The sequence below is a fragment of the Saccharopolyspora sp. NPDC002578 genome, assembly GCF_053592695.1.
In genome coordinates, this window is record NZ_JBSFWJ010000007.1 from 56,344 (window position 1) to 112,810 (window position 56,467).

Consider the following 56,467-nt stretch of genomic DNA (forward strand, 5'->3'; position numbering starts at 1 on the left):
TCGACGCCGGGGAGGTCGAAGGGCAGCGCCTCGGCCGTGGCCAGCGCGGCCAGGCCTTCGCGGAGCCGGTCGCGGGACGGCACGACGTGGAACACCCGGAGCACGTCCGCGACCTCGGCCGCGGCGGCCATCGTGACGTCGTGGGCCCGCACGTGATCGGGGTGGCCGTACCCGCCGTCGGCGGCGTAGGTGACCACGACCTGGGGCCGCACCTCGCGCAGGACGGCGGCGAGCGCCTCGGTCTGCTCCGCGAGGTCGCCGACGGCGAACGCGCGCGGGTGGGCGGCGGGCAGTGCCCCGGCTCGGCCCGGTTCCTCCCACAGCATCCCGGAGTCCCGCCAGCGGCCGATCCCGCCGAGGAAGCGGTGGTCGGCCACCCGCAGCGCCGCGCAGGCCGACCGCAGCTCGCCGACGCGGTAGCCGCCGAGCTGATCGGCCTGGTCCGCGGCCAGTCCGCGCAGGCTCTCCGGGATGACCTCGCCCTCTTCGCCGAGCGTGCAGGTCACCACGGTGACCTGCACTCCGCGCGCCGCGTAGCGCGCGATCGTCCCGCCGGTCCAGAGGGTCTCGTCGTCCGGATGCGCGTGTACCAGCAGCAGCCGGGGTGGAGCCGTCAGCGTCACCGGGCCAGCCTAATCGGAACGGTCTCCACCTCCACGCGGTGGTCGAGCGGCTGCGGAGGCGCCCTGTCAACCAGCGCGGATCAACTTCACCCGTGCCGGTGGACCGAACCGCCCGGACGGATCACCGTCCCTGCAACGCGTCCAGCGCGATCGCCTGGGCGAACACCAGCCTGCGGTCCAGCCGCTCGTCCTCGATCTTGATCACGTAGCGGTCCCGCAGGGAGACCTTCCGCTCCACCGACACCGCGTTCTCGCCGTCCACGGCGAAGTCGAAGTGGTACGGGAAGAAGAACGGGATGTTCTCCAGCAGCGGGATGAACTCCCACAGCCTGCGCAGCACCGCGATCGGCTTGCTCCGCTCGTGGCCGGTGCAGACGGGGCGCCCCGGCTGCTCCAGGTGCCACGTCGAACGGGTCAGGGACTTGCGGAAGTCCTTGCGGAACAGCCCGATCGGCGCACCCGCCGCGTCGGTCACGTCGTAGCCGGAGGCGAGGTCCAGCGCCTTGCGCGCCCGGAACCCGGCCAGCACCTCGGACTTGTCGGAGTCGGTGTAGAGCGTGACCTGCTCCTTGAACGCGACCCGCTTCTGCTGCGCGAACGCGACCAGTTCGCCTTCCCCGCCCTGCCCGTCGTCGGCGCGGATCTCGTACCGGTTCACCATCAACGTCATGCGCTGCCGCATGTGGAAGACCCCGACCTGCTGCAAACGCCCCGTCTCCACCACTTCTCCTCCGATCCCCGGCGAGCCGAGGACACCCCGGCCCACCTGCTGACCGGCAGCGGAGCCCCACAGCCCCGCCGCCGAAGGCAACACTCAACATCCCCTGGGCCACACCCGAGCAGAACGGGCCCAGTCCTCAGTACCCGTCGTTGTCGCTGGGGGTGCCCTGCCATTGAGCTGCCGTGGAGAACGGGCCTGCGAGCCCGTTGCCGCGCTGCACGCCGCGCACTTCGCGGCCGAACGCCAGCACCTGCGCCTGCTGGTACAGCGGCAGCGCCACGGCCTGCGACCACAGCACCGATTCGACCTTCGCCGAGGCCTCTTCGAACGGCAGCGCTCCGCTGAGGGCCGCGTCGATCGTCGGTTGCAGCAGCTGGTCGCAGAACCCGGTTGCGGTGAACGGGAACGGCTGGTCGTCGGAGTCGACGCCGGGGCAGCCGTAGGAGGCCGCCATCATCGCCGCGGGGTCCCCGTCGGCGGGCCGCGGCGCGATCGCCATGTCGACGGAGCTCGACGCGCCGGGCTCCTCGGACAGCGGGTTCGTCGGCAGCATCTCGCCGAACATCTGATCGCTGGTCGGCGTGACCACGGTGGCGTGCACGTCCTGCGCCCGCAGCTGCTTCGCGGCGGCTTCGGCGATGCGGATGTACTGCTCGTGCTCGAACGGAGCCGCGATCACCAGGTTCAGCGTGCGACCGTCCTTCGTCCAGGCGCCCGCTTCGTGCCGGTATCCGGCTTCGGTGAGCAGTCGGCGCACCCGTTCCGGAGACGGCCCGTCCTCGCCGGGAGGTTCGGTGGGCGTGTAGCCGCGTTCCGACGGCGCCAGCACCTGGCTGTGCGCGTGCAGCTGGTCGCCGGGGCCGCCGCCGCTTCCCGCGTCGATCAGCGCCTGCCGGTCGAGCCCGGCCACGACCGCGTTGCGCACTCGCGCGTCGGCGAGCTGGGCGCTGGTCGGCCGCAGCAGCACCTGCATCGTGGCCGGCCGGGGCACCGTGCTGACCTGCACCGAGGAACCGAGCTCGCGCAGCGCCGCCATCGTCGAGCGGTCGGCGCCGAACACCGCCAGGTGGCTGTCGCCGCTGCGCAGCGCCTCGACCTGGCCGGCCTGGTCGCTGGCGCGCAGCACGATGCGGTCGGAGACCGCGGGCGGACCCCAGAACCGGTCGTTGCGTTCCAGGATGATCTCGCCGCGCTGCAGGTCGACCTGCCGGATCGCGAACGGCCCGCCCGAGGCCGGGTAGCCGCTGTCCAGCGCCGTCGTCCAGCCTCGCGGCGCGTCCCGCAGCAGGTGCGCGGGAAGCAGGTTCGTGAACAGGCTCTGCCAGCCCGGGTAGGGCCGTTCGAAGGTCACCTCGACGGCTTTGCCGCCCTCCCGGGACTGCACGTCGTCGATCAGCTGGTACCCGGCCGGATCCGACACGCCCGGTTGGGAGCGCAACTGCTCCCACAGGTAGACGAAGTCCTCGGCGGCGATCGGCGCACCGTCCGACCAAGCCGCTTCCTTGCGGATCCGGTAGTGCACCGTGAACCGCTCGGCCTCCGGCAGCACCTCCGCCGACTCCATCAGCGTCGTGTCCAGCGTCCGCGTGCCGTCCGGCGCGGGCCGGAACACCGAGGGCAGCATCAGGCTCGACAGCGCCGAACTCGTCGGCGACAGGTCGGCCAGCGTGTGCGGGTTGAACCCGCCCTCCAGCGAGTCGACGCCGACGACGACCTCGGTCGGCATCGGTTGCGTCGAGGGAGCCGTCTGCGGACTGGGCTCAGGCGGCTCGACCAGCGGGGGCGGCGGCGCGTCGGTGCAGGCCACCACCAAGCTCCCGATGGTGACCAGCAAGCTGACCACGGTGAACGGACGTCGACCCTGGTGCACGCTGCCGAACCTCCCCTTTGTCCCCGGTTGCCGAATCCAGGCGGGCGCGATGTCCCCCCAAAGAAGGACGCGCGGAAACCCTCATGGTTCCGCGCGTCCTTTCAACACTGCACACCGGGGTGGAAACGCTCAGCTTCCGCTCAGGTGGAACGGGGAGCTCAGCCGTTGTCGCGAGCCTTCGCCCGCGAGCGCTCCCGGCCGCGGGTCGTGCTGTCGAGCACCATCTTGCGCACCCGGATCGCGTCCGGACCGACCTCGACACACTCGTCGCCGGAGCAGAACTCCAGCGCCTCCTCCAGGCCCAGCGTGCGGGGGCGGGCCAGCCGCTCCAGCTCGTCGCCGGTGGCGGAGCGCATGTTGGTGAGCTTCTTCTCCTTGGTGACGTTGATGTCGAGGTCCTCGGCGCGCGGGTTCTCGCCCACGACCATGCCCTCGTACACCTCGGCGCCGGGCTCCACGAAGAACGTGCCGCGGTCCGCCAGCTGCATCATCGCGTAGCTGGTGACCGGGCCGGTGCGGTCCGCGACCAGCGAACCGGTGTGCCGCGTGCGCAGCTCGCCGACCCACGGGAAGTAGCCCTCGAAGACGTGGTTGGCGATGCCGGTGCCGCGGGTCTCGGTGAGGAACTCGGTGCGGAAGCCGATCAGGCCGCGCGACGGGATCACGTAGTCCAGCTTGATCCGGCCGGTGCCGTGCCCGTCCATCGTCTCCATCTTGCCCTTGCGGCCGGCCAGCAGCTGCGTGATCGCGCCCAGGTGCTCCTCGGGGGCGTCGATCGTCAGCCGCTCGAACGGCTCGGAGAGCTTGCCGTCGATGGTCTTGGTGACCACCTGCGGCTTGCCGACGGTGAGCTCGAAGCCCTCCCGCCGCATGGTCTCCACCAGCACCGCCAGCGCCAGCTCGCCACGTCCCTGGACCTCCCAGGTGTCGGGGCGCTCGGTCGGCACGACCTTGATGCTGACGTTGCCGATCAGTTCGGCGTCGAGGCGGTTCTTCACGAACCGCGCGGTGACCTTGGTGCCGCCGTTGCGGCCGGTCATCGGCGAGGTGTTCACACCGATGGTCATCGAGATCGCCGGGTCGTCCACGGTGATCCGCGGCAGCGGCTGCGGGTCGTCCGGGTCGGCCAGGGTGTCACCGATGGTGATGTCCGGGATGCCCGCGATCGCCACCAGGTCACCGGCGTAGGCCTCGGTGGTGGAGACGCGGTCGAGGTTCTCGGTGATGAGCAGCTCGGTGAGCCGCACCTTCTCGACGGTGCCGTCCTCGCGGCACCAGCCGACGGTCTGGCCCTTGCTCAACGTGCCCGCGTGGATGCGGCACAGCGCGATCCGGCCCAGGAAGGAGGACGCGTCGAGGTTCGTCACCAGCGCCCGCAGCGGCGCTTCGTGGTCGCCGAGCGGAGCGGGCACGTGCTCCATCAGGGTGTCGAACAGCGCGGTGAGGTCCTCGTCCTCGGGGAGGTCGCCGTCGGTCGGCTGCGTGCGGCTGGCGCGGCCCGCACGGGCGGAGGCGTAGATCACCGGGAGGTTCAGCACGGCGTCCATGTCCACCGAGCCCTCACCGTCGTCGAGCTCGGAGGCGAGGTCCAGCAGCAGGTCGTGGGCCTCTTCGACGACCTCGGAGCACCGCGCGTCGGGGCGGTCGACCTTGTTCACGACCAGGATCACCGGGAGCTTGGCGGCCAGCGCCTTGCGCAGCACGAACCGCGTCTGGGGCAGCGGCCCCTCGCTGGCGTCGACCAGCAGCACCACGCCGTCGGCCATGGACAGGCCGCGCTCGACCTCACCGCCGAAGTCGGCGTGGCCGGGGGTGTCGATCACGTTGATGGTGACGGGGCCGTCTTCGGTCACCCGCCGGATGGCCGTGTTCTTGGCCAGGATCGTGATGCCCTTTTCCCGCTCCAGGTCATTGGAGTCCATGACCCGGTCGACGAGCTCGGCACGTTCGGAGAAGGCGCCGGATTGCCGCAGCATGGCGTCCACCAGGGTGGTCTTACCGTGGTCGACGTGCGCGACGATCGCGACGTTGCGCAGATCGGTACGGATCCGCTGGTTCGGTTCGGCGACGCTGGTGGCGGGCACGCGAGCACTCCATGAGTTGGAAGACAAAGATCGGGTCTGGCATGGCGGCGGCGCTTGTCGACCTGGGCTGCCACGGCTCCGCTGCCGCCGCTGCGGAACTCGCGGCCCCGGCGCGGACCCGCGCTCCGGGGACCCCGTTGTTCCGGCACGGTCCGCCCATCGAAGAAAGGCGACCGATCACGGACGGCGGGGCCCGACACGTCACGGGCCCGACACTGCTAAGGCTTCGGTGCGTTGTCGACACGCGGCCTCTTCCAGCGTAGAGCACTTGACGGCCGGGCCCGACGACAGGTGTTGAGCGCAACACCCGCGCAGGCCGCATCGAGTTCGCAACGGGCGTCCCACCGGCCCTACGCTGACGGCGTCCGGTCCCCAGCGGACGTCTCCGGCAGCGGGAAGCCCAGCGTGAGCAAGAAAACGATCAAGGTCAAGCGAAAGTGCTGCCATTCGCGCCCACCGTGCAAGAAGTGCCCGATCGTGGTGTTGCGCGAAGCGTTGAAGGACGCAAAAGAGCACGAAGTCAAGAAAGCGCAAAAGAAGTCTAAGAAAGACTCAAAGGGAAAGAAGTCGCACTGATCCGCACCTCGGCGTCAGCCCAGGCGCGGATCGATGTCGTACGCCTATTCGGTTGCGGGGACGAGCTGGTCCGCGTACTTCGCCATCTCCGGCACCGTGCGCAGCGCCTGGAATTCGATCACCTCGTGCCGCGCGAGTTTTCGCAGCTCGAAGGGATCGGTGGCGAGGATGGCCTCCAGCCTTCCCCGAGTCATGGAACGGGCTATGAGCACGCCGCCGGTCAACGGTCTTCCCGGTTCCGGAGTTCGATGACCGGTCGTGATGAAGTCACCGGCCTCGTAATGTCGAGTCACCCACTCATAGTGATCCACCAATGCGCCGTCGATGTCTGATTGCGGAGCGGTGTAGTTCAGCAATACGACGAACATGATTCCACGATAGTCCTCCCGCACCGCGAATGCCTATATCTCTCTGCTAAAGTGCGCGCCGTGCACGAAATGTCGCATCCGCGCCTGAGCATGTGGTGGGCCGCCCGAGGGCGGCCCCGGCTCGTCGTGCACTGAACCCGCACGCACATCGGTCGCCACCAGGCGGCCGAGCGGTGCGAGGACCGGACTGGTGAGCGGCTCCGATCAGCAGGAGAGATCGTGACCCGTTTGTCCGGCATCACCCCGTCCGGCCACGTCCACTTGGGCAACCACCTCGGCGCGCTGCGCCGCTGGGCGACCGAGGGCGGGCCCGACGACCTGTACTTCATCTCGGACCTGCACGCGATGACCATGCCCTACCGGCCGGAACGCCTGCGCGCCCTCACCAGGGAGAACCTGGCCGTGCTGCTGGCCGGCGGCATCGCGCCGGAGACGGTGTTCGTGCAATCCGACCTGGCGGGCGAGCTGGGCGCGCTGAACTGGGTGCTGGAGTGCGCTTGCGGCTACGGCGAAGCCGCCCGGATGATCCAGTTCAAGGAGAAGGGCGCCGGCCAGGACACCGCCCGGCTCGGCCTGCTCACCTACCCGGTGCTGATGGCCGCGGACATCCTGCTGCAGGGCACGACGGAAGTCCCGGTGGGCGTCGACCAGAACCAGCACGTGGAGCTGGCGCGCACCTTGGCGCGGCGGTTCAACGGCACCTACGGCGAGGTGTTCGCGATCCCCCGGGCGGTGGTGCCGCGCACCGCCGCGGCGGTGCGGAACCTGTCGGACCCGGCGCGCAAGATGGCCAAGTCCGCGCAGCAGCACGCGGGCGTCGTGTTCGCCCTGGACGAGCCGGACGTGGTGCGGCGCAAGTTCCGCCGCGCGGTGACCGATGACCTCGGCACCGTCCGCTACGCCCCCGACGAGCAGCCCGCGGTGGCGAACCTGCTGGAGATCCTCGGGGCGTGCGGGGACGTGAGCCCGTACGCGGCGGCGGAGGCGGCGAGCACCTACTCCGAGCTCAAGGACGCCGTCGCGGAGGCCGTGATCGAGCAGCTGCGACCGGTCCGGGAAGGCGCCCGGGAGCTGCTCGACGATCCGGCCGAGCTGGACCGGACCAGGCAGAAGGGGGCCGGGCGCGCGGCGGAGCGGGCCCGGCCGAGGCTGGACGCCGCGTTGCGGCTGGCCGGACTGCGCTAGGCGCGCGAACGGGTCGGACGCCCAGCCGCGCGGCCGACCCGTTCGTTCACCAGTTCGAGTGCACTCGGCCGAAAAGGTGGCGAACACCTGATCGACGTCGGCAATCTGGGCTCATGACCACCGCGAACACCACCCGGACCAGCACTCGCCCCGCAGCACGCGCGGGCGCCGAGCGGATCGTCAGGCCAGCAGGTCGCGCAGCGAGTGCACCAGCACGCGATCGGCCTCCAGCCAGTCGAACGCGCCGAGCTCGGCCGCGGGCGCCCAGTGCACCGCGCGGTGTTCGACCGCCGTCGGCTCCGCTTCGGGGTCGGCGAGTTCCGCGGTGTGCACCCGCAGCAGCATCCCGTTGTGCAGCGGCACGTCCGTACCGACCCGTCCACCCGGCACCACGTCGACGCCGAGTTCCTCCTTGCACTCCCGGATGACGGCGTCCTGCTCGCTCTCCCCGGCCTCGACCCGGCCACCGGGCAACTCCCACTTCCCCGCGTCCCGCGCCGGGAAGTGCCGTTGCTGCACCAGCAGGCGTCCGCCGCGCGTGATGGCGGTCCCGACCACCACGGGCCTGCCCGCCCACTCCTCGGCGAGCTCGCCGACCGCGCGCAACCGGCTCGCCAGCACCGCCAGCACCACCCGCCGGCCCAGCACGACGTCGGCCAGCCGCCCGAGCGGCCCGAACGGGGTCGTCCACCGCAGCGAGTCGGTCAGCAGCGTGTGACCACCGGCTTCGGCCAGCACTGATTCATGCCGCAACTCCGAGAGAGGACCAGCGATGAGCACCGATTCCAGCCGCCCGGCGTCGGCCCGCACGATGCGGGTGCGCAGCCTCGCCAGCCCGGCTTTCCGCACCCGGAAGGCGAGGTCGTCGCCGGGAACGAGGAGTTCCGCGGTGGGCGTGAGCGCCCGGCCCTGGATCCCCAGCGCCCGCAAGCCGTCCTCCGCGGTGCGGGTGTGGCGCAGCGCCGCTCCGACCGTGGTCAACGGGGCCGCTATCAAACCTGTGCTTCGCAACACCGACACGGGCGAACATCCTGCCCCACACCCCGCGCGGCGGTCTCCGGGGTGGTTCCGGTTCGCGAAGTCGCTCGCCGAGCGGTTCAAGGCGCCCCTCGCACAGCGAGCGCGACCGCCCGGCAGGACGGCCGCCGCCGAGGTGGCGCGCTCGCTGCCGAGCGCTCCTGCGGCGGGATCGCGCTCGAGCCGGACGCTGCGCACCGCGTTCGCAGCGGCGACCTCACTGCTGACGGGGCACCGGCCGGAGCGGGCCGGGCAGCGGCCAGCGGACCTCGATCCGGGCGCCGCCCTCCGGCGATTCCGCCGCCTGCACCGAACCACCGCGCCCGCGCACGGCCTCCGCGACCAACGCGAGCCCGAGCCCGGACCCTCCGGTGCCACGAGCCCGATCGGGCTGCACCCGGTGGAACCGGTCGAAGACCAGGCCGCGGTGCGCGGCGGGGATGCCGGGGCCGTCGTCGTCGACGACCAGCCGGACGGACTCGGCCGCGGGCAGCAACGACACCCGCACCAGCGCCCGCGCGTACCGCAGCGCGTTGGTGATCAGGTTGTCCAGCACCCGCCCCACTTCCGCCTCGCCCGCGAGGATCACCACGGTTCCGGTCGGTGCGGTGACCCGCACCCTGGGGCCGGACCCGCGCAGGTTGGCCCGGTCCGCCGCGGCGCGCACGGCGCTGACGAGCTCGATCGGCTGGTGCTGCGGCTGCGAACCCGACTCGGCCCGCGCGAGCGCGAGCAGGCCGTCGACCAGGTCGGACAGCCGCCGCGCTTCGGCGGCGATGTCCTGCAAGGTCTCGTGCGCGAGTTCCGGATCGGGGTGCACGACCGCCACCTCGGCCTGCGCGCGGATGGAGGCAACCGGGTTGCGCAGCTCGTGCGCGGCGTCCCCGGTGAACCGCCGCAACCACTCGGTGTCCCCGTCCCGGCGGGCCAGCATCTCGTTGAGCGCCACGGCGAGCGCGCGCAGTTCGTCGTCGGCGTCGGAGACCGGCAACCGGTGTCCTTCCGGCAGGCTCACCGCGGCGAGCCGCATCCGTTCGACGGGTCGCAGCGATCTGCGCACGACGAGCCAGGTCGCGATCCCGACGGCCCCGGCGGCGAGGATCGGGCCGAGGGTCAGGGCACGTCCCGCGGTGCGCAGCGCGTCGCCGTGCCCCACCAGGTGCGCGGCTCCCAGCACCAGCCGCGGACTGCCCGCCGGGTCGGGCACGACCATGCCCACCCAGCGGTACAGGCCCTGGTCCACGCCGTACGAGGACGAATCGAGGAGGCCTTCGCCGCTCTTGAGCGCGCTGACCTCCCACGAGGTCAGTTCCGGAGGCGGCAGCCCATCGACGGGGGCGCCCGCAGTGTCCAAGATCCGGATCTCGCCGCCCGCGAGCCGGTTCGGCACGGCACCTGCCGCCACCTGGCGCGCGGTGGTGCCCACCTTCGTGCGCAGCTCGGTGTCGACCGATTCGATCAGCAGCCAGCTGATCAGCCCGACGCTGATGTGCGCCAGCACTCCGAGTCCGACGAGCGCGACCAAGGTCGCCACCGCGCTGGTCCGGAACTGGAGGGTGCGGCGCGCCCACCACGCGCGCAGCTGCCGCAACGGCCACCACCTCACGCGGACGAGCCCCCATCGCGGGTGAGCTTCGCGGGATCGGCCCCCGGTTCCTCGTCAGGCAGCTGCTCGGCGCTGATCTGGTAGCCGTGCCCGCGGACCGTGCGCACCAGGTGCTCGGCACCGACCGCGGCGAGCTTACGGCGCAGGTAACCGATGTAGACCTCGACGACGTTGCGGGTCACGAACTGGTCCGCTCCCCAGACGAGCCGCAGCAGGTCTTCCTTCGGCACCACCGTGCCCGGCCGACCGGCCAGTGCAACGAGCAGCCCGTACTCCCGCGGGGACAGCGTCACCGTCGATCCGGACCAGGTGACCTCGCGGCCGTCGCGATCGATCTCCAGCTCGCCCACCCGCAGCACGTCGTGGCGCACTGAGCTCTCACCACGTCGCGCCAAGGCGCGCACCTGCGCGGTCAGCACCAGGAAGGAGAAGGGTTTGACGAGGTAGCCGTCGGCACCGAGGTCGAGGCCGTCGGCCTGGTCGACTTCACCGTCCTTCGCCGAGAGCAGCAGCACCGGCGTGCTCACCCCTTGGCCGCGGAGGCGCTCCAGCACCCGGTAGCCCGACAGGCCGGGCAGCATCACGTCCAGCACCACCACGTCGAAGGAACCGGTCGAGGCGAGCCGCAGCGCCTCGGTTCCTTCGACGGCCACCGTGACCTCCATGCCTTCGGCGGTCAGGCCACGGCGCAACGCCGTCCGGACACCCGGTTCGTCATCGACCACCAACACCCGCGGCTGCATCTGCTCAGCATGCCGTGGCCGAACCCGCTCACGCACCGAGCCCTGAGATCCCTCTCAGCTTCCCCGGCCCGTTCTCAGGTCCATCTCAGTTCGGCAGGGCCACGCTCACGGCAGCGGATCGAAACCAGGAGGACCGCATGAAACGCAGGAATGTCGTGTTCGCCGCGTCGGCCGGTGGGCTGGCCGGACTGCTCGGCTTGACCGTGCTCACCCTGCCCGCCGGTGCTGACGAGGACCCGCAGCTGCCCCCGGTCGCCCCGGAGCAGCTGGTCGAATCGGTGCTGACGGCGACTCCCCCGGCGTTGTCCGGAACGGTTCGAGTGGACAACGCGTTGGGGCTGCCGTCGCTGCCCGGCGCCGACGGCGGCGCCGCTTCGATGCTCGCCGACGGAACCAGCACGCTTCGGGTGTGGAACGACGGACAGGGCCACAAGCGGGCTTCGATCCCGTCGGCCTCCGGCGAGGTGACCGTCGTCGACGACGGCTCCGCGATCTGGAAGTGGGACTCCGAGTCCCGCACCGCCACCAAGGGCGACAAGCAGCAGCACGGTCCGGGAGCGCACGCCATCGGCCCGGACGGCCGCGGCCCGGACGCCGCGGTGCAGGACCCGGCGACGTTGTCCCGCGAGATCGTCGGGCAGCTGCGGCGGACCAGCGACGTGGCGGTGGACGGCACCGCGCGGGTCGCGGGCCGGGACGCCTACGAGCTGGTGCTGACGCCGAAGCCCGCCGAGCGCACCGTGCTGCGCGAGGTCCGGCTGGCGGTGGACGCGCAGACGCGGTCGCCGCTGGAGGTCACCGTCCTGACCAACGGCTCGGACGACCCGGCGTTGCGCGCGGGCTTCTCCGACCTCGACCTGTCCCCGCCGGACCCGGCGATGTTCCGCTTCACCCCGCCGGACGGCGCGAAGGTCGAGGAACACCCCACCGGCGACCGGTCCCCGGCGGACCGCCCGCAGCACCCGGCCGGTCAGCACCCGACCGTGGTCGGCGACGGCTGGGACACGGTGGTCGTCACGCGCCTGCCGCAGACCGCGCAGTCCCACGGCGAGCAGCCCCCGGGCGAGCAGTCGGGACGCCCCGGCTTCGCCCCGGAGCGGGGTGGCGAGCGGACGACCCCGCAGGCGCTGGCGCAGCAGCTCGGCAAGCCCGTCAACGGCCCGTGGGGTGAGGGCTGGCTGATCAGCACGAAGGTCGGTTCCGCATTGGTGACCGCCGATGGCCGGGTCGCCGCGGGCGCGGTGCCGGAGCAGGTGCTCACCGCCGCTGTCGGGACTCCGTGATGACCGAAGTGGCCGACCAGGCCGAACAGGTGGGGGCGGTCGCCGCCGCCCCCACCCCGGTCGAGGTGTACGCCGCGCGCACCTCCGGGTTGCGCAAGACCTACGGCGACACGGCCGCGGTGGCCGGAATCGATCTCGCGGTCCCGCGCGGCGCCGTGGTCGGGGTGCTGGGGCCGAACGGATCCGGCAAGACCACCACGATCCGGATGCTGCTGGGCTTGATCAGGCCGACGGCCGGTTCGGTGGAGCTGCTCGGTCACGCGTTGCCCGACGAGGCGGACCGAGTGCTGCCGAAGGTGGGCGCGCTGGTGGAGGGGCCGGGGTTCCACCCGTTCCTGTCCGGCCGGGAGAACCTGCTGCGCTGCGCGGCGATGGAGCCGAACCTGGCGAGCCAGGACATCCGCTCGGCGGTGGACGAGGCGTTGCGGCGGGTGGGGCTCACCGCTGCCGCCGACCGCCGGTTCCGCGGCTACTCACTGGGCATGAAGCAGCGGCTGGGGTTGGCCGCGGCGCTGCTGGTACCGCGCGAGCTCGTGGTGCTCGACGAGCCCACGAACGGTCTGGACCCGGCGGGCACCAGGGAGATCCGGCAGATCATCGCCGAACTGCACGCGGTGGGCACGACGGTGCTGGTCTCCTCGCACCTGCTGGCCGAGGTCGAGGCGACCTGCACCCACGTGGCCGTGATGCACCGCGGCACGCTGGTCGCGCAGGGAGGGCTGGCGGAGCTGCTCGAGTCGGGCGGCCCGCACCTGATGATCTCCACGTCGGACCTCACCGCCGGCTTGGACGCGTTGCGGGACAACGGGATCTCCGCTCGCGTGGAACAGCAGGCCCTGCGCGTGGATCTGTCCGAAGTGGACGCTCCGGAGGTGCTGGCGACGCTGGTGCGCGCCGACGTCGGGGTGCACGAGGCGCGGCGCGGGCGCGCGGGCCTCGAGGACCTGTTCGCCCGGCTCACCGAGGAGGAGTCATGACCGCGACCGTGTCCGCCGAGGTTTCCCCGGCACCCGCCGGGCGCCGATCGGCGCCGCTGGCGCGGGTGCTGCTGGCCGAGTTCCGCTGGGTGCTGCGCCGCCCGCGCAACCTGCTCGCGCTGCTGATGCTGGCGGGACTGCCGGTCCTGATCGGGGTGGGGATCGCGCTGACCGGTGGACCGGGCAGCGGCGGGGGCCCGGGGCTGCTGAGCTCGGTCGCGGGCAACGGCCTGGTGCTGCCGGTGGCGAGCATCCTGCTGGCGCAATCGATGCTGCTGCCGCTGGTGGTGGCGATGGTCGCGGCGGACGCGATCGCGGGCGAGGCGTCCCACGGCACGCTGCGCGGTCTGCTGATCGCGCCGCTCGGCCGGGTTCGCCTGGTGGGCGTCAAGTCCGCGGGCGTCCTGCTGATGGTCCTGCTGTCGGTGCTGGTGCTCGCCGTGAGCGGCCTGCTCACCGGTTTGATCATCGTCGGCGGGGACGGCTTGGTGACGTTGTCCGGGACGACGCTGTCGCTGGGCGCCGCGCTGGGCAGGATCGCGCTGGCAGTGCTCTGGTGCGCGGCGCAGATGGCGGCGATCGGCGCGGTGGCGCTGGCGCTGTCCTCGCTGACCGAGCACCCGCTCGTGGTGATGGCCGGGACGATGGCGGCGCTCATCGTGTTCGGCGTGCTGGGGACGGTGCCGTCGCTGGAGTGGCTGCGTCCGCTGCTGATCACCACCGACTGGTCCGCCGTGATCGACGTGCTGCGGGATCCGATCTTCACGGACACCTTGTCCACGGGCCTGCTGCGAGCCGGTTGCTACCTGGTCATCGGCCTGTCCGCGACGGTGTTGCGCATGGTCACCCGAGACGCGTGACCCCGTGCCCGCCTGAGCATCCGCGGACCGCGGAAGCTCAGGCGGGCCGTAACCCTGTGACCCGGTGCAGCGGGACGCCACCGCAGCCCGGACAACGCGTCGATCGCCGCCCCCCGGAAAATCGACGACAGCCGCAGCGAGCGGGCCCCTAGGCTGCGGGGGTGGAATTCGAAGTCGATGACGACCCGCGACGCGTCGATCGCGACGCCGTGTGGGAGTTCCTGTCCACCGAGGCGTACTGGGGCCGCAACCGGACCAGGGAAGCGTTCGACCGCCAAGTCGACGGCGCGTGGCGCATCGTCGCCGCCTACCGGAAGCCGGACGGCCGGTTGCTCGGCTTCGCCCGAGCCTTCTCGGACGGAGTGCTCAGCGCGTACCTCGCGGACGTGTTCGTCCTGCCCGCCGCGCGCGGGCACGGGGTGGGCGTCGAGCTGGTGCGGGCCATGATCGAGGACGGGCCGGGCCGGGACTTCCGGTGGATGCTGCACACGGCGGACGCGCACGGCCTGTACGAGCGGTTCGGATTCGCGGCGCCCGACTCGGATTTCCTGGAACGACCGTCCGGCTGAGCGGCCGTTCAGTCCCCGCCGACGAGCGCGATTCCGTCGGGGTCCAGCCTCAGCCGCACCTCGTCTTCGATCGCGGGCGCGTCGGCGATGTGCGCGACCGCCTCCACCCGGCCGAACTCGGGCACGTTCACGGCGAGCCGCACGTGATCGTGCCGGTGGACGCGTTCCCGCACGGTGCCGACCGGTTCGGCTCCGCCGGGGACGTCGGGCCGGGCCCGCTCGGCGCGCACTCCGGCGGCACGCAGGCCGAGCCGCGCGTCGCCGTCCTTCGCGGTCACCTCGACGGTCCCCAGCGCGCAGGTCGCCGTTCCGTCGCGGACGGTCGCCGGTAGGAACGTGGTGCAGCCGAGGAACTCGGCCACTTCGTCGTCGGCGGGGTGCCGCCACAGCAGTGCGGGCGTGTCGGCCTGCAGGACCGCGCCCCGCGCCATGACGGCGACCCGATCGGCGAGGGTGAACGCCTCGTCGTGGTCGTGCGTGACGACCAGCGCGGTCGACGGGCCCTGCCCGAGCAGCGCGGCGAGGTCGACGGCGAGCCGTTCCCGGAGCATCCGGTCGAGCGCGGACAGCGGTTCGTCCAGCAGCAGCAGTTCCGGGTCGGCGGCGAGCGCGCGGGCGAGCGCGACACGCTGGGCTTCACCGCCGGATAGGTCGGTGACCCGGCGCGCGCCGTATCCGGCGAGGCCGACCAGCTCCAGCAGTTCCGCGACGCGCGCGGCTCGGGCGGCCCCGCCGACGCCGCGCATCCGCGGCCCGAAGCCGACGTTGCCCGCCACGTCGCGGTGCGGGAACAGCTGCCCGTCCTGGAAGACCATCCCGAACCTGCGCTGGTGCACCGGGACCGCGTCGAGGTCGCGTCCGTTCCAGCGCACCGCTCCCGCCGTGGGCCGTTCCAGCCCGGCGACGGTCCGCAGCAGAGTGGACTTGCCGCAACCGGACGGCCCGAGCAGCGCCAGGACCTCGCCGTCCAGCACGGACAGATCCACCTCGCGCACCGCCGTCGTCTCGCCGAAGCGGACGGTGAGCCCGTGCACTTCCAGCCCCATCAGAATTCCTCCACGGCGTCGGTACGTCCTCGGAGCCGTTCGATGAGCACGACGCCGAGCACGGTGACGATCATCAGCAACGTGCACGCGGCGTAGGCGAGTTGCGAATTGAGCTCGCCGGGCCTGCCGAGCAGCCGGGCGATGGCCACGGGCAGGGTCGGCGCGTCGGGCCGGGCGAGGAAGCCGGTGGCACCGAACTCGCCGAGCGCGATGACGAATCCGAAACCCGCCGCGGCCAGCACGGTTCGCGCGGCGAGCGGAACGTCGATCTCGCGCCGGACCCGCCACGGCCCGGCGCCCAACGTCGCGGCGGCCTGGCGCAGTCGTTCGTCGATGGCCCGCAGCACCGGCAGCACCATGCGGATCACCAGCGGTGTCACCACCAGCGCTTGCGCGAACGGCACCAGCAGCGGCGAGGTCCGCAGATCTCCCGGCAGCGAACCGAGCGTGATCAGGTACCCGAAGCCGACGGTCACCGCGGACACGCCCAGCGGCAGCATCAGGGCCAGGTCGAGGCTTTCGGCGATGGCCCGGCGCCGGATCGCGACGAGCACGAAGGACGCCAGCAGCCCGAACAGCAGCGCCATCCAGGTCGCGTCGACGGCGGTGCGCACCGAGTTGAGCGCCGCTTCGAGCCCGGTGACCTCCAACGTCCCGTTCTGCCCGGTGCCCAGCAGCGCCCGGTACCCCGCGAGCCCCCACCCGTCCCTGGTGGACACCGATCGCAGCAGCAAGGTCACGATCGGCGTGCCGAGCCCGCACAGCACCAGCCCGGCGAGCCCGACGACCCACCACTCCGCTCCCTGCGGACGCCGCGCGGTGTCGGACGGCGCGCGCAGCCGCAGCGCCGTTTCCCGGCGTCGTCGCGCGACGGTCGCGACCAGCAGCGCGGCGACGACGGCCGCGAGCTGCAGCAGCGACAGCGCCGCCGCGCCGGGGAGGTCCAGCAGCTGCACGGTGCGCAGGTAGATCTCCGTCTCCAGCGTCCGCAGCTCACCACCCCCGAGCACCAGCACCACGCCGAAGCTGGTGGCGCTGAACAGGAACACGACCGAGGCGGCCGATCCCAGTGCGGGCAGCAGCGCGGGCAGCGTCACCGAGGTGAACGCGCGCAACCGGCTCGCGCCGAGCGATCGGGCAGCGTCCTCCATCCGCCGGTCGAGGTGGCTCCACAGCCCGCTCACGGTGCGCGCGACGACGGCGACGTTGAAGAACGCGTTGGCCAGCACGATCGCGAGCACCCCGGCATCGGCGCCGAACAACGCCCGGAACGCCATGCCCACCACGATCGTCGGCAGCACGAACGGCACGGTCACCGCGACCCGCAGCAGCCCGCGGCCGGGGACCGCGAGCCGGGCCAGCACGTAGGCCAGCGGCAGTCCCGCCAGCAACGCGACGGCGGTGGACGCGGCGGCTTGCCCGAGCGTGAAGCCCACGAGCCGCCACGTCGACGGCTCGACCAGCACCGCCCCGACTTCACCGCGCAGTCCCAGCCCGACGATCGCCGCGACGGGCCAGGCGAAGAACAGCCCGAGGAAACCGAGCACGATCACCGCGGCGAGCGCCACGGGCAACCGCCGGCGGAGGCCGTGGTTCATCCCCGCACCAGCGTCCGCCACTGCTCCACCCAGCGGTCCCGGTCGCGTTCCACCTCGGCTGCGGGCAGCTCCGCCGGGCCCTGCGGCAGCGGCGCGCTCTCCGCCCAGCCCGGAGGCAGCGCGACCCCGTCGACCGCGGGGTACACGTACATCTGGTCCGGCACCTGCGCTTGGAATTCAGGTGAGAGCAGGAAGTCGACGACTTCACCGGCGGCCTGCGGGTCCTTCGCCCCGGCCAGCACACCGGCGTACTCGACCTGCCGGTAGCAGGTGTCGAGCAGCGCCCGGGTGCGCGGGCGGCCGGTCTCGTCGACCTCCGCGGCGGGCGAGGAGGCGTAGGACAGCACGATCGGCCGCGGCCCCTGCCCGGTGGATCCGGAGAAGTCCTGGTTGTAGGCCTCTTCCCAACCGGCGGAGAGCTTCACGTCGTTCGCGGTCAGGTCCCGCCAGTAGTCCTGCCAGCCGGGATCGCCGAAGGCGGCGACGGTGCCGAGCAGGAACGCGAGCCCGGGTGAGGACGTCGTCGGGTCCGGTAACGCGATCAGCCCGCGGTAGCGGGGGTCGGTGAGGTCGCGCAACGTCGCGGGCTCCGGCACCCGGTGCTGCGCGAACCAGCCGGTGTCGATGTTCAGGCACACGTCGGCGACGTCGATCGCGGTGAGCCGCTGCTCCTGGTCCTGCGCGTACCGCTGCGGTCCGCGTTCGGCCGCGGCGGACCGGTGCGGCGCGAACACGCCTGCGCCGAGCGCGCGGGACGCGAACGTCGAGTCGACGCCGTAGGCGACGTCGCCGAGCGGCGCGGCTCGGGACAGCACCAGCTTGTTCGTCAGCTCGCCCGCGTCACCGCTGTTGCGGACTTCCAGGTGGATGCCGCTGCGCCGTTCGAAGTCGGCGAGCACGGCGGGGTCGGCGACGAACGAATCGTGCGCGACGAGCGTGACGGTGCGCGCGGCGGGCTCCGGGCCGGAGCTCCCGATGAGCGAGCACCCGGTGGTGAGCGAGGCGACCGCAAGGGCGGCGACCCAGCGCAGGTAACGGTTCAACGGTCCTCCCGAGCAGCACACGGCAACGGCCACGTGTGCAACGTCGAGCTGATCGCGACACCTCCCTGCGCCGGCATGATCCGGTTCAGGTGCGGACGGTCGAGGGGATTCGCCCCTCCTCTCAGCCCAGCGCGCTGGACTCCCGTGGCGACGGCAGTCTACGTGTCACCGCTCCGGGTGGGGCCGACGGTCGCAATCCGGCCGGTCGACCACCACCATGGAGCCATGACCGAACTGCTGAACGACACCCAGGTCGCCGAAGCGCTCGCCGGACTGCCGGAGTGGGCCCAGGACGGAACCACGATCACGCGGACGGTGGAGTTCGCGAGCTTCCCGCAGGCCATCCAGGGCGTGAACCGGATCGCGGAGATCGCCGAGAGCGAGAACCACCACCCGGACATCGACATCCGCTGGCGCAAGGTCACGTTCTCGCTGTCGACGCATTCGCAGGGCGGCATCACGGCGAAGGACGTCACGCTGGCGGAGGAGATCGACGGGGTCGTCGACGCCCTGTCCTGACCTCAGCCGGTCAGCACCAGCTCGGCGGCTTCCGCGGCGCAGCCCCAGGACAGCGCGACGCCGCACCCGGAGTGCCCGTAGTTGTGCACGACGGTGCCGCCGCCGAACCGCTCGACCTCCAGCCTGACCGCGTCCCGTCCGGGGCGGAGTCCCACGGTCTCGCCGAGCACGTCGGCTCCGGCGAGCAGCGGTTCGACGTGCGCGCAGCGCCGCAGGATGGCGGCGCCCGCTTCGCGTCCGGGGATGCGCGACCAGTCCTGGTCGACCGCGGTACCGCCGAGCACCACGTGGTCGCCGTGCGGCATGTACGCGGTGAACTCGGGGCCGGCTCCGATCTCCACGAAGTACTCGGTGACACCGGGGTTGCGCACGACGACGTGCTGGCCCCGCACGGGACGCACTCCGGGATCGCCGACGAGTTCGTGCGCGCCCACTCCGGTGCAGTTCACGACCCTGCCCGCTTCCTCGACCGCTTCGACCAGCGAGGACACCGGGCTGAGCAGCAGTTCCCCACCGGCGGCCCGGAACCGCTCGGTGAGGTGGTCGAGGTAGCGCGGCATGTCGATCAGCGGCGCGGTCGCCCGGTAGCCGCTGACGAACCCGTCCGGTAGCTCGTCGGGTGCGCAACGGCGCAGGTCGGGCAGCAGCAGCGCCTCGGGCGGCAGCTGGTCGCCGAGGTCGACGCGGGCCGCCATCCGCCCGGCGGCGAGGTGCACGCCGCTGGTGTCGTCGGCGGCGAGTTCGACGAGGCGGTGGTAGGTGCGGGCGACCCAGCCCTGAACGCGGTCGGCGGGTTGCAGCAGCGCCGGCCCCCACATCGCCCCGGCGACGGCCGAGGTGGTCTCGGCGGGCCGTTCGTCGGTGCGGATGCGCACCGGGACACCGGCTTCGGCGAGGGTGACGGCGGTGCTGAGACCGGTCACTCCGGCACCGATGACCAGGACGGGCTCGGTGGTAGCCATCTTCGGCACGCTAGCAGCGATGCCCGCTGCGCACGGCCCGCTTCGACGGGCGCGGGCGGACGGTGGCCGTCACCCCGTCGACGGCGGGGCGGGAGCAGTGCTCGAACGGTGCGGGGTGGGCGGCGGCGCCCGCCGCATCGCGCGCGGCGGGCCATCCCGCGAAATCGCGGATTTCGCCTGCTAGTCCTCAAGAATGGTGATCGTTCCGGTGTCACCACAGTTACCGCAACCCTTGCCGTTGCAGTCCCCGCAGATCGAGGTGATGAGCTGCATGGGCACAACTTAAAGCGGCCGGTAACGCCATGCGAATCATGACACCCGGCGCTTCTACCAGCAGCTGAGCGGCACCAGCGCTCAGCTACCGGCACCTCGCAACGTTTCACCCGAATGTGCCGGATCCGCATTCGGCACTCCGGAGAATTCCGCGTGAGCCGCACCCCGACCCCCGATCAGGGGTCAACCGATCGACAACGACAGCAATCGTTTCCCGGCACCTCCGCTCGAACGCATCGCGGCCCGTTCTCCGGCCAACCCGAGACCGGCTTCCCGAATCGCACCGGCTTCCGCGCTCCTCCCCGGTACGCCGTCAACTTGAACCCGATCTACCTGCGGATTCCTCGCCGCGGCAGTCACCCAGGACTGACCGCCCATCTTTGATCTTGTATTTCCAGGTGAGCGGCGTTCGTGGTCGTTTGTCCTGTCAGCGGCGAAGCCGCTGAGCAGTGACCAGCCTGAGCAACAAGACCACCGGCGGGTTCTCAGCGGCTTCCTCGCGAGGACAGCGATTTCGCCGTGCACGGCATACATCAGAAATCGCGATCACACCGGCAAAAGGGCAGCGAGGAAGCCGCTGAGGTTCCGCTGAGCGACCCGCTACGCAAAACCGAGGTCGAAGACAGGCAGTAAAGTTGCGCCATGGAGCGGGTGGATTACGTGGACACGTTCATCGCCGTGGCCGAGGACTGCCCGGCGAAGACGGGAACGGTGCCCCCGGCCAAGGGCGATGATCCTTCTGTCTCCGCGCGCACCTACGCGCTGATCGCGGGGCATCCGTACGAGTTCACGTCCGGCGACGTCCTGTTCACCGTCTTCGCGGATCGGCAGGGCATCCCGGACGAAGATCGGGTCCACGCCCGCCTCGAGTTCTTCGCGCGCAGCCAGCCGTGCCTGCGTTCCTCCCAGCTCGGCAAGCGCTACGGCTGGGGCATCCACGCCGACCCCCGCGGCCGCCTGGCCTTGTACGCCGTGGACGGCCCGGAGTACGCGGAGTTCACCTCCGGCCGGCGAAGCGCCGACTCGGGCGCACCGATCACCCTCACGAGGGCCATGCGCAACTCGCGCGCGCGGCCGTGATCACCGTTCGCGCGGAACCCGGCGGCACTGGCCACGACGTCGGCGACCGCCGCATACTCCGGCGGTGGACCTCAAACGAGCCGTGCCGATCCTGACCGTGCCCGAGCTGCCCACCGCCGTCGCGGCGTACCAGCGAGTGCTGGGGTTGGACGTGCTGATGGACCACGGCTGGATCGCCACCTTGGGCAGCGGCGGCACGGCCCAGTTCAGCCTCATGACCACCGACCGCACCGCCCCCTGCAACCCCGTCGCGTCGCTGGACGTCGCCGACGTCGACTCCGCGCACGACGAGGTCGTGCGCCAGGGCTTCGAGGTCGTCCACCCGCTGACCGACGAGGAGTGGGGCGTTCGGCGCTTCTTCTTCCGCGACCCCGGCGGCAACGTCATCAACGTGCTCACCCACCGCTGACCCCGCCCCGACGCAACCCTCAGGAGCAACGCCGCCGGTCACACGTTGAAGCGGAACTCCACGACGTCGCCGTCGGTCATGACGTAGTCCTTGCCTTCCATGCGGACCTTGCCCGCGGAGCGGGCGGCGCTCATCGAACCCGCGTCGACGAGGTCCGGGAAGGACACGATCTCGGCCTTGATGAAGCCGCGCTCGAAGTCGGTGTGGATCACGCCTGCGGCCTGCGGGGCGGTGGCGCCCTGCGGGATGGTCCAGGCGCGGGCCTCCTTGGGCCCGGCGGTGAGGTAGCTCTGCAGGCCGAGGGTGTGGAATCCGGCGCGGGCCAGGGCGTGCAGGCCCGGCTCCGGCTGACCGACGGATTCCAGCAGTTCCCGGGCCGATTCCTCGTCGAGCTCGATGAGCTCGGATTCGACCTTGGCGTCGAGGAAGACGGCGTCGCCGGGGGCGACGAGGTCCCGCAGTTCCTGCTTGCGGGCGTCGTCGGAGAGCACGCCTTCGTCGGCGTTGAACACGTACAGGAACGGCTTGGTGGTGAGCAGGTTCAGCTCGCGCAGTTCCGGCACGTCGGCCTTCTTCGCGGTGAACAGCGTGGTGCCGCCGTCGAGGATGGCCTTCGCCTCGTTGGCCGCTTCCAGCGCCGGGCGCTTGTCCTTGTTCGTCCGGGCTTCCTTCTCCAGCCGCGGCAGCGCCTTGTCCAAGGTCTGCAGGTCGGCGAGGATCAGCTCGGTGTTGATCGTCTCGATGTCGCTGGACGGGTCGACGTTGCCGTCGACGTGCACCACGTCCGGGTCGTCGAACACGCGGATGACCTGGCAGATCGCGTCCGCTTCGCGGATGTTCGCGAGGAACTTGTTGCCGAGGCCCTGGCCTTCGGAAGCGCCCTTGACGATGCCCGCGATGTCGACGAACGACACGGTGGCGGGCACGAGCTTCTCGGAGCCGTACAGCTCGGCGAGGGTGGCCAGCCGGGAATCGGGCAACGGCACGACACCCACGTTCGGCTCGATGGTGGCGAACGGGTAGTTCGCCGCGAGCGCGTCGTTGCTGGTCAGCGCGTTGAACAAGGTGGACTTGCCGACGTTGGGCAGCCCGACGATTCCGAGGGTGAGGCTCACGGCCGGTGATTCTAGGTGGTCCGGGGGTCGATCGACTCAGGTGGCCCGGGGACGGGCCGGTACGACCGGCCCGCGCCCGTCGCCGATCGTCACGGCTCAGTCGTCGTCCTGGTCGTCCCCGCCGTCCTGGTCGTCGCCGTCCTGCTGGTCGTCCTGCTGGTCGCCGTCCTGCTGGTTGCCGCCGTCCTCTTGCTCCTGCTGTTGTTGCGGCGGTGCGGCGGGGTCGTTGCAGCCTGCGGTGACGGTGAGCGCCAGCAGCGCGCCCGCCACGCCGCCGACGGCCTTGAGCCCGCGGGAACGCCGAATCATGGATTGAGCCATGAGCCCGACATTAGGGATGAACCACGCCACTGTCATCAGCCGGGCGCGGAGCTTTCTCAGGTATCGAGCTCGATCGTGGAGCCGTGCTCGCGGGACTTGCGGATGCGCAGGCGGATTCCGATGCGCTGGCGCATCTCGTCCACGTGCGAGACCAGGCCGATGACCCGCCCGCCCGCGCGGAGTTCGTCGAGGGTGTCCATCACCAGGTCCAGGGTGTTCGCGTCGAGCGTGCCGAAGCCTTCATCGATGAACAGCGTGTCCAGCAGCGCGCCACCGGTCTCCCCGGCGACGACGTCGGCGAGTCCCAGCGCCAGCGACAGCGAGGCCATGAACGATTCGCCGCCGGAGAGCGTCTTCGCCGAGCGGGTGTGGCCGGAGTAGTCGTCGAGCACGTCGAGCCCGAGCCCGCCGCGGGTGCCGCGTGCGCCCGCCGCGTCGGAGTGCACGAACGAGTAGCGCCCGTCGCTCATCCGCTGCAACCGGCGGGTCGCGGTGACCGCCACCTCCTCCAGCCGGGCGGCCAGCACGTAGGAGCGCAGCGACATCTTGCGCGCGTTCTGGCCGCGCCCGTTGACGACGTCGGCGAGCGCCTCCAGTTCGGCGTGGTCGGCCAGCGCCGGGCCCAGTTCGTCCCAGGCCGCGCGCAACCGGGTCGCGAGCGACCGCACGTCCTGTTCGCGCTGTTCGGCGCGTTGCGCGGTGGCGGTGGCCCGCTCGGCGGCTTCGCGGGCGGTGGTGGCGGCTTCTGCGGCGGCTTCCAGGCCGATCTCGGTGTCGGCGTCGACGCCGAAGAGTTCTTCGCTGCCGAGTGCGGAGTGCGCGGTGGCCCGGCGCTGTTCGGCTCGGGTGAGGTCGTCGGTGAGTTCGGCGCGGCGGGTTTCGCCGCGTTCGGCGGCCAGCGCCGCGTCGATGTCGTCGAAGCCCGCTTCGACGGCCGCCTCGTGCAGCGCCGCGCGCTGCTTCGCGAGGCGCTTCTCCGCCTCGTCCCGGGCACCGCGGGCGGTGATCAGGCGGTCGAGGCGCGCGACCCGGTCGAGCAGGTGCGCGCGGTGTTCGGCGATGCCGGGGTGCTCGCCGCGCGCCGCGTCCAGCCGTTCCGCGCGAGCGTCCGCAGTGGACTGGAGCCCGGTGCGTTCGGTGCGGGCCGCGGCGATCCGCCGATCCAGTTCCCCGCGCCGCTCGGTGAGCCGCTGCGCGGAGGACTCCAGGTCGGCGAGCTCATCGGCGCGGGCGCGGGCTTGATCGGCCAGGGCGCGGACGGTGTCGCGCTGCTCGGTGGCGGCGGCGGTGGCGGCCACGAGGTCGTCGGTGGTCCGCTCGCCGACCCGCTCCAGCAGCAGGTCGAGGTGCCTGCGCGCGTCGGTCTCCCCCGTCGCCGCGGCCTCGCGCCGGGACTGCGCCTGCTGCTCGGCCTGCTGGGCGCGTTCCTCGTCGTCGGCGGAGACCGAGTCGTCCACGGCCGCGCGCGGCTCCGGGTGCTCCGCCGAACCGCACACGGGGCAGGCGGCACCGGCGGTGAGGCCGGCGGCGAGTTCGGCGGCCATGCCCGCGAGCCGGCGATCCCGCAGGTCCAGCAGGGTTTCGCGGGCCTGCTGGTGGGCGTCGACCGCGCGTTGCGCGGCCTCGGCGGCCTGCTCGTGGTCCTGCCGCGCCGCGGGCACGGCGCGGGCGGTGCGCAGCAGTTCGGTGAGCTCCGCGACCTTCGCGTCGGCCTGCTCGCGGCGGGTTTCGGCTTGCTTCGACTCGTCGAGCCGCGCCCGAGCGGTGCTGATGCGCTCGGGCAGCGCGGTCTGCTGCTCCGCCAGCTCGGCGCCCGCCCGCTCGTCGGTTTCGATGCCGCGGGTGAGTTCGGCGAGCCGGGCGTGGTCGGTTTCCTGTTGCCGCGCTTCGGGAAGCAGTTCGGTGAGCGCCCCCGCGCGCTCCCGGTGGGTGCCCGCCTGCGAGCGCAGCTCGTCGAGCGAGGCGTCGAGGTCCGCACCGGGGCAGTCCGCCTCCGCACGTCCGGCTTCGCGGGCCGCGCGATCCAGTTCGGTCTCGGCTTCGGTCGTCGCGCGGCGGACGGTGAGCACCGGCAGCACCCGCTGCGCGGCGTCCAGTTCGGCGCGCCACTGCTCGTGGGTGCGGCGCTGCGCATCGAGTTCGGCCAGTTCCGCGTGGGCGCCCCGCACTCGGCGGACCTTGTCGGCGAGCGCGCGGCGCGCGGTCAGCTCCGCGTCCGCGGCTTCGCGCCGGTCGGCCAGTTCGGCGCGGGCGCGCCGGGTCTCGTCGAGCTCCGCGGTGAGGTGCTTCTCCCAGCCTTCCAGCCAGAACCGCTCGTCGGCCCCGTCCTCCGGGTCCTGCCCGACGACCTGGGCGACGCGGGCGACGAGCTCGCGGACCTGCTGGGTGTGGGCCTCCACCGCCCGGCCGCGTTCCCGGCGGTGCTCGACGAACCACTGCTCGACGTCGGCGAACCGCTGGGTGCCGAACAGCTTCTCCAGCAGCTTCTCGCGTTCGGTGGTCTCCGCCCGCAGGAAGTTCGCGAACTCGCCCTGCGGCAGCAGCACGACCTTCGTGAACTGGTCGACGCTCATCCCGAGCAGCCGCTGCACGGTGCGGTTGACCTCGTCGATGCGGGCGGAACCTTCGGACGGGGCGCCGTCGGGGGCGTCGCTGATCCAGGTCAGCGAGGCCCTCGCGTTGCGGGTGGTGGTGCCTTCGCCGCGCTTCTTGCGCTGGTCGTACTTGGGGCTGCGGACGATGCGCAGCCGGTGGCCCTGCACGGTGAGCTCCAGCTCGACCGAGGTGGCCACGTCGTCGGCGGCGGTGTCGCAGCGCAGCTGCTTGACCTGTTCCCGAGCGCCGGGCACGGCGCCGTAGAGCGCGAAGCAGATCGCGTCGAGCAGGCTGGTCTTGCCCGCGCCGGTGTCGCCGTGCAGCAGGAACAGGCCGTCGGTGCCGAGCGCGTCGAAGTCCACTTCGGCGCGGTCCCGGTACGGGCCGAACGCGGTGATCGTCAGCTGGTGCAGCCTCATTCGCGCACCTCGGCGAGCTGCACGGCGTGCAGGGCTTCGGCCAGCAGCGCGCGTTCGCCCTCGGTGGGTTCGGAGCCCCGGCAGTCGGCTACGAAGCCGTCGGCCACCGCCGTGTCGTCCCGGCCGCGCACGGCCTCCGAGTAGCGCAGCTCAGCGGTGGCCCTGCCGCCCGCGGGCTGCCATTCCAGGTGCACCGCGTGCGGGAAGCGCTCTTGCAGGGCGCGCATCCCGTCCAGCGGCCGGACCTCGTCGGTGAGCGTCGCGGACAGGAAGCAGTCCTCGTAGGCCGCGTACTCCGGTTCGGTGAGCAGCGCTTCGAGTTCGCCGCGCACCGTCGCGAGTTCGCGCGGCACGGGCAGTTCGTGGCGGCGCACGTCGTGCAGCCCGGTCGCGTCGAGGTCCACCAGCCAGACGGATTTGCGCTGCGCAGCCTCGGAGAACGAGTACGCCACCGGACTGCCCGAGTAGCGCAGGTGCTCGGCCAGCCGCTGCGGCCCGTGCAAGTGTCCGAGCGCGACGTAGTCCACGCCGTCGAACACCGCGCCCGGGACGTCGTCCACGCCGCCGACGGCGATCGTGCGTTCGGAGTCGCTGGCGTCGCCACCGGTGACGAAGGCGTGCGCGAGCACCACGGATCGCGGTTCGCCGCGGGCTTCGAGGTCGGCGCGGATGCGGTTCATCGCCTCGGTGAGCACCGCTTGGTGACCGCGTTCCTCGATCGGGCTCGCACCCGGCACGTCGGCGTGCGAGTCGAGCACCTGGCGCGCCGGATCCGGCTCCAGGTAGGGGATTCCGTAGAAGGCGACCGGCCCGTGCTCGTCGTCGAGCAGCACCGGTTCGTGCAGCTCAGAGATGCGGGTGCGCAGGTGCAAACCGCCGGCGGCGGCGAACTCGCCGAACGCCCCGACCCGCGCCGCGGAGTCGTGGTTGCCCGGTGTCACCACGAGTTGCGCGCCCGCCGCGCGCAACCGGCCGAGCACGCGCACGCAGGTCTCGACGGCCTCGCCCGACGGCACGGCGCGGTCGTAGAGGTCCCCGGACACGACGACGACGTCGACGTGCTCGTCGGCGATCAGGTCGGCCAGCCCGGAGAGCACCGATTCCTGCTCCGCGAGCAGATCGCGGCCGTGGAACGTGCGTCCCACGTGCCAGTCGGAGGTGTGCAGCACCCGCATGGCGGTCAAGTTACCGAACCGCTCCCGCCCTGATCGCGCTGCGTCGGCGGGGGTCGCCCGAAAGATCGGATGTCGCCACGCACCGCGTCCGCTCCGTCGCGGACCGATCTCCGGCCCGAGCCTCCGGCCGCGCCGAAACCGCAGCTCAAGCAGGGTGAGTACCGCACTCGCCGCATGCCGCCTGAGCGGCGTTCAGACCGCTCGCACGACATGCCCCGGCGTGTCGGATCACCCTTGTCCAGCAGGCGAAACACCGCGCGTTCGGCCGATCACGGGGAGCTCGCGGCGATGGCGGCCGGATCGTCGGACCGATGCGGGATGATCGGGTTCCCCGCCGAGAGGAGATCGTCATGGGTACCGGCGTGCTGACCGCCGTCGTGATCGTGCTGATGCTGCTGTTCGCGGGGGCGCTGCTGCTGATCTGGCGGCTCTACACCGACTCCGCGCGGCGTGCCGACGAGGCGCTGCGCATGGTCGAGACCGAACGCGCCCGCACCGTCGAGCAGCAGGCCGCGCTGCGCCGGTACGAGGTGGCGTTCGCGTCGATCACCGGCCGCGGCGAGCTCGGCGAGCAGGTGCTCGTCGAGACGGCGAAGTCGCTGGGACTGCGGGAAGGCGTGCACTTCAGCGTGCAGACCGACTTGGCGGGTGGCGGTGCCGCCCGGCCGGACCTCGTGCTCACCGTCGGCGGCGGCAGGCAGGTCCCGGTGGACGCGAAGGCGAGCCTCGCGGTGTGGGCCGAGGCGATGGAGACCAACGACCCGCAGGAGCGCGGCGAGGCGCTGCGGGTGCACGTGCGCAACATCCGCTCCCGCGCGACGGAACTCGCGGGCAAGGGCTACCAGCGCTGGGCGGACGCGATCTACGGCACGATCATGTTCGTGCCGTCCGACGCGGCCGTGGTGACCGCGCTGGACACCGACCCGAGCCTGCTGTCCTGGCTGCTGGACAAGCGCGTTTTCCTGTGCGGGCCCACGAGTTTCGCGGTGCTCGCCTCCGCCGCCCTGTTCGCGGCGACCGAGCGCACCATCGCCGAGGACATCGAGCAGGTGCGGTCGCAGGCGGTGCGCGCGCAGCGGGCGGCCTCGGGCGCGGTGGAGGCGGTGAACCTCTCCAGCACGCACCTGCAGCGGTTCGTCTCGGCCCGCCGCCGGGAGCTCGACGCGCTGGAGTCGTTCCGCGGCGCCGTGCAGCCGCTGGCCGAGAGCGCGGGCGGCTCGGCCTCCATCGGAACGGTCCGCCGCGAGGAGGAGGGACTCGTCGGTACCGAAGCCTCCGAGAACTGAGGCCCTGTCGTTGTGCTCGTCCTGCTCGGGTGGCGGAACTCGCTTGGTCGCTGCTCGGCCACTGACAGGACGAGGAGCGGGAACGCCGCTCACCCGTACACCGACGCCGTTCGGTTGCCAGGCGCAGTGCTGGTCAGCCGTGTTCGGTGAGGAAGGCGTCCATCGCGTCGACGATCATCGGGACGCTCGGGCCGGGTGTGAAGCCGTGGTCGAAGTCGTCGTAGGGGTGCAGCGCGACGTCCACGCCGAGTTCGCGCAGCGCGTCCGCGAAGTCCAGGCTCTGCTTGATCGGCACCAGGGAGTCCTTCGTGCCGTGCTGGATCAGGAACGGCGGCTCGGCACCGGAGAGATTGCGGATCGGGCTGGCCGCGTCGGCGTGGCGCGGGCACTCGTTGGGCAGGCAGCCCAGGTACTTCCGCACCGTACGGCGCGAGTAGTCGGACAGCCGCGGGTTCGCCAGTTCCGCTTCGACGCTCAGGTCGGTCGGGCCGAACCAGTTGACGACACCGCGGATTCCGGTGAGCCCGCCGCCGGGTTCATCCGGATCATCGGTGACCGCCCCGAGCTGCGAGACCAGCAATCCGCCCGCTGAGGCGCCCCACAGCACGATGCGCTCCGAGTCGAGCCGCCAGTCCCCGGCGTGCCGCTGCAGCCAGCGGACCGCTTCGGCGACGTCCTCCACCTGCGCCGGCGCGGGGCCCAGATCGCTGAGCCGGTAGTCCACGGTGGCCACCGCGAACCCCTTGCTCAGCATCCGTTCCGCCGCCAGCGACTCGGCCGCTCCACCGGCGGCGAGGCGCCCGTCGATCGCCCGATTCCCCGCGTCCCAGCCACCACCGTGCGCGTAGACGACGAGCGGGTGCGGGCCGTTGCCCGCGGGCAGGAACAGGTCGAGGGCCAACGGCCCGCTCGGGCGCTGCGCGTACACCTGGTCGGCCACGGTCCGGCTCGCTCCCAGGTCTGCGGCCGCCGCGCCGATCAGCGTCCCGCTCCCCGCTTCGGACGAGGCGAGGCATCCCGAGGTGAGCGCGGCCGCGGCCAGCACCGCCGTTCCGGCCAGCACCGCTCGCCAGACCCGCCGTGCCGAGGCCATGCCGCCCTCCCGGAACCGTTGGCTCCGATCACCGGTGCCGACCGCCAAGGACCATAACAACCCCTTCACCCGTTCGAGTGGCTCCAGCACGCCCCAGCAACAAGTCAACGGACCGTTCGACCAACCGAACCGGACAAACGGTCCGCTCACTACGAACCACAACACCGCCGCACGAGCCCCAGAAACGAGTCAACGGACCGTTCATCCAAGGGGATTGGACGAACGGTCCGCTCACTCCAAACCACGACACCGCTGCACGAGACCGGAAACGAGTGAACGGACCGTTCGCCCAACGGGATTGGTCAAACGGTCCGTTCACTCGAAAACCGGCGCACCGGCAGCAGGCCACGCCACCCCGACGCCACCCGAAGCAGCTTGAAGTGAACGGACCGTTCGTCCAATCGGACTGGACGAACGGTCCGCTCACTCCAAACCACAGCACCGCTGCACGAAACCGGAAACGAGTGAACGGACCGTTCGCCCAACGGGATTGGACGAACGGTCCGTTCGCTCGGAACCGCGGTGCGCGGGGGTCAGGCGTCGGCGGCGTGCTGCTGGGCCGCGAGGAAGTGCTGGATGTCGGCGGTGGCGGTGTAGAGCTCCAGGTAGCGCTGGTAGAAGGCGTCGTAGCGCTCGGTGCGGGCCGCATCCGGCACGACGGTCCGCGCCACCGGGTTCCACTCGCGCTCGTTCACGGCGGTCCCCGTGGCCACCCCCGCCATCAGCGCGTCGCCGAAGGCGGCGCCGACGGTCTCGCTCGGAACCTGCTGCTCCTGCCCGGAGATGTCGGAGACGATCTGCGTCCACAGCCCGCCCTGGGTACCGCCGCCGACGGCGACGAGCCGCCCCGCGCGGCCACCGGCGGAGCTCATCGCCTCCAGGTTGTGCCGCACCCCGTAGCCGATGCCTTCCAGCGCGGCCCGGTACACCTCGGCCCGGCCGTGGCTGGTGGTGAGCCCGAGCAGCGCACCGCGCGCGTCGGGGTCGAAGATCGGCGTCCGCTCCCCGGCGAAGTACGGCAGCAGCAGCAACCCGCGGCTCCCGGCGGGGGCACCGGCGGCCTGCTCGACGAGTTCCGCGAAGTCGCCGTCGACGAGCCGCCGGATCCAGTCGGTCACCGCGCCGGAGGTCGCCATGCCCGCGGCGAGCGTGTAGGTGTCGGGGAAGACGCCGCAGGTCCCCCACAGCGCCGAGTGCGGCCGGGGGTCGGTGAGCACCTGCACGAAGAACATCGTCGTGCCGTACATCAGCATCACGTCGCCGGGTTCGCGCACGCCCGCGCTGGTGGCTTCGGCCCAGGCGTCGATGGTGCCGGTGGTGACGGGCAGCCCTTCGGGCAGTCCGGTCTCGGCGGCGGCCTGCGGGCCGACCTTCCCGACGATCTCGGTGGGCCAGGCGAGTTCGGGCAGCGGCAGGTCGGGGGCGACGCGCTGCGCCCAGTCCTTCGACCAGTCCCGTGCCTGCAGGTCGTAGAGCGGGTCGCACTGGCTGGCGGAGTGGTGGTCGAGCACGTAGCGCCCGGTGAGTCGGTGCACCAGGTAGGAGCTGCACATGAGCAGCTTCTCGGTGCGCGCGTAGATCTCGGGTTCGTTCTTGGCGAGCCACCGGATCTTCGGCCCGACGGCTTGGCTGGTCAGCGCGGATCCACCGCGGCGCAGGATCTCGTCGGCGCCGAATTCCTCGGTGAGCTCGGCGATCTCGGTGGTGGCGCGGGTGTCCACGCCGTAGAGGATCGCGGGCCGCAGCGGGTTGCCGTCGCCGTCGGCGGGCAGCAGCACCGGGCCGATGCCGCTGACGCCGAGCCCTTCGATGCTGCGGCCTTCGGCGGCGGGCACGAGTTCCCGCACGATGCCCACGAAGTCGTTCCACCACACCGATTCCGCGTCGTGCTCGACCCAGCCCGGATGCGGGTAGGAGGTCTCGTGCGGCCGGGTCGCTCGGGCCACGATGCGCCCGTCGGTGGTGACCAGCACACCCTTGGAGCTCGACGTTCCGACGTCGACTCCGATCAGCACGCCCTCAGACATCGCCTGTTCCTCCCGCTCGTCCGGTGTTCCCCGCGGCATCGTAAAGACCTCGCCACCGGGTGATCCGCACTCCTGTCCGTTTCGGACTTCGCGGGCCGCCCGGTGGGCCATCGGCCGGAGCCCGATTCCGACCGATGGCCGCTGGACGTGGCCCGTGACCTGGTGCTGATCGGAATCGAGCCGCTCCAGGTCCGCTTTTGGCTGTGCCCGCTTCAGCTTGTTCGGCTTTGCCTCACCGGCTGAGCGCGCGCTGGAGCCGGACGGCTCAGCCCCGGGTCCACTCGTCCAGGCGCACGCCGAGCTGCTCGGCGACGGCGCGCAGTTCCGCGCGGTGGTCGCCGGGCACGGCGTGCAGGTGGTTGGCGCCGAACTTGGACAGGAACACGTCGCCGGGCGCGTCGAGCCGGGCGAACGCGTGCGGCCATTCCGGGGTGGACTGCTCGACGAGGGTGCGGTTGGTGTCGTCGTCGTAGCTCTCGAACTCGCCGAGCATCATCTGCAGCCGGTACTCCCCGGCTTCCCTGGTGAGCCTGCCGAGCGTCATCTGCCCTGGTGCGGCGATGTGCTGCACGGATGCGCCGCCCGCAGGGAAGAAGAACACCTCCGGGTAGAAGTTGACCTTCGCGAGGTTCTCCGCCGGGTCGTCGCTGCGCGCGGCGTACCAGGTGGCGTGCTGCCCGGAGTTGCACAGGTCCCAGATGTCCCGGTCCGCGTGGTAGTGCCGGACGTCGGCGAACAGCACGGGGGTGCGGGCGACCTGCTTGAACAGCTGCATGGTCAGCGCGCCGTCCATGTCGGCCTCGGTGGCGCAGACGTGGGTCTCCTTCGGCCCGTTCCAGTCGTAGGGGTCGTTGAGGAAGGCCTCGGTGACGTCCATCGTCGCGAAGTTCTCGGTGAGTTCCGGCTGGCCCTTGATGCCGGAGAAGTCGAGGTGGCGTTCGGCGATGATGTCGCGGACCGCGATGTAGGAGCGGATCTGGCGTTCCAGCAGGTCCGGGGTGAGCTTCTTGCCGTCGTAGTGCACTCCGGCGGCGTGCTGCTCGATCCACTCGCGGCCCTTGCGGGCTTCGGCGGCGTCGGCCTTCTCGGCGCGCAGCACGAGTTCGTACTGGTCGATCTCTTCGACGTCGATGCCGAACTGGCGCTGCCACTGGTCGGTGTTGGCCACGGCGGTGTTCATGCCCATGGGTCGCCCGCCGAACCGGCCGAAGGTGGATCCGCGCAGCGACTTCACCGCGGCGGCGGCGGTCGCCTGCACGCCGATGGCGGCGGCGAGTTCCGGGGAGTCGGGGGCGCCCCAGGCCCGGGTGTGCTTGCGCCCGATCTGGTCGAGCGCGCCGCCCGCGGCGAGCATCCCGACGAGGCCGGGTTCGGTGGGGTCGGTGCTGGCGACGAGCACCAGCGGGCTGCGGGTGGCGTCGGCGGCGAGCATCGTGAAGTGCGGGAACGACCAGACGGTGTAGTAAAAGACGGTGACGTCGACGTCGGCGGCAGCCACCTCGCGGGCCACGGAGGTGGCGAGCACGTTGGTGGCCACGAGGTCACCACCTGCGACGACGTCGTGCCCTGCAGCCCGCAGCGAGGCCACGAGGGCGTCCTGCTTGGCTTGGATGAATTCCGCGTTGCGAGCGTGCACATGATCACGACCGTCGGAAATGCCGACCACACCGATGCGGGCCACGGGTCCTCCCAGGTTCTGCGGAACGTGCCAGGGTTGCGTCGGGACGTGCCATTTCGGTTCGCGGGCCACGAGATCGTCGAACGGACCGGTCCGCCGACGAGCCGCCCCGCTTCGAGAACGATCTCGTTCCGGGTCGGCTCTCACCGCGCCCGGCCGGGTTCGGAGAACGCCACGGGCGTGCCTGCGCTGGGGTTCCGCGCCTGCCGCTGCCACCCGAATTCGTTCATCGATGACCGACCGGGTTATGAGCAATCGTTTTCCCGGAAGTTATTCTGGGCTTGGCGAGGCTGTCAAGGAATCCACGCCGCAACCACGCGGCCAGCCGACATCAGGAGGTCCGGTGGCGACGATCAGTGACGTGGCGGCCAGGGCCGGCGTGTCCACCGCGACGGTCTCCCGCGCGCTCAACGGCAAGAGCACCGTGGATCCGGAGCTGGCCGCGCGGGTCGCGGCGGCGGCCGACGAGCTCGGCTACCGCCCGAACGGACCGGCCCGCAACCTGCGCAAGCAGGAGACGGCGGTCCTCGCGCTGATCATCTCGGACGTGGAGAACCCGTTCTTCACCGCGATCTCCCGAGGTGTGGAGGACGTCGCGCACGCCGCCGGCTTCTCGGTCGTGCTGTGCAACTCGGACGACGATCCGGCGAAGGAACGCGAGTACCTGGACGTGGCGCTGCAGGAGCGCGTCGCGGGCGTCCTGCTGTCCCCGACCGGCCGGGAGGAGGGTGCCGTGCTGCTGCGCGCGCACGCGACCCCGATCGTCGCGCTGGACCGGCCGCTGCCGGGAGGCGGGGACACGGTCCTGGTGAACAGCGGCAGCGCGGCGAAGAACGCCACGCTGCACTTGGCGGAGCAGGGCTACGTCCGGATCGGCTGCCTCACCGGCCCGAGCGGCATGCCCACCGCGGACGCGCGCCTCAACGGGTACCGGGAGGGCTTGGAAGCGGCGGGGCTCGCGGACTTGGGCTTGGTCCGGCACACGGAGTTCCGCGCGGCCGGCGCCCGGCGCGCGGCGCGGCAGCTGCTGGACCAGGACGAGCCGCCGGACGCGTTGCTGGTCGCGAACAACGCGATGGCGGTGGGCGTGCTGGAAACGCTCGGCGAGCTGGGCCTGCGGGCGGGCCGCGACGTGGGCGTGATCGCGTTCGACGACGCGCCGTGGGCGACGTTGCTGGATCCGCCGTTGAGCGTGGTCTCCCAGCCCGCCTACGACATGGGTTCGCTGGGGGCGCAGTTGTTGCTGCGCCGCATCGGTGGTGACCGGGGTGAGCCGACCACGCGAACGTTGTCGGCTCACCTCGTCGCGCGCGGCAGCACCGAGCGCTCCACCTGAGTCACCGGACGGCGGGCAGCGCCACCGTCCGGAGCATTTCGTCGATCTTCGCGGTGAGCTTGCGCCGGTCGGCGGGGGCCACGGTGAACCACTGCCGCCCGTCGCCGCCTTCGCGCTTCTGCGTCAGGTAGCAACCGTCCGCGCCGGTGAAGAACGACACCGAGTACGGCGGCCGGCGCGTGCGTCCGACTCGCCGGTCGTGGCTGCGCGCGGTGAACACCCCGTCCAGCTCGCGTTCGGCGGTGAGCACCGTCGCCAGCACTCGCGCGTCGGCGCTCTTCACCCCCGCACCGGTGAGCGCGCTGAGCAACGTCCCGTTCGGGTTGTTGCGCCTGCGCTTGGTGGCGTTGTCGAGCACTTCGGTCGGCACGCTCGCCGTTCCGCCGCGCCCCGGGGTCAGATCGCCGATCAGCTCCACCGCGTTGCCCGCCGGGCCGCCGTACTCCTGCCTGCTGAGCACGATGTCCTGCAGGTCATCGTTGTTCTCACCGTCGGCTTGGTACGCCTGCACCGTGGCGCGGCCCTGTTCGACGCAGACCGCGTTGAACGAGGTGCCGCGCTTGGCGTGCACCGCCACCCCCACCGCCAGCGGCGGTTTGGTCAGCAGCTGCCACGCGTCGTCCAGGAACGGATGCAGATCATCGCGTTCCAGGTACCCGAGGCGCGCCAAGTCCTGGCTGCCCGCGCGGGAAGCGCGGGTGCGCTCGTCCTCGGTGGGTTCGCCCGCCAGCCGCCCCACCCGCAGCAGCGGGTGGATGTGGCTGTCGAACCGCTCGCACAGGTAGGCGGCGGCGAGCGGGCTGATCGACATTCTGCCTCGGCTCATCAGCGGTCCTGGTTCTCCCAGTCGCCGAAGACCGGCGGGGCCACCGCCCGCATGTCGTTGGTGAACACGTCTTCCTCCTCGATGAGCCAGCTGGGCCGCTCGCGCTCGGCGTCCTCGCCCTGCTGACCGCCGCGCTGACCGGCACCGCCCATGCCCGCACCGGGCGCACCCGCGCCACCGCGGCCGGCCGCTCCGGCACCACCGGCCGCGGACGCACCGCCACCGGCGCCACCGAGACCGCCGACCCCGGCACGACCACCGGCCCCAGAACCGGCACCGGCACCGGCACCGGCACCTAGACCACCCGCGCGACCACCGGCACCACCGGCGGAACCACCGGCACCACGACCGCCCGCGGCGCCACCAGGACCACCGCCCGGCGACGGCGCCCAGCGACCGTTGTGCGGGTTCTGCCGCTCCCAGGCCCCCGTGCGCGGGTTCTGCCGGTACAGCGTTCCGTCGGGACCGCGCACGACACCCGGAGGCAGACCACCGCTCGGCGGAGCAGGCGCCCAAGCCGAACCGGACCCGGCCGGAGGAGCCCCCGCACCACCGGACCCGCCACCCAGCGACGGAGCACCGCCACCGGAGACGGGCGACGAAGCCCACGACGAGGAACTGCCCGCAGGCGCCCCACCACCGGAGGAAAGGCTGCTGAACTGCGAACTCCCCATCGCACTCTGCGCGGAAGGAGTCGTGGCACCGACCGGAGTCGCGTTGGCCGGCTCACCGGGCATCGGCTGGAACTCGGGAACCGCGGCGAGGTTGGCCTCGGTCTCGCGCTTGTAGCGCTCCTGAACCTCGGTCGCCCGGTCGTTCGTCAGCTGGAAGTCTTCTTGCCGCTCTTCGTAATCACTCGCCCAGCCGAGGTACCAGGTGTCGTCGTAGTCGTCGACCCACCCCTTCTCCGGCGGATCAAGCTGAACCGGACGACCATTGCTGAGCGTCTCGCCCTCGCCGGGAATCTCGTGGAACGTCGAGTTCTGCGTGGTGGCCTGATTCGCCAGCGCCTTGCTCACTGCTCCGGCGGTCTCAGAGGCGGCCCTGGCGTGCGGCACGATCTCGTTGATCGATGCGTTCGCCGCGTCGGCAGCACGGCCTTCGTGCGCGGACTCGGCGTCGCCAAGAGCGGCCTCGATGTCCGTCGCCAACTGCTCAAATCGACTCTTTGCCTGTTCCCACGCAGCACTTCCGTGGTTCATCGCGCTCGGCAGCGATCCAGAGTCAGGCGACCCGCCCATATCTGCGCGCAACTGCTTCGCCACACCGGCGAAGCACATGCCAGAGCCAGTAATCCCGCTAAATTCGGATACAGGAGAAGACATATTCAACCTTTTTCACTTCGCCGAAGGAAGACCGGGAACAGACCGCTCGAGTGCACCCTTCGCATACGAGCACGGATCAAACTTCTCACCTGGGGGAGTGTCAAACGCAAAGGAAAACAAGATCTGATCATCCTTGGTGGCGAGATAGATTCCACAACTACCCGATTCCGGCGGAGCGTTATTCGCTTGCACCGCAGGATGCCCGGCGATCTCCATCTCAGCGAAGTCGACATAACTCGCCGCAGACTCCCGATACTGCTGAATGGAACGCCCAGGGATAGCGCTCAACGCGACCGAGGTCTCCCCACCAGGAGACTGCCACTCACACGAGTCCGGCATCGTCGGGTCCAGCTGATTCGGTGTGACCTCACCCGTCGGCTCCAACCCCATAGCTTGAGCGTCGCCAGCTTTCAAAAGGTCACACGGACTCGCCCCCGAGGCTTCGCGCGGATCCTTGACTTCCGACGGCTTCTCATTCGGCACCGTCGACTGAGAGCCATCACCCCCGGCTTGATCTCCAATAGCGCAGCCAGAGACAAGGATCGCCGACGACGCCAGCAAGGACAGGAGGCGCACCGCAGACGAATTCCAGATCTTCATTTACCTTTACGCCCGCCCAACTTGATTGGCGTCAACCGTCGCATTGTCGTCAGCCTGCCTGTACTCTTCCAGGGTCTGGCGATATGACTCGATTTTCGCCGTCAGCTTTTTAACAATTTCCCCAGCCGTTCCCTGCAACGAGGCATCGACCCCACTTGCGCGCGCTTCAAACAGCTCTCGCGCCGTCGCAGTTGTAGCGTCTTTCGCGGTCAACTCACCTGGCATCGCCATTTGAGAACTCTGCGTCAGTCGCCTAGCTTCATCCCGAGCATCTTCGAGCTTCCGGATCGCACCTTCAAGTGCTTCTGGGTCAATTCTGAACCCGGTCATGCTTCCTCCCCTGGCATGTCCACGCGTCAGCTGAGCATGGTGCACGCTCGGGCATCCACGCGTGCGCGAACCTACTCAACTACCGGTATGACGATCAACACAGTAGTTGATGACGCGCCGAGGGTGATCGCCACCCGTTCAGCCCAATGGTTTCCAAGGCAGAGATTTGCACATTCCGTTGACCTGCATTGACGGCGATTCACAGCGATGATCAGCGGGTGTGCCGACGGCTCCGAGCCGACCAGGACTGCGCCGATGGGGAGAGTGAGATCTCAACCGGACCGTGACCGTGCTGCCACCTGGAACGAGCAAGACGGCACCGTGCCGAGCCGAACCGCTCACCGCAGTCCCGGAATATCCGATCGCAATGCCGTGAACGTGACGATCGTGGCCACGAACGACAGGAACGCGGGCAGGAACAGGAAAGCCGTGTACACGAGAAGTTCGACGCCGCCTTCGGAATCCAAGTGGAGGGAAAACGCCGCCAGCGCGCTCAAGGCGAACACGCCTCCCATCAGAATGACCGAACCGCGGCGGCTGCCGGTTGCACCGTTCGCCTCCAGCCATCCGGTCTTGAAGTACGACCGCGCCGTAAGCGTGAAAACGCCGTGCATGAAGCCGAACAGCGCTGCCACTGCTGTCAGCATCGCTGTGAGCACCGCGAAGCTGCCCACGGAAACCAGGAAGAACGGCGCCGGAATTCCAGCCGCGCCCACCATCGCGGAGACGAACAACAACGGCAGTCCTGCCCCCAGCAGGCATCGCTTCGCGTGTCGAATCCACGCAGCGGAAACCGGGATGTACCTCGGCGGTGGCGGCGGGCCGTACGGGATGGAGACGACCATCAGAGCCTTCCTTCATCACCACTGTGGAGGCTCAGGGCGCACTGACTTGAACATCAGCCACCACGCGATTCCAGCCATGAACATCGGGGCCGCCATGAATACCAGGTAGAGCACGAGTTCCGCGTCCAACACGATCGGCCCACTGCTTCGATCTGCTGAAGTACTGATGATGAGCGCCAGGAGAGCCTCGGAAAAACCGTTCATGACGACAGTCCCGATGCACAACACCAACGCCTGCCGGACGAGTACCCTGGATCCGGCGACGTCGAAGAACCCGCCGCGGAAATACGACTGACTCAACAAGACGGACAAACCCAGCAGCCAGCCAAATAATGCGAACATTCCTACCGTCAGCGCAACCCCGATAGAAAGCGTGTTCTCAGAGACCGGCAGGAAAAAAGTCCATGTCACGCCGACCACCGCAATGATCGGGTATCCGATCATCAGCGCTAAACCCGTGAGCAGCAGACGCAGCTTCTTCGTGCGTTCCCACTCGGGCGACACAGGAATGAACCTAGGCGTCGGCCCAGGGCCAGTAGGAATCGGAATCATCGGACCTCCCAGTTGGACCCATCACCATCGCTGGCACTGCCGTCACCCAGATCGACGCCATTGTTCGGCTTCGTCCACTGCTCACCTAGGCCATCGATGGCACTGCTGATGATCTGGACCTGCGAGTTGATCGGCTGAACGGTGGCGTAGAAAGCAGTCACAGCAGCCCCGATAAGACCGACGACCACGGAAGCGACTCCGGCGATACCGACGACAGCCGCCGGTGCCGTGACGATCCCCGCCAACCCGGCGATTGCACCCACCAGCCCCACCGCGAATGTAACCACCGCGACCCAGACAGCCACCCAGAACATCTCAATGGCGTTGGCTAACGAATCTAGCGCCGTAACCATCTTGTCGGCGGCACCCTGAATGCTGGTCACCGCACCGGACTGCCCGGGGACAAGAGCCTTGTACGCCTCGGCAGCTCGCCCTTCCCATTCGATGTTACTGCGATGCTTATCCAAGTTGATAGCACCGGCGACATCTTTCAGCGACGCCGAAACCTGATCGGACCACTGCTTCGAAATCTCACGCAGAAGGTCAACTTGACCAGGTTTTTGAACAAATTCGTTGATTTCCTCGAAAATCTTCAAATGGATCTTCCCGAACTCTTCCATCCCCTTTTTGATCGGTTCGATCAGGCGCAGGAAGGCTTCGGGCACCCAGCTCAACACTTGATTGACGCCGTCGTAGAGCTTCTGGACCATCTCTTGCACTTCGGTGAGCTTTCCGCTCACCATGTGGATGACGTCATCTCCGGCGGCTGCGGTCACGGGTGTTCTCCAAGAAGATTGTTCAGCTCGTGTACGGCGGCGTCGTCGTCGGCTTGGTACTGCTCGGCCGCAGCTGTCAGATCGTCGGCTATCTTGTTGAAATATTGCTGCCCTTGGCCGAGCAAGTCTCCGATCGCGGTGCGCAGCTCTTCCAACGTGTCGTCCAAGCCGAGCTCATCACTGAAGTAGAACCTGTCAGCGTCGTTGATCCGCGCGGCTTCCACCGCCTGCTTCGGGCCGTTCATCGCTTCGGCTTGTTCGCGCCACAGGGCTGCGTCGGTGTGCATGGCGTCGAGGGCGGTTTTGATGCCTTCTCCGTTCGGGGGTGCCATCAGGGTCCCTTCGGGGGGTCGGTGACGAAGCCGAGGCGGCGGAGGAATCGCTGCGGGTCGCTCGCCAGCGCGAACAGTTGGGAGATCGCCGGACTCTGCGGTCCGTTGGCCACATCGCCCGGGGAGGTTTTGCTGCGCAGGACTCGTAGGACGTCGGCGAGTTCGCGTTCGATCTCGCTGTTGCGCGCGGCGCTGCACCAGGTCGCGTCGATGACGAGGTCCAGGATCTGGCCTTGTTTCGACGTTCCCCGGACGTGGCCGCCGCTGCTCTGGCCGGACACCATCGCGCCGACGGCGTCGGTCATCCGCTGGTTGAACGCCTCCAGGTCAGCGGACACGGCGTTGATGAGCTGCATCGCGTCCGCGGCCGTGATCGGCTCATCGGAGGCGGCGATGCCTTCGACCGGCTTCGCCGGGGCCTCTGGCGGAGCGGATTGCACGAGCTCGGCCTGTGCCGTCGCCGCTCGCATGGTCGCGTCGTTCGCGGCGGCTACGACGTGCGTGGACAGGCTGCGCGGATCGGTCGTGCCCTTCCAGCCGGAGGCCAGCTCGACCGAGCGGAACTCGCCGGTGTCGGTCACGTGGACCGTGACGACACCCGCCGGGTCCCGGCCGCGGAGCAGGTCGTCCGCCGAGTCCGATCGCTCGGAGTTCCGGGCCGCCTCGGGCTCTAGATCTTCCTCGTTCAGCTGCCACCGTTGATCCACGGGTCGGCACCCTACCTAGACCAGGCGGTACCGGTGTTGATTCGCGGAAACTCCGACGCCACAACAGCCGAGCAACCGTGCCGAGCGCTCTCAGCCGTCGAGCCGGCCCGCTTTCACGGCCCCGAGGAAGGCGCTGAACGCGTTCGCGTCGAAGTTCAGGATCGGGCCGGTGGCGCCGAGTTTGGAGTCGCGGACCGCGGAGCGGTCGGCGGATAACGCGACCTCGACGCACGCTCCGCCGTTGGCGTTGCTGCGGGTGGACTTCCGCCAGTTCACGGCCGGTGTGTCCTGGGCGGTCACGGTACCACCTTCTTCTGTCCTATTCGAGCTTCCCGAGTGCGTCCCGGATGAGCTCGGCCGAAGCGGACTCGCTGAGCGCTGCGACCCTCAAACGGTTGAACGCAACGGTATAGGACTTGAGGTGTTGCGGACCAGCAAGATAATCCGCGTTCGTCAGACCCTCCAGGTAGAGGATCGTCTTCTCCGGCTCGGCGAGGTTGAGGATGGTGAACGGCGATCCCAACGCCAGGTGCGCCCAGTCGGACAGCGGCAGGACCTGCAACGTCACGTGCTTCAGCTTCGCCACGTCCAGCAGCACGTCGAGCTGTTCGCGCATGACCTCGCCGTTTCCCACGACACCGCGAATCGCCGGTTCGCCCAGGACGACCGACAACTCCGGAGGATTCGGCGAGGTGAGCCGCGCGCGGCGAGCGACGCGACTGTCCGCGATCCGCCCCACGTCCTCCGGTCGCACGGAGATCGCCTGCTTGAGCAATGTTTCGGCGTAGGCCTTCGTCTGCAAGATGCCCGGGATCATGTCGCCGTAGTGGATCAGCAGTTCGCCGGCCACCGATTCCATGCCCACGTATGACCGTGCCCAGTCCTGCACCCGCCCGTAGCTGCCGCGCTTGCGTGCTTCCTTCGCCAGCTGGTGGATGCGTTCGGTCCGGTCGCCGTCGACACCGCAGCGCTCGGCGATCCGGTCCAGCTCGGCGGCGGAGATCGTGCGGGCACCGTTCTCCAGCTTGGACACCTTGGAGACGTCCCAGCGCAGCAGGTCGGCGAGCTCCTTCGGCTCCACTCCGGCCGCTTCACGCATCCTGCGCAGTTCCAAGCCGAGTTCGAGCCTGCGGATGACCGGCCCCGGGTTCGTCACGCTGCCTCCTAGATCGCTCCGCGACAGTCTGCCGCGTACCGCTCGAAAACATGATCCCCCTAAAGGGCGACTATCTAGATGGCATTGCCGCTTATAGATTCGACTTAGCGGCGATCCGACGTCGCTGACGTGGGGTCGGTGGTCTCCCCTCCTCCCCGACCGGGCCACCGGCTCCACGTCTCCAGCCGATTTCCGGGGGTGGCAATGCTGTCCGGAGTTGAGTCCTCGTTCCTCCCGCACCTCGCGGCGATCCGCGCCAGCGTGCGGGCCGGGTTCCGGTTCCAGCACGTGCCGAGCCGGGGCGAAGTCCTCTCGGTGCACGGATTCCGGGCCTCGCACGGCGCGATGGACACCTACGTCGCGCACGACCGGCACGACGCGACGGCCGCCCGCTACCGGCTCGCGGACCTCGACCGGGGCACTCCGCAACCCCTGTGGCAACGGCACGGGAACGTCGCCGACGTCGTCACCGAACTGCTCGAACTTCCCCCGCACGGCGCTCCCGGCGCGCCCGGCCGCACCGGGAGCGCGAGTGCCCTCTGGCTGCCCTCTCATGTCGTCGCCTGACCCCGCCCGCGGCTGGCCCGGCGTGTTCACCAGTGACCGGGTGCACCACGTCTCCCCGGCCAACGCGCGGCGGATCTCCCATGGCGCGCAGCGGAATCGGCTCGGCCTCGCCGACTGCGGCGCGGTCTGCGCGCCACCCACCCCGAACCAGTGGCCGCTGACCGCCTGCCCGCTCTGCTACCCCCGGACATGACGGTGCCCGGTGGTCGACGAACCACCGGGCACCGTCAGCGGGAATCGCTCAGTACTTGAACACCTCGTACCGCGAAGCCGTCCACGGCGGGGCGCCCTGCACCGGGATCAGTTCCACCCGCACCTCGGCCTTGCCCTCCGTCAACGCGGCGGGCAGCTCGAAACCGTCGTCCAGCCAGCGGTGCGTGCCGTTGCCCAAGGGCTGCAACCAGGTGCCCGCCGACTCGCCGTCGACCCGCACCTCCACCTGCTGGTAGGCCTGCGCTTGATCGCTGAGCCTGCGCAAGTGGGCACCCGCGTTGTCCTCGCCGAGCTCCACGTCGAAGCTCACCGGACCCGTCGACGCCGCCACCTGGCCGCTGCGCTCCGCATCGGTTCCCTCGAAGCGGGACTGCAACGGCTCGACCGTCTCGCCGCCCGCCTCATAACCGTGCGAATCGCGGCTGCCGCGGTCCGACAGGTCGAGGTCGTCGACCTTCTCCTGCGACACCGGATGCCCGCCGTACCAGTACGCCGTCGAGCTGTAGTCGCCCGGCTCGTCGTTGTTCGGACCGTGCTCGATGTCCGCGATCAGGCCGTCGTTGAACGGCACCGCGTCCGGCACCTGCAAGCGGTACGCGCCAGTGCAGTCGTACTGGCAGCCGTCACCGTTGAGCTCGTGCGCCGGGTTGCCGGCCAGCGGCATCGAGAACGTCGTGCCGTCGCGGAAGTACCAGCCCGACTCGTAGTAGTCCTCGCTGCCGGTGCCGTGCCACGCCGGGCTCGCCGAACCGTTGACGTAGAACCGCTCGTCGCCCTCCAAGTAGTTGCGCTGGTTGGCGACCGCGTTCGTCTCCGGCATCGACAACGGCTGGTTGCGGTGCGTGGCCGCCGCGTTCGGCGGGATCAGGCCGCGCATCGTGTGCGTCACGCCGTAGAACGTGCCCGAGCCCTTCGCATCCAGGAAGTTCCAGTCCTGGCCCTCCACGGTCCGGCCGCGGTGGTGCGTGGCGTTGAAGTAGCCGGTGTTCTCGTCGACGTCCTTCGGCGCCGTCGAGACCTCCGCCGTCATGCCCTCGATCGGCACGCCGCCGCCGTTGACGATCTCCACGGTCGCGCTCTGGCTGAACGGCATCGGCCACCACGAGGTGTACCAACCGCCGTCGCCCGGATCGATCGACGTCATCATGCTGCGGACGTCGTACTCGCCGAGACCGGAGCCGAAGAACTCGCCGATGGGGGCGTCCACCGTCGTCTTGCCGTCGAAGGTGATGCGCAACCGCGCCGATTCCAGCACGTGCTCCGAGGCGGTCACCTCCTCGGGGCTGAAGCCGTAGCGGCCCAGCAGCTTCTCCCGCGCGAACACCGCGTTGTCGATGCGGTAGCCGTGCGCCGCCTCCTCACCGGGGTGGGCGGGGCCCACGTCGAGCACGTCGGTGCGCACCCACTCGCCGTCGACCAGGCTCTGCACGTCGTAGCGGAACTCGTTGACGTCCAGCGACGAGGACACGAACCGGCTCGCGACCTCCACCGAGGACTTGCCCGCGGTGAGCTCGGCGGGCACGTCGATCGCCTGCACCGCCCAACCGCCCGGCGCCGCCGGACCGCTGCGCCACTCACCCGCGGGGGCGCCGTCCACGCTGAGGGTGGCCACCTGGTCGGCGACCTGCGGGTCGGAGCGGCGCACGATGCGCACGCCCTCGTTGTCCGGGGCCACCGCCGCGTCGAACCGGCTGCCGCCGCCCGCGCCGAACGCGCGACCGTCGTCGACGACCCGCGGGCTCGGCACGATCTGCGGGATGCGCAGCCGCAGCTCGTTGATCTGCCCAGGCCCCTCGATCTGCGCCACCGGAGCCGCCGTGCCCGGGACGACGCCGAAGTCGCGGCGGGTCGGCTGCGCCTCCGGGTCGGTGCCCTTCGGGTCCGCGACGCCGAACATCCGCAGCCGCGCCAGCACGTCCTCGGCGGGGTCCGACGGGTCGAAGGTGTCCACGCCCTCCGCGTCGCCGAAGGAGCGGTAGTCCACGTGGTAGAAGTTCGGGTTGTTCTGCACCGTCACCCGCATCGACTCGCGGTACGGCATCGGCACCTTGATCACCGCGCCGCCCGCCGAATCGTCGGCGTTGCCGACCAGCGGCCATTCGAACGGCGCGCCGACCCGGCCGCTGACCACGTCGATCAGCGGGGCGTCGAGCACCGTGCGGCCGTCCAGCTCGATCACGATGTTGCCGGTGCCGGTCACGTCGCCCCACGGTTCGCGGGTGAACCAGATCGAGGAGATCTCGCCCGCACCGGCCCGTTCCGCGATCACGCAGCCGCGGTCGCTCTCGCGCAGGCAGGAGAAGGTGCCTTCGAAACCGTCGTCGTTGCTGCCGTCGCGGGCGAAGCTGGAGAACTGGCCCGTCTGCTCCGAGCCGCGCAGCTGGGCCAGACCGTCCGGCTCGCGGTAGGTGTCCCAGCCGACGCTGCCCTTGTCCGCCGCGCGCTGCTGCGCCGAACCCTGAGCGGCGGCCTGCGTCGGGCCGTGGCCGGAATCAGCGACCATCGCGGCGGCCGCCAGGGACGCGACACCGAGAAACGCGCCGAACCTCCTCGGCAGCCGTTTCGCAGCGCGCAGCGCGTCACTACTGCGGTCTCTCATCAAAGCTCGCCCTCCCCACATCACTATCCACAGTGGACAGCGTTGTCCTGGTCATTCGACGGTGGTGCGCGGTTGGGATCGGATCGGTCGGTCCCCGGAACGCGGGCGCGCAAGATCACGCGCTCCCTTTCAGACCGCAGCGTAGGAAGAAACCGGTGCCTCTCCAAGGAACATCGCGGAACCGACGGAATCCGGAGTACGAAATTCACTCATTAAGATGGTCACCGGCGCGAGGCGGGAGCCACTACCACCAACCAGGTGGATTTGATTTCTTTTCGGTGACAGCTGGTATTGCCAAAGAAAGTCGCACGCCAGGACAACTTCGCCCTAGCGTGCGACCTGCACCTTCACCGAATCAGTAACCGTATGTGGTAAGCGGGAGTCTCGCTCAACCCTGATTCAACCGGGCGTAGACCTCGCCCGCGTTCTCCTTCGTGATCAATTCCGTAGGAAGGGTTTGCTTCTTCTCCGTCGGCCGGCAATCCACCAGGATCTTCTTCGCCGCCTCGACGGCCTCCTCGCCGCCCGTCGGATTGAGGAAGGTGGCCTGCAAACGCCCTTGCTCCACGGAACGAATACCGCCGGCCTCGATCGGCAGGCCATCGATGCCGACGAATTTCAGCTGCTGCGCCCGACCGGCCGCCTCCGCCGCCAGGTACGCGCCCTCGGCCATCGGGTCGTTGTGCGAGTACACCGCCTGCGCGTCCGGGTGAGCCTTGAGCAGCGCGTCCATCTTCTCCTGGCCCAGCGACCGCTCCCAGTCCCCGTCGCCCTGCCCGATGATCTCGATCTTCGAGCCCTCGATGCCCTGCATGAAGCCGTCGTGGCGCTCACCGGCCGGCGTCGACCCGGACAGGCCCCTGATCTCCAGGATCTTGCCGCCGTCCGGGAACAGCACGTCCTTGAAGTACTCCCCGGCCTGCCTGCCGATGTCGACGTTGTCCACACCGATGTACGTGGTGTACGCGTCCCCGTTGACCTTGCGGTCCAGCAGCACCACCGGGGTGCCCGAGTTGTAGGCCTTGCGCACCACGTCGGTCAGCGGTGCCGCCTCGTTCGGCGAGATCATCAGCAGGTCGACCTGCTTGGTCAGGAACGACTCCACGTCGCTGACCTGCTTGGCGTTGTCCTTGCCCGCGTCCGAGAACTGCACGTCCTCGAACTGCGGCACCTGCTCCGCCGCCTTGCGGATGTCCGCGTCCATCCGCACCCGGTACGGCTCGGCGAGGTTCGCCTGGCTCATGCCGATCGTGTACTTGCCGTCCGGGCCACCGCAGCTCTGCCGCGGATCCTGCGGTTGGGCCTGGCCGGTGTTCTCGCTCGTCGTGCCGCACGCCGCGGCGGTGACGGCCAAGGCGGCGCAAGCGGCTGCGAACGCAGACCTCGTTGTCTTTCGCATCGTGCTTCCTTCCCGAAGAACTCCAGGGACGCGTCGAGGGGGCGGGTGGAATCGGAGGGACCGGGAACGGCTTCGCGGAGCCAGGACCGGCTGACGGGATCGGAACGGGCCGGAGTCAGGCCGTGGGGCGCAGCCGCTGCAACGCCGCGGCGGCCACGATCACCAGACCCTTGATCAGCAACTGCATGTCGGTGTCGACGCTGTTGAGGCTCAGGATGTTGTTGAGGATGCCCAGCAGCAGCGCGCCCGCGATCGTGCCCACCACCGACCCGCGCCCACCTGCCAGGCTGGTGCCACCGACCACGACCGCCGCGATGCCGTCGAGCTCGTAGGCCAGCCCGTCGTTCGGGCTGCCCGCGTTGAGCTGCCCCGCGTGCACGATGCCCGCCAGCGCGGCGCAGAAACCGGACAGCGCGAACGCGACGATCTTCACCCGGTTCACCGGCACACCGGACAGGCGCGCGGCCTTCTCGTTGCCGCCGATCGCGTACAGGTGCCGCGAGTAGGCGCTGTAGCGCAGGAACAGGATCGCCGCGACCGCCACCACCGCGAAGATCAACGCCGGGATCGGCACCACACCGCCGAACGTGCGCTCCCCCAGCAGGGAGAACAGCATCGGCGCCTGGCCCTCGCCGTCGCCGTAGGAGATCTGCACGGTCTCGCCGCCCGACCACATCCGCGCCAGACCGCGCGCGATGTTCAACCCGGCCAGCGTCACGATGAACGCCTGCACGCCCAGCAGCGCCACCGCCGCGCCCTGCAGCACGCCGAAGATCAACCCGATCAGCAGCACCAGCAGCGCCGCCAGCAGCACCCCGAAGTCGTCGTTGACCAGCAGCACCGCCGACCCCACCGCGGCCAGCCCCAGCACCGAGCCCACCGACAGGTCGATGCCGCCGATCAGGATCACGAACGTCAAACCGACCGCGATGATCCCGATCTCCGACACCGCGCGCACGATGTTGAACAGGTTGTCGCTGGTCAGGAACAAGATCTGGCCGTCGTCGCCGCGCGGGGACAGCACGATCGCGGCGAGGAACACCGCGACCAGGCCGAAGAAGCTCTGGAACCGGAACAGCGTCTCCGCCACCTCGCGGCGCGACCGGCCCCGAGGTGGCTCCGGTGCGCTCGGCGAAGCCTCCCGCTCGTGCGTCTGCTCGCTCATCGTGCGCCTCCCCCCGCGACGGGGCCGCGCCCCGCCTCGACAGCCGATGACTCGTCCTGCGACACCTTTTCCCCCATTGCGGCGGCCAACAATTCGGCTTCACCGGCCTGGGTGGTGTCGAACTCCGCCACGCTTCGGCCGTGCCGCAGCACCACCACGCGGTGACACACGCCGGTCAGCTCCGGCAGCTCCGAGGACGCCAGCAGCACGCCGATGCCCCGCGCGGCGATCTCCCCCAGCAGCTCGTAGATCTCCGCCTTCGCGCCGATGTCCACGCCGCGCGTCGGCTCGTCCAGCAGCAGCAGCCGCGGTTCGGTCAGCAGCATCCGGCCGAACACGACCTTCTGCTGGTTCCCGCCGGACAAGGTGCCCACCGGATCGGCGATGCGGCCCAGCTTCACCTTCAGCCGCCGCACGCTGCGCTCCGTCTCGCCCGCCTCCGAACTCCGCCGCACCAGGCCACCGAATCCGAGCCGGTCCACCACCGAGAGCACCATGTTCGCCTGCACCGAGTGCCCCAGCACCAAGCCCGCGGCGCGGCGGTCTTCCGGGACGAACGCGATGCCCTTGCGCAACGCCTCGCGGGGGCCGCCGGGCCGCACCGGCTGCCCGTCCAGCAGCACCGAGCCCTCCCAGCGCCCCGCCGAACCGGCGCCGAACAACGACTCCAGCAGCTCCGTGCGCCCCGACCCGAGCAACCCGCACACGCCGACGATCTCGCCGGCCCGCACCGACACGTCGATGCCGTCGGGTTCCCGCCTGCCCACCCGGTGCCTGCGCGGCCGCACCCGGAAGTCCGACACCGACAGCAGCTCGTCACCGGGCGGGCTCTCGTCCTGGTTGCGGAACAAGGTGCGCACCGAGCGGCCCACCATCGCCTCCGCCGCCTGCTCCGCGGTGAGGTCGCGAGCGTCGAACTCGGCCACCCACCGGCCGTTGCGCAGCACCGTCGCCCGGTCGGCGACGGCGCCGATCTCGTCCATCCGGTGCGAGATGTAGACGATGCCGGTGCCGCGCCTGCGCAGCTCGGAGATCACCGCGAACAGCCGCTGCACCTCGGAGTTCGACAGCGCCGAGGTCGGCTCGTCCATGATCAGGACCTTGGCCTCCAGCAGCAGCGCCCGCGCGATCGTCACCAGCTGCTGCTCGCCCACCCGCAGCTCGCCCACCGGGCGCGACGGGTCGAGGTCGATGCCGGTGCGCTGGAGCAGCTCGCGGGTGCGCTGCGCCATCCGGCGGCGGTCCACCACACCGGCCCGGCGCAGCTCGCGGCCCAGGTAGAGGTTGTCGGCGACCGACAGCGCGGGCACCAGGTCGAGCTCCTGGTGGATCATCGCGATGCCGGCCTGCTGGGCGTCCGAGGGCTTCGCGAACCGCACCGGGTTCCCGCCGACCGCGACGGTGCCCTCGTAGTCGGCGATGTCGCCGGAGAGCACGCGCATCAACGTGGACTTGCCCGCGCCGTTCTCCCCCAGCAGCGCGTGCACTTCGCCCTCGTGCACGGTCAGGTCCACACCGTCGCACGCCAGGACACCGCCGTAGCGTTTGGTGATGCCGGTCAGCTCTACCAGTGGCGCCGTCATTCGAGTTCCCCCCGCCATCCGACCGCTGTCACCCGAAGCAACCGACGAACACGAGAAAACGATTGCTCGGACGCTAAGAGTTTCCAGTTGCTTGTGTCAAGGTTCACAGTCCACCCGCCCGAGGCTCAGCCGCCATTCGGCCGCGCCTGGGATCACACAACGGTCACGAGGGCATGAAGCGCCGCAGGTCCGCGATCAACTTCCGGAGAGGTCGTTCCACGCCCGTTCTAGACCGTTACGGTTGTGCGCGTGACCGCCACTCGCGAGCGCCAGAGCGCCCCCACTCCCGACAACGGCGCCCCACAATGGGCAGAACGGTCCGCTTTCGGCAGCCGTGGCGTGCCCCTATGGGGAGCAGTGCTGATCGCGGCGGGCGGCACCGCGCTGGGCGCGGTGATCGACCTGATCCTGAGCGGCACCCCCGGATTGATCTTCAAGATCGGCCTGATCGTGGGATGCCTGGCCTCGGTGGCGCTGGTGCGGCGGGGCAACCTGTTCGGGCCGATGGTGCAGCCCCCGCTGGTCGCCACCGTGGTGATGCCGATCCTGGTCGTGCTGTTCGGCGGCGGCACGAACAGCAGCGGCATGATGGGCAAGGCGCTGTCGGTCGTGCAGCCGCTCATCGCGGGCTTCCCGATGATGGCGATCACCACCGCCGCCAGCCTCGCGTTCGGCCTCGTGCGGATGTTCTGGCTCCAGCGCGCCGACCAGGACGACATCGACATCTCCGACACCCCGACGAAGAAGCGCCGGCCGGTCAAGCCGCCGAAGGAGGCCGGGCAGGACGCCGCCCGGCAGCCGCGCAAGCGCTCCGCCGACGGCGAGCGGCGACCCGCCGCCGGCCCGCGCGGTGAACGCGGTGAGCGGGGTGAGCGGAACAAGGCGCGGCGGCCCGCTTCCGAACAGGGCGGACGCCCCCGCGACGGGGCCAAGCGCGACCCGCGTCCCGAACGCGGCGACCGGGCCACCCCGCCGGCCCGCGGCGGCGAACGCGGTCGCGGCACGCCCCCCGGCCGCACCGGCTCCGGTGGCCGCGGCCAGCCCGGCAGGGCCGCCGACCGCGGCGAAGGACGCCCCCGCCCCGCGCCCGGCCGCGGACGGCCCGAACCGAAACCCGACCCGCAGCGCAGGCCCCGCAAGCCGCGGCGCGACGACGACTTCTTCGGCTGAGCCGGACGCGCACGGCCGAGCCACCGCTCGCCTCGGCCTCGCGAACCCCGCCGAACGCAGCACGGCCCGCCGGACCATTCGGTCGAGCGGGCCGCACTTGGATCCGGAGTCGGGTCAGCGCACGCCCTTCGGGGCGTCCGGGTTCTCCTTGAGGTCCTTGCGCAGTTCCTTCGGCAGCGAGAACTGGATCTTCTCGTTCGCCGTGGTCACCTCTTCGACCTCACCGTCCCAGCCGCGCTGCGACAGGTGGTCCAAGACCTGCATGACCAGCACGTCCGGCACCGAGGCACCGCTGGTCACGCCGACCGTGGTCACGCCCTCCAGCCAGGACTCCTCGATCTGGTCCGCGTAGTCGATCAGGTGCGAAGCCCGCGCGCCCGCCTGCAGCGCGACCTCGACCAGGCGCTTCGAGTTCGACGAGTTCTGCGAACCCACGACCAGCACCAGATCGCACTCCGCGGCCATCGCCTTCACCGCGATCTGGCGGTTCGACGTGGCGTAGCAGATGTCATCGCTCGGCGGCGCCTGCAGATCCGGGAAGCGGCCCTTGATCTGGTCGACCCGCTCCATCGTCTCGTCGACGCTGAGCGTGGTTTGCGACAGCCACACCACCTTGTTGGGGTCCCGGACGTTGACCTTGTCCACGTCCTCCGGCTTGTCGACCAGCTGCACGCGGTCCGGCGCCTCGCCCGCGGTGCCCTCGACCTCCTCGTGGCCCTCGTGGCCGATCAGCAGGATGTCGTAGTCGTCGCGGGCGAACCGGTTGACCTCCTTGTGCACCTTCGTGACCAGCGGGCAGGTCGCGTCGATGGTGCGCAGGTTGCGGGCCTTCGCCTCCTCGTGCACCGCGGGGGCGACGCCGTGCGCGGAGAACACGACCAGCGCGCCCTCCGGGACCTCGTCGGTCTCCTCGACGAAGATCACGCCGCGCTCCTGGAGGGTCTCCACCACGTGCTTGTTGTGCACGATCTCCTTGCGCACGTACACCGGCGGACCGTAGGTCTCCAGCGCCTTCTCCACCGTGATCACCGCGCGGTCCACACCGGCGCAATAGCCACGGGGTTTGGCGAGCAGCACGCGCTTGGCGCGCCGGCCCTCCGGGGTCGTCGTGTCCTGATCGGGGGTGCCCTGGTCAAGGTCGCCTTGGGCGAGGCGATCGGCGGCCTGCGGCGAGGTGCTCATACCTGCCAGGGTACGGACCACCTCGCGACGGGTCAGCCCTGCGGCCACCCACCTCACCCGTACCGCGCGTCACCGGTCCCGCGCCCGGCGGAGCCCACCGGCCGAGCGCGGGGGCGAACCTCATGTCCCAGGACGATGGTTTCCCACGCGCGAGTGCGGGAAGGTAGGGCCCATGTCGACGTATCCCTTGCCGATCCGGGTCGCGGCCGGACTCGCGACCGTCACCGTCGAACAGACCCGGCAGCTGCCCGCGCAGCTGCTCGGCCTGCCGCTGACCGTGGCCAGCCAAGCGCTGCAGCTGTCCATGCGGGTGCAGCAGCAGATCACCGAACTGGCCATCCGCGGCGACGAGACGCTCAGCGCCTGGCAGGGCACCGAGGACGAACCCGAATGGGCGACCTTCGACGAGGACGAACCACCGCCCCCGGCGGAGCAGCGGCTGGTGAACGTCGCCGAACCCACCGACGGCTCCGACGTGCTCGCCGAGTACGACGGCATGAGCCTGCCGCAGCTGCGCGGCAAGCTCCGCGGCTTCTCCGCCGACGAAGTCGAGGAGTTGCTGGAGCACGAGCAGCGGAACGAGAACCGCGTCGAGTTCGTCCGGATGCTCACCAACCGCCTAACCCGCCTCCGCGGCGAAGACTGACGTCTGCCTGGATCCGCGCTCAGCCTGCTTTGGTGGTCGGGTGGCGGAACCTCAGTGGATTTCTCGCTGCGGGATCTTTTTCCCAAGTGGCTCCGCCACGAGGGAAAAAGCTGTCCTCGCGAGAAATCCACTGAGAACCCGCAGGTGGTCGGCTTTTCGACGTGGGCTATGTGCTTCGCACATGCAGGCACGGCCTCCGGCCGCAAAGCACGGCCTTCGGCCGCAAGGCACGGCTTCGGCGGTTGGGGTCGTTGGGGGTGGGGGCGCCGTATGATCGCGCCGCTGTTGCACGGACGTGGAAGGAGCGGTCCTGAACGCACCCGCCAACCAGGCGCCGACCAGCGCGGAAGAACCGTGGCCGGTGCGCACCGTCGCCCGCAAGATCGCCGACTGGATCCACCGGCTCGGCAACATCTGGGTCGAAGGGCAGATCACCCAGATCTCCAACCGCCCCGGCGCCGCCACCTCGTTCCTCACCCTCCGCGACCCCTCCGCCGAGGTGTCGCTGACGCTGACCTGCGCGTCCTCGCTGCTGCGCAAGCAGGATCCGCCGCTGACCGACGGCAGCCGCGTCGTGGTCCACGGCAAGCCCACGTTCTTCGTCGGGCGCGGCACGCTGAGCCTGCGCGTCGACGAGATCCGCGCCGTCGGCATCGGTGAACTGCTCGCCCGCATCGAACGGCTCCGGCAGCTGCTCAAAGCGGAAGGCCTGTTCGACCCGGCCCGCAAGCGCCCGCTGCCGTTCCTGCCGAACAAGGTAGGCCTCATCACCGGACGGGCCTCCGCCGCGGAGCACGACGTGCTCAGCAACGCGCGGCTGCGCTGGCCGTCGGTGCGCTTCGAGATCCGCAACGTGGCCGTGCAGGGCTCCACCGCGGTGCCGCAGATCCTCGACGCGCTCGGCGAACTCGACCGCGACCCCGAGGTCGACGTGATCGTGCTCGCGCGCGGCGGCGGCAGCGTGGAGGACCTGCTGCCGTTCTCCGACGAGACCCTGTGCCGCGCGGTGTCGACCTGCCGGACCCCGGTGATCAGCGCCATCGGGCACGAACCGGACTCGCCGCTGCTGGACCACGTCGCCGACGTCCGCTGCTCCACGCCCACCGGAGCGGGCAAACGAGTCGTACCGGACATGGCCGAGGAAACGCAGCGAGTGCACCAACTGCGCGACCGCGCGCGACGTGCGCTACACGGATGGGTGGATCGTGAGCGCAGGCTGCTCGACTCGCTGCGCAGCCGCCCCGCGCTCGCCGACCCGCACGGCCCGCTGGCGCGCAGATCAGAGCAGGTGCAGGTGGCCCGGGACCGCGCGCGGCGGGCCATCACCGGCGTGCTCACCGCCGAAGGGCACGCCATGACCGCGACTCGATCTCGCTTGACGACCCTCGGTCCTGCGGCCACTCTTGCTCGCGGGTACGCGATCGTGCAGCGCGTCGACTCCGACGGAGCCGACGGAGTGCTCCGGTCGATCGAAGAGGCTCCGGCGGGAACCACGCTGCGGGTGCGGGTCGTTGACGGAGCGGTACGCGCCGTGGTGCCCGACGGATCGGAGTAGCAGAACGAGGGAGGTCGTGGTGCAGGGACAACAGGAGCCCACATTCCTCCCGTTGACGGTCGCCGTCACCCGCTCGCCGCAACTGCGCGACGCGGAGCGGGTTCGGCAATGCGTCCACGAGGCGGACGCGGCGGCGGTCGGGTGCTGGAACGCGCTGCTCGGCGGCTGCGATTCCACCGAGCGCAGGACGCTGCCGGTGAAGCTGCGGGCGCTCGCCGACGCGGCCTCCGCCTACGCGGGGACCCGGTGGTGGGTCGGTCACGGTTCCGGACATCGACGTAGGGTCACCGAAGCGCAGTTGCGCATCAACGACGCGGTCCGCGAAGGCGACGGCGCCGAGTTCGCCGAGGCGTTCATCGGCTACGACCAGGCCATCGCGACCGCCGTGGTGTCCGTGCCCAGCAAGCTGGAGAGCCCCACCCCGTGACGAACAACGAGCAGGACGAGCACTTCGACCCGGTCGCCGACCACCCGGACGTCGCCGAACTCGGCTACGAACCGGCCCGCGACGAGCTGGCCGACGTGGTCAAGCGGCTCGAAGCCGGCGGCCTTTCCCTGGAGGAGTCGCTGGCCCTCTGGGAACGCGGCGAAGCCCTCGCGACGGTGTGCGAACGCCACCTCGCGGGCGCCAGGGAACGCGTCGACCGCGCCCTCGCCTCCGTCGAGGAACCCGGCCAACAGCAGTAGTGGGCTCGCCCACGTGACCCGGCTTCGGGGTGGGCGATCTGCGAAGATCCCCGGTAACGAGTGCGGCGCGCGGAGCCGGCGCGCCATGCCGATGAAGTCAGCTCGCCATACCGGGAGGCGCGATGAGCACGTCCACCACGCAGGGCCGCCACGAGGCACCCGACCGCAACCTGGCCATGGAGCTGGTCCGGGTCACCGAAGCCGCCGCGATGGCCGCCGGGCGCTGGGTGGGTCGCGGTGACAAGAACTCAGGTGACGGCGCCGCAGTGGACGCCATGCGCAAGCTGATCGGCACCGTCTCGATGCGCGGCGTCGTCGTCATCGGCGAAGGCGAGAAGGACGAAGCGCCGATGCTGTTCAACGGCGAAGAGGTCGGCAACGGCGAAGGTCCCGAGGTGGACGTCGCCGTCGACCCCATCGACGGGACGACACTGCTGAGCAAGGGCATGCCGAACGCGCTGGCCGTGCTCGCCGTCGCCGAGCGCGGCGCCATGTTCGACCCGTCCGCGGTGTTCTACATGGAGAAGCTCGCCGTCGGCCCCGAGGCCGCGGGCGTCGTCGACCTCAACGCGCCGACCGCCGAGAACATCCGCCGCGTCGCGAAGGCCAAGCACATCGACGTCTCCGACGTGACGGTCTGCATCCTGGACCGGCCGCGGCACGAGGACCTGGTCCGCGAAGTCCGCGAGGCGGGCGCCCGCATCCAGTTCATCTCCGACGGCGATGTGGCAGGCGCGATCGCCGCGGCCCGCCCGGACAGCGGTGTCGACATGTTGATCGGCATCGGCGGCACCCCCGAAGGCATCATCACGGCCGCGGCGCTGAAGTGCCTCGACGGGGAGATCCAGACCCGGTTGTGGCCGAAGGACGACGAGGAGCGGCAGAAGGCGATCGACGCCGGGCACGACGTGGACCGGGTGCTGACCACCACGGACCTGGTGCGCGGCGACAACGTCTTCTTCTGCGCCACCGGCATCACCGACGGCGCGCTGCTCAAGGGCGTGCACTACCGGGCGAACCGGTGCAGCACCCAGTCCATCGTGATGCGCTCGAAGTCGGGCACGGTGCGGATGATCGAGGGCCTGCACAAGCTGACGAAGCTGCGCGAGTACTCCGACGTGGACCTCGACGGCGCGGGCGAGAACGCCCGCCACGGGCTGCTGCCCTGATCTTCCGCTAGGCCGAACGGACCGCTCATCCCGATGGGGTGGGCGGTCCTTTCTTGTGCTCTCCGGATCGATCCTCGCTGGGGCGACGGGCACTTTTTCCCGGTATTTCCCCGAAATCGGCCGATCGGACGGACTTGACCTGCACCTCGACCCGCATCGGCGCCGCGGCACCGGCGTAGGGGCGACGGGCACACCGCCATAAGTGGGTGCCTCGGTCGAGTGAAGCTCCTTACCGTCAGTGGTCACTCGGCCCGCCGCACCGGACCGAGCTCCACTACCGGCCGATCCCCGAGCCGGGTGTACGGAAGGACTCGTCCCCCATGCGCACACGCTCCCTGCTCACCGGAGTGCTCGCCGCGGGCGCCGCCCTCGCGATGGCCATGCCCGCATCCGCCGCCGAAGAGCCCACCCCGATGGTCGTGGGCGGACACGACGCCACCGAGACCTACTCGTTCATGGTGTCGCTGCAGTCCGGCGGCGGGCACATCTGCGGCGCTTCGCTGATCAAGGCGGACTGGGCGGTCACCGCCGCGCACTGCGTCGAAGGCAGCGAGCCCGCGGACCTCTCCGTGCGCGTCGGCAGCCTGGAGCACGCCTCCGGCGGCGAAGAAGCCGGGATCGCCGAC

General features: G+C 70.4%; 55 protein-coding genes and 1 riboswitch (2 of these 56 running past the window's edge). Of the genes, 20 read left to right on the plus strand and 35 right to left on the minus strand.

Going from position 1 to position 56,467, the window contains the following annotated elements; translation table 11 throughout:
• From mshB to typA, 4 genes are all read right to left on the minus strand, one after another.
• A protein-coding gene (gene mshB / locus ACWD38_RS05880) for an N-acetyl-1-D-myo-inositol-2-amino-2-deoxy-alpha-D-glucopyranoside deacetylase (RefSeq protein WP_450123455.1) crosses the window boundary here: on the minus strand, positions 1–623 show its 5' portion. 289 nt of this gene lie to the left of the window's left edge; 623 of the gene's 912 nt are visible here — the first part of the coding sequence; the start codon lies at positions 621–623; its stop codon lies off the left edge, out of view.
• Between the two features lie 121 nt (positions 624–744).
• On the minus strand, positions 745–1,344 hold the full coding sequence (locus tag ACWD38_RS05885) for an LURP-one-related/scramblase family protein (RefSeq protein ID WP_343071183.1): 600 nt from the start codon (positions 1,342–1,344) through the stop codon (positions 745–747).
• A 136-nt stretch (positions 1,345–1,480) separates the two neighbouring features.
• Positions 1,481–3,214: an ABC transporter family substrate-binding protein gene (locus ACWD38_RS05890; protein WP_343071182.1), complete on the minus strand. Its 1,734-nt coding sequence runs from the start codon at positions 3,212–3,214 to the stop codon at positions 1,481–1,483.
• Positions 3,215–3,372: 158 nt separating this feature from the next.
• Positions 3,373–5,298, minus strand: coding sequence for a translational GTPase TypA (gene typA, locus ACWD38_RS05895; protein WP_184476938.1), 1,926 nt, complete (start codon positions 5,296–5,298; stop codon positions 3,373–3,375).
• A 405-nt stretch (positions 5,299–5,703) separates the two neighbouring features.
• On the opposite strand from typA, the gene ACWD38_RS05900 reads away from it, so the two are divergent.
• Positions 5,704–5,874, plus strand: coding sequence for a hypothetical protein (locus ACWD38_RS05900; protein ID WP_184486131.1), 171 nt, complete (start codon positions 5,704–5,706; stop codon positions 5,872–5,874).
• Positions 5,875–5,918: 44 nt separating this feature from the next.
• Here ACWD38_RS05900 and ACWD38_RS05905 read toward each other — a convergent pair whose 3' ends face one another.
• Complete coding sequence (locus tag ACWD38_RS05905; RefSeq protein WP_184476936.1) at positions 5,919–6,242, minus strand: YciI family protein; 324 nt, start codon at positions 6,240–6,242, stop codon at positions 5,919–5,921.
• A gap of 219 nt (positions 6,243–6,461) precedes the next feature.
• Here ACWD38_RS05905 and trpS point away from each other — a divergent pair, with 219 nt between their 5' ends.
• The gene (gene trpS, locus ACWD38_RS05910; RefSeq protein WP_184476934.1) at positions 6,462–7,427 is read left to right on the plus strand and encodes a tryptophan--tRNA ligase; all 966 of its coding nucleotides are present in this window, start codon (positions 6,462–6,464) and stop codon (positions 7,425–7,427) included.
• Between the two features lie 180 nt (positions 7,428–7,607).
• On the opposite strand, the gene ACWD38_RS05915 is transcribed toward trpS, so the two are convergent.
• The 3 genes from ACWD38_RS05915 to ACWD38_RS05925 form a co-directional block, all read right to left on the minus strand.
• Positions 7,608–8,408: an NUDIX domain-containing protein gene (locus ACWD38_RS05915; protein ID WP_343071181.1), complete on the minus strand. Its 801-nt coding sequence runs from the start codon at positions 8,406–8,408 to the stop codon at positions 7,608–7,610.
• Positions 8,409–8,661: 253 nt separating this feature from the next.
• Positions 8,662–10,035, minus strand: a complete 1,374-nt coding sequence (locus ACWD38_RS05920) for a sensor histidine kinase (protein ID WP_184476932.1) — start codon at positions 10,033–10,035, stop codon at positions 8,662–8,664.
• Between the two features lie 11 nt (positions 10,036–10,046).
• Positions 10,047–10,793 (minus strand): response regulator transcription factor, encoded by a 747-nt coding sequence (locus ACWD38_RS05925; RefSeq protein ID WP_184476930.1) that lies wholly within the window; start codon positions 10,791–10,793, stop codon positions 10,047–10,049.
• Between the two features lie 137 nt (positions 10,794–10,930).
• Between ACWD38_RS05925 and ACWD38_RS05930 the strand changes: the two genes are divergently transcribed.
• The 4 genes from ACWD38_RS05930 (at position 10,931) to ACWD38_RS05945 (ending at position 14,482) form a co-directional block, all read left to right on the plus strand.
• A complete protein-coding gene (locus tag ACWD38_RS05930; protein ID WP_450123456.1) occupies positions 10,931–12,076 on the plus strand; it encodes a LolA family protein in 1,146 nt (381 codons plus the stop codon).
• Entirely contained in the window at positions 12,076–13,053 is a 978-nt protein-coding gene (locus ACWD38_RS05935) for an ABC transporter ATP-binding protein (protein ID WP_184476926.1), read from the plus strand. Before ACWD38_RS05930 ends, ACWD38_RS05935 begins: the two co-directional genes overlap by 1 nt.
• Positions 13,050–13,913 carry an ABC transporter permease gene (locus tag ACWD38_RS05940; protein WP_184476924.1) on the plus strand — a complete coding sequence of 288 codons (864 nt, stop codon included), beginning with the start codon at positions 13,050–13,052 and terminating at the stop codon, positions 13,911–13,913. Before ACWD38_RS05935 ends, ACWD38_RS05940 begins: the two co-directional genes overlap by 4 nt.
• Positions 13,914–14,074: 161 nt before the next feature.
• Complete coding sequence (locus ACWD38_RS05945; protein ID WP_450123457.1) at positions 14,075–14,482, plus strand: GNAT family N-acetyltransferase; 408 nt, start codon at positions 14,075–14,077, stop codon at positions 14,480–14,482.
• An 8-nt stretch (positions 14,483–14,490) separates the two neighbouring features.
• Here ACWD38_RS05945 and ACWD38_RS05950 read toward each other — a convergent pair whose 3' ends face one another.
• From ACWD38_RS05950 to ACWD38_RS05960, 3 genes are read right to left on the minus strand one after another with little or no spacing between them, the layout of a single operon-like run.
• The gene (locus ACWD38_RS05950; protein ID WP_184476920.1) at positions 14,491–15,528 is read right to left on the minus strand and encodes an ABC transporter ATP-binding protein; all 1,038 of its coding nucleotides are present in this window, start codon (positions 15,526–15,528) and stop codon (positions 14,491–14,493) included.
• Positions 15,528–17,126, minus strand: a complete 1,599-nt coding sequence (locus ACWD38_RS05955) for an ABC transporter permease (protein WP_450123458.1) — start codon at positions 17,124–17,126, stop codon at positions 15,528–15,530. Before ACWD38_RS05955 ends, ACWD38_RS05950 begins: the two co-directional genes overlap by 1 nt.
• Positions 17,123–18,169 (minus strand): thiamine ABC transporter substrate-binding protein, encoded by a 1,047-nt coding sequence (locus tag ACWD38_RS05960; RefSeq protein WP_450123459.1) that lies wholly within the window; start codon positions 18,167–18,169, stop codon positions 17,123–17,125. Before ACWD38_RS05960 ends, ACWD38_RS05955 begins: the two co-directional genes overlap by 4 nt.
• Positions 18,170–18,214: 45 nt before the next feature.
• Positions 18,215–18,325, minus strand: a riboswitch (TPP riboswitch).
• A gap of 69 nt (positions 18,326–18,394) precedes the next feature.
• On the opposite strand from ACWD38_RS05960, the gene ACWD38_RS05965 reads away from it, so the two are divergent.
• Positions 18,395–18,688 carry a 4a-hydroxytetrahydrobiopterin dehydratase gene (locus ACWD38_RS05965; RefSeq protein WP_184476914.1) on the plus strand — a complete coding sequence of 98 codons (294 nt, stop codon included), beginning with the start codon at positions 18,395–18,397 and terminating at the stop codon, positions 18,686–18,688.
• A gap of 2 nt (positions 18,689–18,690) precedes the next feature.
• Here ACWD38_RS05965 and ACWD38_RS05970 read toward each other — a convergent pair whose 3' ends face one another.
• Positions 18,691–19,650: an FAD-dependent oxidoreductase gene (locus ACWD38_RS05970; RefSeq protein ID WP_184476912.1), complete on the minus strand. Its 960-nt coding sequence runs from the start codon at positions 19,648–19,650 to the stop codon at positions 18,691–18,693.
• Between the two features lie 915 nt (positions 19,651–20,565).
• Between ACWD38_RS05970 and ACWD38_RS05975 the strand changes: the two genes are divergently transcribed.
• Both ACWD38_RS05975 and ACWD38_RS05980 read left to right on the plus strand, forming a co-directional pair.
• Entirely contained in the window at positions 20,566–21,003 is a 438-nt protein-coding gene (locus ACWD38_RS05975; RefSeq protein ID WP_450123460.1) for a DUF6157 family protein, read from the plus strand.
• 64 nt (positions 21,004–21,067) lie between these two features.
• Positions 21,068–21,412, plus strand: a complete 345-nt coding sequence (locus tag ACWD38_RS05980; protein ID WP_184476908.1) for a VOC family protein — start codon at positions 21,068–21,070, stop codon at positions 21,410–21,412.
• 38 nt (positions 21,413–21,450) lie between these two features.
• Here ACWD38_RS05980 and ychF read toward each other — a convergent pair whose 3' ends face one another.
• The 4 genes from ychF to ACWD38_RS06000 form a co-directional block, all read right to left on the minus strand.
• Positions 21,451–22,527, minus strand: coding sequence for a redox-regulated ATPase YchF (gene ychF / locus ACWD38_RS05985; protein WP_184476875.1), 1,077 nt, complete (start codon positions 22,525–22,527; stop codon positions 21,451–21,453).
• Positions 22,528–22,623: 96 nt separating this feature from the next.
• On the minus strand, positions 22,624–22,848 hold the full coding sequence (locus ACWD38_RS05990) for a hypothetical protein (protein WP_184476873.1): 225 nt from the start codon (positions 22,846–22,848) through the stop codon (positions 22,624–22,626).
• Positions 22,849–22,904: 56 nt separating this feature from the next.
• Complete coding sequence (locus tag ACWD38_RS05995) at positions 22,905–25,862, minus strand: AAA family ATPase (protein ID WP_450123461.1); 2,958 nt, start codon at positions 25,860–25,862, stop codon at positions 22,905–22,907.
• Positions 25,859–27,037 (minus strand): exonuclease SbcCD subunit D, encoded by a 1,179-nt coding sequence (locus tag ACWD38_RS06000; protein WP_184476868.1) that lies wholly within the window; start codon positions 27,035–27,037, stop codon positions 25,859–25,861. The genes ACWD38_RS05995 and ACWD38_RS06000 overlap by 4 nt, the downstream gene beginning before the upstream one ends.
• Before the next feature lie 350 nt (positions 27,038–27,387).
• On the opposite strand from ACWD38_RS06000, the gene ACWD38_RS06005 reads away from it, so the two are divergent.
• On the plus strand, positions 27,388–28,323 hold the full coding sequence (locus ACWD38_RS06005; RefSeq protein ID WP_450123462.1) for a DNA recombination protein RmuC: 936 nt from the start codon (positions 27,388–27,390) through the stop codon (positions 28,321–28,323).
• A gap of 133 nt (positions 28,324–28,456) precedes the next feature.
• On the opposite strand, the gene ACWD38_RS06010 is transcribed toward ACWD38_RS06005, so the two are convergent.
• The 3 genes from ACWD38_RS06010 to ACWD38_RS06020 form a co-directional block, all read right to left on the minus strand.
• On the minus strand, positions 28,457–29,416 hold the full coding sequence (locus ACWD38_RS06010) for an alpha/beta hydrolase fold domain-containing protein (protein WP_450123463.1): 960 nt from the start codon (positions 29,414–29,416) through the stop codon (positions 28,457–28,459).
• Positions 29,417–29,949: 533 nt separating this feature from the next.
• Positions 29,950–31,443, minus strand: coding sequence for an FGGY-family carbohydrate kinase (locus tag ACWD38_RS06015; protein WP_184476862.1), 1,494 nt, complete (start codon positions 31,441–31,443; stop codon positions 29,950–29,952).
• A gap of 265 nt (positions 31,444–31,708) precedes the next feature.
• A complete protein-coding gene (locus ACWD38_RS06020; protein WP_450123464.1) occupies positions 31,709–33,124 on the minus strand; it encodes an L-fucose/L-arabinose isomerase family protein in 1,416 nt (471 codons plus the stop codon).
• A gap of 340 nt (positions 33,125–33,464) precedes the next feature.
• Between ACWD38_RS06020 and ACWD38_RS06025 the strand changes: the two genes are divergently transcribed.
• Complete coding sequence (locus ACWD38_RS06025) at positions 33,465–34,457, plus strand: LacI family DNA-binding transcriptional regulator (protein WP_450123465.1); 993 nt, start codon at positions 33,465–33,467, stop codon at positions 34,455–34,457.
• 1 nt (position 34,458) lies between these two features.
• Here the strand turns inward: ACWD38_RS06025 and ACWD38_RS06030 are convergent, their stop codons facing one another.
• The 11 genes from ACWD38_RS06030 to ACWD38_RS06080 all read right to left on the minus strand — a co-directional run bounded on the left by ACWD38_RS06030 (position 34,459) and on the right by ACWD38_RS06080 (position 41,906).
• Entirely contained in the window at positions 34,459–35,283 is an 825-nt protein-coding gene (locus tag ACWD38_RS06030) for an ESX secretion-associated protein EspG (protein ID WP_184476856.1), read from the minus strand.
• Positions 35,283–36,434: a hypothetical protein gene (locus ACWD38_RS06035; protein ID WP_184476854.1), complete on the minus strand. Its 1,152-nt coding sequence runs from the start codon at positions 36,432–36,434 to the stop codon at positions 35,283–35,285. Before ACWD38_RS06035 ends, ACWD38_RS06030 begins: the two co-directional genes overlap by 1 nt.
• 186 nt (positions 36,435–36,620) lie before the next feature.
• A complete protein-coding gene (locus ACWD38_RS06040; RefSeq protein WP_184476852.1) occupies positions 36,621–37,208 on the minus strand; it encodes a DUF3558 domain-containing protein in 588 nt (195 codons plus the stop codon).
• 6 nt (positions 37,209–37,214) lie between these two features.
• The gene (locus ACWD38_RS06045; RefSeq protein WP_184476850.1) at positions 37,215–37,538 is read right to left on the minus strand and encodes a hypothetical protein; all 324 of its coding nucleotides are present in this window, start codon (positions 37,536–37,538) and stop codon (positions 37,215–37,217) included.
• Between the two features lie 338 nt (positions 37,539–37,876).
• Entirely contained in the window at positions 37,877–38,383 is a 507-nt protein-coding gene (locus ACWD38_RS06050) for a hypothetical protein (RefSeq protein WP_184476848.1), read from the minus strand.
• Positions 38,384–38,398: 15 nt separating this feature from the next.
• A complete protein-coding gene (locus ACWD38_RS06055) occupies positions 38,399–38,887 on the minus strand; it encodes a hypothetical protein (RefSeq protein ID WP_184476846.1) in 489 nt (162 codons plus the stop codon).
• A 44-nt stretch (positions 38,888–38,931) separates the two neighbouring features.
• A complete protein-coding gene (locus ACWD38_RS06060) occupies positions 38,932–39,711 on the minus strand; it encodes a hypothetical protein (RefSeq protein WP_450123466.1) in 780 nt (259 codons plus the stop codon).
• Complete coding sequence (locus ACWD38_RS06065) at positions 39,708–40,043, minus strand: hypothetical protein (protein WP_184476842.1); 336 nt, start codon at positions 40,041–40,043, stop codon at positions 39,708–39,710. The genes ACWD38_RS06060 and ACWD38_RS06065 overlap by 4 nt, the downstream gene beginning before the upstream one ends.
• Entirely contained in the window at positions 40,043–40,750 is a 708-nt protein-coding gene (locus ACWD38_RS06070) for a YbaB/EbfC family nucleoid-associated protein (RefSeq protein ID WP_184476840.1), read from the minus strand. Before ACWD38_RS06070 ends, ACWD38_RS06065 begins: the two co-directional genes overlap by 1 nt.
• A gap of 90 nt (positions 40,751–40,840) precedes the next feature.
• On the minus strand, positions 40,841–41,050 hold the full coding sequence (locus ACWD38_RS06075; protein WP_450123467.1) for a DUF397 domain-containing protein: 210 nt from the start codon (positions 41,048–41,050) through the stop codon (positions 40,841–40,843).
• Positions 41,051–41,069: 19 nt separating this feature from the next.
• Positions 41,070–41,906 (minus strand): helix-turn-helix domain-containing protein, encoded by an 837-nt coding sequence (locus ACWD38_RS06080; protein WP_450123468.1) that lies wholly within the window; start codon positions 41,904–41,906, stop codon positions 41,070–41,072.
• Positions 41,907–42,110: 204 nt separating this feature from the next.
• On the opposite strand from ACWD38_RS06080, the gene ACWD38_RS06085 reads away from it, so the two are divergent.
• Entirely contained in the window at positions 42,111–42,473 is a 363-nt protein-coding gene (locus ACWD38_RS06085; protein ID WP_184476834.1) for a hypothetical protein, read from the plus strand.
• Positions 42,460–42,666, plus strand: coding sequence for a hypothetical protein (locus tag ACWD38_RS06090; RefSeq protein WP_184476832.1), 207 nt, complete (start codon positions 42,460–42,462; stop codon positions 42,664–42,666). The genes ACWD38_RS06085 and ACWD38_RS06090 overlap by 14 nt, the downstream gene beginning before the upstream one ends.
• Positions 42,667–42,714: 48 nt before the next feature.
• On the opposite strand, the gene ACWD38_RS06095 is transcribed toward ACWD38_RS06090, so the two are convergent.
• The 4 genes from ACWD38_RS06095 to ACWD38_RS06110 form a co-directional block, all read right to left on the minus strand.
• Positions 42,715–45,189, minus strand: coding sequence for a glycoside hydrolase family 172 protein (locus tag ACWD38_RS06095; RefSeq protein ID WP_450123469.1), 2,475 nt, complete (start codon positions 45,187–45,189; stop codon positions 42,715–42,717).
• A 484-nt stretch (positions 45,190–45,673) separates the two neighbouring features.
• Positions 45,674–46,684, minus strand: coding sequence for a substrate-binding domain-containing protein (locus ACWD38_RS06100; protein WP_184476828.1), 1,011 nt, complete (start codon positions 46,682–46,684; stop codon positions 45,674–45,676).
• A 115-nt stretch (positions 46,685–46,799) separates the two neighbouring features.
• Complete coding sequence (locus ACWD38_RS06105) at positions 46,800–47,849, minus strand: ABC transporter permease (protein WP_450123470.1); 1,050 nt, start codon at positions 47,847–47,849, stop codon at positions 46,800–46,802.
• Positions 47,846–49,432, minus strand: a complete 1,587-nt coding sequence (locus tag ACWD38_RS06110; RefSeq protein ID WP_450123471.1) for a sugar ABC transporter ATP-binding protein — start codon at positions 49,430–49,432, stop codon at positions 47,846–47,848. The genes ACWD38_RS06105 and ACWD38_RS06110 overlap by 4 nt, the downstream gene beginning before the upstream one ends.
• A 249-nt stretch (positions 49,433–49,681) precedes the next feature.
• On the opposite strand from ACWD38_RS06110, the gene ACWD38_RS06115 reads away from it, so the two are divergent.
• The gene (locus tag ACWD38_RS06115) at positions 49,682–50,602 is read left to right on the plus strand and encodes a DUF6542 domain-containing protein (protein ID WP_450123472.1); all 921 of its coding nucleotides are present in this window, start codon (positions 49,682–49,684) and stop codon (positions 50,600–50,602) included.
• A 114-nt stretch (positions 50,603–50,716) separates the two neighbouring features.
• Here ACWD38_RS06115 and ACWD38_RS06120 read toward each other — a convergent pair whose 3' ends face one another.
• On the minus strand, positions 50,717–51,784 hold the full coding sequence (locus tag ACWD38_RS06120; RefSeq protein ID WP_450123473.1) for a 4-hydroxy-3-methylbut-2-enyl diphosphate reductase: 1,068 nt from the start codon (positions 51,782–51,784) through the stop codon (positions 50,717–50,719).
• Positions 51,785–51,956: 172 nt separating this feature from the next.
• On the opposite strand from ACWD38_RS06120, the gene ACWD38_RS06125 reads away from it, so the two are divergent.
• The 6 genes from ACWD38_RS06125 to ACWD38_RS06150 form a co-directional block, all read left to right on the plus strand.
• Positions 51,957–52,430, plus strand: coding sequence for a lipid droplet-associated protein (locus ACWD38_RS06125; RefSeq protein ID WP_184476817.1), 474 nt, complete (start codon positions 51,957–51,959; stop codon positions 52,428–52,430).
• Between the two features lie 295 nt (positions 52,431–52,725).
• Complete coding sequence (gene xseA / locus ACWD38_RS06130; RefSeq protein ID WP_343071179.1) at positions 52,726–53,985, plus strand: exodeoxyribonuclease VII large subunit; 1,260 nt, start codon at positions 52,726–52,728, stop codon at positions 53,983–53,985.
• A 19-nt stretch (positions 53,986–54,004) separates the two neighbouring features.
• Complete coding sequence (locus ACWD38_RS06135; protein ID WP_266092409.1) at positions 54,005–54,412, plus strand: hypothetical protein; 408 nt, start codon at positions 54,005–54,007, stop codon at positions 54,410–54,412.
• Positions 54,409–54,672: an exodeoxyribonuclease VII small subunit gene (locus tag ACWD38_RS06140; RefSeq protein WP_184476813.1), complete on the plus strand. Its 264-nt coding sequence runs from the start codon at positions 54,409–54,411 to the stop codon at positions 54,670–54,672. Before ACWD38_RS06135 ends, ACWD38_RS06140 begins: the two co-directional genes overlap by 4 nt.
• Before the next feature lie 122 nt (positions 54,673–54,794).
• Positions 54,795–55,841: a class II fructose-bisphosphatase gene (glpX, locus tag ACWD38_RS06145; protein ID WP_184476811.1), complete on the plus strand. Its 1,047-nt coding sequence runs from the start codon at positions 54,795–54,797 to the stop codon at positions 55,839–55,841.
• Positions 55,842–56,161: 320 nt separating this feature from the next.
• Positions 56,162–56,467, plus strand: partial view of a S1 family peptidase gene (locus ACWD38_RS06150; protein WP_184476809.1) — the 5' portion only. 438 nt of this gene lie beyond the right edge of the window; 306 of the gene's 744 nt are visible here — the first part of the coding sequence; it begins with the start codon at positions 56,162–56,164; its stop codon lies off the right edge, out of view.

Excerpts from the sequence above, each read along its gene's own strand:
- ACWD38_RS05905 (WP_184476936.1), bottom strand. The coding sequence starts at position 6,242 with ATGTTCGTCGTATTGCTGAACTACACCGCTCCGCAATCAGACATCGAC.
- ACWD38_RS05925 (WP_184476930.1), bottom strand. The coding sequence starts at position 10,793 with ATGCAGCCGCGGGTGTTGGTGGTCGATGACGAACCGGGTGTCCGGACG.
- ACWD38_RS05930 (WP_450123456.1), top strand. The coding sequence starts at position 10,931 with ATGAAACGCAGGAATGTCGTGTTCGCCGCGTCGGCCGGTGGGCTGGCC.
- ACWD38_RS05935 (WP_184476926.1), top strand. The coding sequence starts at position 12,076 with ATGACCGAAGTGGCCGACCAGGCCGAACAGGTGGGGGCGGTCGCCGCC.
- ACWD38_RS05940 (WP_184476924.1), top strand. The coding sequence starts at position 13,050 with ATGACCGCGACCGTGTCCGCCGAGGTTTCCCCGGCACCCGCCGGGCGC.
- ACWD38_RS05950 (WP_184476920.1), bottom strand. The coding sequence starts at position 15,528 with ATGGGGCTGGAAGTGCACGGGCTCACCGTCCGCTTCGGCGAGACGACG.
- ACWD38_RS05955 (WP_450123458.1), bottom strand. The coding sequence starts at position 17,126 with ATGAACCACGGCCTCCGCCGGCGGTTGCCCGTGGCGCTCGCCGCGGTG.
- ACWD38_RS05965 (WP_184476914.1), top strand. The coding sequence starts at position 18,395 with ATGACCGAACTGCTGAACGACACCCAGGTCGCCGAAGCGCTCGCCGGA.
- ACWD38_RS05970 (WP_184476912.1), bottom strand. The coding sequence starts at position 19,650 with ATGGCTACCACCGAGCCCGTCCTGGTCATCGGTGCCGGAGTGACCGGT.
- ACWD38_RS05975 (WP_450123460.1), top strand. The coding sequence starts at position 20,566 with ATGGAGCGGGTGGATTACGTGGACACGTTCATCGCCGTGGCCGAGGAC.
- ACWD38_RS05990 (WP_184476873.1), bottom strand. The coding sequence starts at position 22,848 with ATGGCTCAATCCATGATTCGGCGTTCCCGCGGGCTCAAGGCCGTCGGC.
- ACWD38_RS05995 (WP_450123461.1), bottom strand. The coding sequence starts at position 25,862 with ATGAGGCTGCACCAGCTGACGATCACCGCGTTCGGCCCGTACCGGGAC.
- ACWD38_RS06000 (WP_184476868.1), bottom strand. The coding sequence starts at position 27,037 with ATGCGGGTGCTGCACACCTCCGACTGGCACGTGGGACGCACGTTCCAC.
- ACWD38_RS06005 (WP_450123462.1), top strand. The coding sequence starts at position 27,388 with ATGGGTACCGGCGTGCTGACCGCCGTCGTGATCGTGCTGATGCTGCTG.
- ACWD38_RS06010 (WP_450123463.1), bottom strand. The coding sequence starts at position 29,416 with ATGGCCTCGGCACGGCGGGTCTGGCGAGCGGTGCTGGCCGGAACGGCG.
- ACWD38_RS06015 (WP_184476862.1), bottom strand. The coding sequence starts at position 31,443 with ATGTCTGAGGGCGTGCTGATCGGAGTCGACGTCGGAACGTCGAGCTCC.
- ACWD38_RS06030 (WP_184476856.1), bottom strand. The coding sequence starts at position 35,283 with ATGAGCCGAGGCAGAATGTCGATCAGCCCGCTCGCCGCCGCCTACCTG.
- ACWD38_RS06040 (WP_184476852.1), bottom strand. The coding sequence starts at position 37,208 with ATGAAGATCTGGAATTCGTCTGCGGTGCGCCTCCTGTCCTTGCTGGCG.
- ACWD38_RS06045 (WP_184476850.1), bottom strand. The coding sequence starts at position 37,538 with ATGACCGGGTTCAGAATTGACCCAGAAGCACTTGAAGGTGCGATCCGG.
- ACWD38_RS06050 (WP_184476848.1), bottom strand. The coding sequence starts at position 38,383 with ATGGTCGTCTCCATCCCGTACGGCCCGCCGCCACCGCCGAGGTACATC.
- ACWD38_RS06065 (WP_184476842.1), bottom strand. The coding sequence starts at position 40,043 with ATGGCACCCCCGAACGGAGAAGGCATCAAAACCGCCCTCGACGCCATG.
- ACWD38_RS06085 (WP_184476834.1), top strand. The coding sequence starts at position 42,111 with ATGCTGTCCGGAGTTGAGTCCTCGTTCCTCCCGCACCTCGCGGCGATC.
- ACWD38_RS06090 (WP_184476832.1), top strand. The coding sequence starts at position 42,460 with ATGTCGTCGCCTGACCCCGCCCGCGGCTGGCCCGGCGTGTTCACCAGT.
- ACWD38_RS06095 (WP_450123469.1), bottom strand. The coding sequence starts at position 45,189 with ATGGTCGCTGATTCCGGCCACGGCCCGACGCAGGCCGCCGCTCAGGGT.
- ACWD38_RS06100 (WP_184476828.1), bottom strand. The coding sequence starts at position 46,684 with ATGCGAAAGACAACGAGGTCTGCGTTCGCAGCCGCTTGCGCCGCCTTG.
- ACWD38_RS06105 (WP_450123470.1), bottom strand. The coding sequence starts at position 47,849 with ATGAGCGAGCAGACGCACGAGCGGGAGGCTTCGCCGAGCGCACCGGAG.
- ACWD38_RS06110 (WP_450123471.1), bottom strand. The coding sequence starts at position 49,432 with ATGACGGCGCCACTGGTAGAGCTGACCGGCATCACCAAACGCTACGGC.
- ACWD38_RS06120 (WP_450123473.1), bottom strand. The coding sequence starts at position 51,784 with ATGAGCACCTCGCCGCAGGCCGCCGATCGCCTCGCCCAAGGCGACCTT.
- ACWD38_RS06125 (WP_184476817.1), top strand. The coding sequence starts at position 51,957 with ATGTCGACGTATCCCTTGCCGATCCGGGTCGCGGCCGGACTCGCGACC.
- glpX (WP_184476811.1), top strand. The coding sequence starts at position 54,795 with ATGAGCACGTCCACCACGCAGGGCCGCCACGAGGCACCCGACCGCAAC.